The sequence below is a fragment of the Amycolatopsis pittospori genome, assembly GCF_013870525.1.
Classification (GTDB): Bacteria; Actinomycetota; Actinomycetes; order Mycobacteriales; family Pseudonocardiaceae; genus Amycolatopsis; species Amycolatopsis pittospori.
The window spans coordinates 56,739-102,154 of sequence record NZ_JACBXD010000026.1; the positions used below are offsets into that span (position 1 = coordinate 56,739).

38 protein-coding genes, 4 tRNA genes and 2 pseudogenes (1 of these 44 only partly in view) are annotated in these 45,416 nt (G+C 68.9%); 23 read left to right on the forward strand and 21 right to left on the reverse strand.

The features are described from left to right. From thrS to H5J31_RS17015, 4 genes are all read right to left on the reverse strand, one after another. Positions 1-473, reverse strand: the 5' end (the start) of a protein-coding gene (gene thrS, locus H5J31_RS17000) for a threonine--tRNA ligase (RefSeq protein WP_407925050.1). It extends 1,555 nt beyond the left edge of the window; 473 of the gene's 2,028 nt are visible here — the first part of the coding sequence; it begins with the start codon at positions 471-473; its stop codon lies off the left edge, out of view. Between the two features lie 180 nt (positions 474-653). Beyond that, complete coding sequence (locus H5J31_RS17005; protein ID WP_181773558.1) at positions 654-1,268, reverse strand: malonic semialdehyde reductase; 615 nt, start codon at positions 1,266-1,268, stop codon at positions 654-656. Between the two features lie 155 nt (positions 1,269-1,423). Continuing rightward, positions 1,424-2,950: a sugar transferase gene (locus tag H5J31_RS17010; protein ID WP_181773559.1), complete on the reverse strand. Its 1,527-nt coding sequence runs from the start codon at positions 2,948-2,950 to the stop codon at positions 1,424-1,426. Positions 2,951-3,833: 883 nt separating this feature from the next. Further along, positions 3,834-3,905, reverse strand: a tRNA-Val gene (locus tag H5J31_RS17015). A gap of 400 nt (positions 3,906-4,305) precedes the next feature. On the opposite strand from H5J31_RS17015, the gene H5J31_RS17020 reads away from it, so the two are divergent. The 11 genes from H5J31_RS17020 (at position 4,306) to asnB (ending at position 13,098) form a co-directional block, all read left to right on the forward strand. Further along, positions 4,306-4,731, forward strand: a complete 426-nt coding sequence (locus H5J31_RS17020) for an SsgA family sporulation/cell division regulator (RefSeq protein WP_181773560.1) — start codon at positions 4,306-4,308, stop codon at positions 4,729-4,731. Between the two features lie 137 nt (positions 4,732-4,868). Next, positions 4,869-4,941: transfer RNA gene (locus tag H5J31_RS17025), tRNA-Gly, on the forward strand. A gap of 25 nt (positions 4,942-4,966) precedes the next feature. After that, positions 4,967-5,037: transfer RNA gene (locus H5J31_RS17030), tRNA-Cys, on the forward strand. A 1-nt stretch (position 5,038) separates the two neighbouring features. Beyond that, positions 5,039-5,113: transfer RNA gene (locus tag H5J31_RS17035), tRNA-Val, on the forward strand. Positions 5,114-5,505: 392 nt separating this feature from the next. Beyond that, positions 5,506-6,867: a DUF6002 family protein gene (locus H5J31_RS17040; RefSeq protein WP_181773561.1), complete on the forward strand. Its 1,362-nt coding sequence runs from the start codon at positions 5,506-5,508 to the stop codon at positions 6,865-6,867. Further along, the gene (locus tag H5J31_RS40435) at positions 6,867-8,024 is read left to right on the forward strand and encodes a GNAT family N-acetyltransferase (RefSeq protein WP_181773562.1); all 1,158 of its coding nucleotides are present in this window, start codon (positions 6,867-6,869) and stop codon (positions 8,022-8,024) included. The genes H5J31_RS17040 and H5J31_RS40435 overlap by 1 nt, the downstream gene beginning before the upstream one ends. Further along, positions 8,021-8,548, forward strand: a complete 528-nt coding sequence (locus H5J31_RS17050) for a thiamine pyrophosphate-binding protein (protein WP_181773563.1) — start codon at positions 8,021-8,023, stop codon at positions 8,546-8,548. Before H5J31_RS40435 ends, H5J31_RS17050 begins: the two co-directional genes overlap by 4 nt. After that, entirely contained in the window at positions 8,545-9,120 is a 576-nt protein-coding gene (locus tag H5J31_RS17055; RefSeq protein ID WP_181773564.1) for a thiamine pyrophosphate-dependent enzyme, read from the forward strand. Before H5J31_RS17050 ends, H5J31_RS17055 begins: the two co-directional genes overlap by 4 nt. Then, the gene (locus H5J31_RS17060) at positions 9,117-10,358 is read left to right on the forward strand and encodes an MFS transporter (RefSeq protein ID WP_181773565.1); all 1,242 of its coding nucleotides are present in this window, start codon (positions 9,117-9,119) and stop codon (positions 10,356-10,358) included. The genes H5J31_RS17055 and H5J31_RS17060 overlap by 4 nt, the downstream gene beginning before the upstream one ends. A 1-nt stretch (position 10,359) precedes the next feature. Beyond that, positions 10,360-11,265 carry an LLM class flavin-dependent oxidoreductase gene (locus tag H5J31_RS17065; RefSeq protein WP_181773566.1) on the forward strand — a complete coding sequence of 302 codons (906 nt, stop codon included), beginning with the start codon at positions 10,360-10,362 and terminating at the stop codon, positions 11,263-11,265. 3 nt (positions 11,266-11,268) lie between these two features. Next, on the forward strand, positions 11,269-13,098 hold the full coding sequence (asnB, locus tag H5J31_RS17070) for an asparagine synthase (glutamine-hydrolyzing) (protein ID WP_181773567.1): 1,830 nt from the start codon (positions 11,269-11,271) through the stop codon (positions 13,096-13,098). A 477-nt stretch (positions 13,099-13,575) separates the two neighbouring features. Here the strand turns inward: asnB and H5J31_RS17075 are convergent, their stop codons facing one another. Then, positions 13,576-14,232, reverse strand: a complete 657-nt coding sequence (locus H5J31_RS17075; protein ID WP_181773568.1) for a response regulator — start codon at positions 14,230-14,232, stop codon at positions 13,576-13,578. After that, a complete protein-coding gene (locus tag H5J31_RS17080; RefSeq protein ID WP_181773569.1) occupies positions 14,229-15,371 on the reverse strand; it encodes a sensor histidine kinase in 1,143 nt (380 codons plus the stop codon). The genes H5J31_RS17075 and H5J31_RS17080 overlap by 4 nt, the downstream gene beginning before the upstream one ends. Positions 15,372-15,532: 161 nt before the next feature. Here H5J31_RS17080 and H5J31_RS17085 point away from each other — a divergent pair, with 161 nt between their 5' ends. Further along, positions 15,533-15,958, forward strand: a complete 426-nt coding sequence (locus H5J31_RS17085; RefSeq protein WP_181773570.1) for a DUF6326 family protein — start codon at positions 15,533-15,535, stop codon at positions 15,956-15,958. Positions 15,959-16,077: 119 nt separating this feature from the next. On the opposite strand, the gene H5J31_RS17090 is transcribed toward H5J31_RS17085, so the two are convergent. From H5J31_RS17090 to H5J31_RS17100, 3 genes are all read right to left on the reverse strand, one after another. Further along, entirely contained in the window at positions 16,078-16,431 is a 354-nt protein-coding gene (locus H5J31_RS17090) for a hypothetical protein (RefSeq protein WP_207898167.1), read from the reverse strand. Between the two features lie 290 nt (positions 16,432-16,721). Beyond that, on the reverse strand, positions 16,722-18,557 hold the full coding sequence (locus H5J31_RS40440; RefSeq protein WP_181773572.1) for a sensor histidine kinase: 1,836 nt from the start codon (positions 18,555-18,557) through the stop codon (positions 16,722-16,724). After that, a complete protein-coding gene (locus H5J31_RS17100; RefSeq protein WP_181773573.1) occupies positions 18,547-19,221 on the reverse strand; it encodes a response regulator transcription factor in 675 nt (224 codons plus the stop codon). The genes H5J31_RS40440 and H5J31_RS17100 overlap by 11 nt, the downstream gene beginning before the upstream one ends. A 94-nt stretch (positions 19,222-19,315) precedes the next feature. Between H5J31_RS17100 and H5J31_RS17105 the strand changes: the two genes are divergently transcribed. Both H5J31_RS17105 and H5J31_RS17110 read left to right on the forward strand, forming a co-directional pair. Next, positions 19,316-20,674: a DUF2079 domain-containing protein gene (locus H5J31_RS17105; protein WP_181773574.1), complete on the forward strand. Its 1,359-nt coding sequence runs from the start codon at positions 19,316-19,318 to the stop codon at positions 20,672-20,674. Positions 20,675-20,864: 190 nt separating this feature from the next. Beyond that, entirely contained in the window at positions 20,865-21,032 is a 168-nt protein-coding gene (locus tag H5J31_RS17110) for a hypothetical protein (RefSeq protein WP_181773575.1), read from the forward strand. 14 nt (positions 21,033-21,046) lie between these two features. Here H5J31_RS17110 and H5J31_RS40235 read toward each other — a convergent pair whose 3' ends face one another. Continuing rightward, positions 21,047-21,175: a hypothetical protein gene (locus tag H5J31_RS40235; RefSeq protein WP_268880214.1), complete on the reverse strand. Its 129-nt coding sequence runs from the start codon at positions 21,173-21,175 to the stop codon at positions 21,047-21,049. A gap of 182 nt (positions 21,176-21,357) precedes the next feature. Here H5J31_RS40235 and H5J31_RS17115 point away from each other — a divergent pair, with 182 nt between their 5' ends. Both H5J31_RS17115 and H5J31_RS17120 read left to right on the forward strand, forming a co-directional pair. Beyond that, positions 21,358-21,555, forward strand: coding sequence for a hypothetical protein (locus tag H5J31_RS17115; RefSeq protein WP_181773576.1), 198 nt, complete (start codon positions 21,358-21,360; stop codon positions 21,553-21,555). Positions 21,556-21,572: 17 nt separating this feature from the next. After that, positions 21,573-22,337, forward strand: a complete 765-nt coding sequence (locus H5J31_RS17120; RefSeq protein ID WP_207898168.1) for an ESX secretion-associated protein EspG — start codon at positions 21,573-21,575, stop codon at positions 22,335-22,337. Between the two features lie 227 nt (positions 22,338-22,564). On the opposite strand, the gene H5J31_RS17125 is transcribed toward H5J31_RS17120, so the two are convergent. Both H5J31_RS17125 and H5J31_RS17130 read right to left on the reverse strand, forming a co-directional pair. Next, on the reverse strand, positions 22,565-23,761 hold the full coding sequence (locus H5J31_RS17125; protein WP_181773578.1) for a glycosyltransferase: 1,197 nt from the start codon (positions 23,759-23,761) through the stop codon (positions 22,565-22,567). A gap of 201 nt (positions 23,762-23,962) precedes the next feature. Next, positions 23,963-24,211: a hypothetical protein gene (locus tag H5J31_RS17130; RefSeq protein ID WP_181773579.1), complete on the reverse strand. Its 249-nt coding sequence runs from the start codon at positions 24,209-24,211 to the stop codon at positions 23,963-23,965. A 164-nt stretch (positions 24,212-24,375) separates the two neighbouring features. On the opposite strand from H5J31_RS17130, the gene H5J31_RS17135 reads away from it, so the two are divergent. The 3 genes from H5J31_RS17135 to H5J31_RS17145 all read left to right on the forward strand — a co-directional run bounded on the left by H5J31_RS17135 (position 24,376) and on the right by H5J31_RS17145 (position 26,010). Next, positions 24,376-24,798 (forward strand): hypothetical protein, encoded by a 423-nt coding sequence (locus H5J31_RS17135; protein WP_181773580.1) that lies wholly within the window; start codon positions 24,376-24,378, stop codon positions 24,796-24,798. A 118-nt stretch (positions 24,799-24,916) separates the two neighbouring features. After that, complete coding sequence (locus tag H5J31_RS17140; RefSeq protein WP_181773581.1) at positions 24,917-25,690, forward strand: endonuclease/exonuclease/phosphatase family protein; 774 nt, start codon at positions 24,917-24,919, stop codon at positions 25,688-25,690. A 107-nt stretch (positions 25,691-25,797) separates the two neighbouring features. Then, positions 25,798-26,010, forward strand: coding sequence for a hypothetical protein (locus H5J31_RS17145; protein ID WP_181773582.1), 213 nt, complete (start codon positions 25,798-25,800; stop codon positions 26,008-26,010). Positions 26,011-26,052: 42 nt separating this feature from the next. Here H5J31_RS17145 and H5J31_RS17150 read toward each other — a convergent pair whose 3' ends face one another. Beyond that, complete coding sequence (locus H5J31_RS17150) at positions 26,053-26,802, reverse strand: SDR family NAD(P)-dependent oxidoreductase (protein ID WP_181773583.1); 750 nt, start codon at positions 26,800-26,802, stop codon at positions 26,053-26,055. Further along, positions 26,799-27,233, reverse strand: coding sequence for a nitroreductase/quinone reductase family protein (locus H5J31_RS17155; protein ID WP_181773584.1), 435 nt, complete (start codon positions 27,231-27,233; stop codon positions 26,799-26,801). The genes H5J31_RS17150 and H5J31_RS17155 overlap by 4 nt, the downstream gene beginning before the upstream one ends. An 89-nt stretch (positions 27,234-27,322) precedes the next feature. Between H5J31_RS17155 and H5J31_RS17160 the strand changes: the two genes are divergently transcribed. From H5J31_RS17160 to H5J31_RS40560, 4 genes and pseudogenes are all read left to right on the forward strand, one after another. Further along, the gene (locus H5J31_RS17160; RefSeq protein ID WP_181773585.1) at positions 27,323-27,880 is read left to right on the forward strand and encodes a TetR family transcriptional regulator; all 558 of its coding nucleotides are present in this window, start codon (positions 27,323-27,325) and stop codon (positions 27,878-27,880) included. Between the two features lie 381 nt (positions 27,881-28,261). Beyond that, positions 28,262-29,536 carry an amidase family protein gene (locus H5J31_RS17165; protein ID WP_181773586.1) on the forward strand — a complete coding sequence of 425 codons (1,275 nt, stop codon included), beginning with the start codon at positions 28,262-28,264 and terminating at the stop codon, positions 29,534-29,536. 12 nt (positions 29,537-29,548) lie between these two features. Then, positions 29,549-29,818 (forward strand): annotated as a pseudogene (locus H5J31_RS17170) (helix-turn-helix domain-containing protein); the annotation flags it as partial. A 182-nt stretch (positions 29,819-30,000) separates the two neighbouring features. Further along, positions 30,001-30,191: pseudogene (locus tag H5J31_RS40560) on the forward strand (hypothetical protein); the annotation flags it as partial. 55 nt (positions 30,192-30,246) lie between these two features. Here H5J31_RS40560 and H5J31_RS17175 read toward each other — a convergent pair. From H5J31_RS17175 to H5J31_RS17205, 7 genes are all read right to left on the reverse strand, one after another. Further along, the gene (locus H5J31_RS17175; protein WP_181773587.1) at positions 30,247-31,509 is read right to left on the reverse strand and encodes an HNH endonuclease signature motif containing protein; all 1,263 of its coding nucleotides are present in this window, start codon (positions 31,507-31,509) and stop codon (positions 30,247-30,249) included. Between the two features lie 175 nt (positions 31,510-31,684). Beyond that, positions 31,685-32,620 (reverse strand): TauD/TfdA family dioxygenase, encoded by a 936-nt coding sequence (locus H5J31_RS17180; RefSeq protein ID WP_181773588.1) that lies wholly within the window; start codon positions 32,618-32,620, stop codon positions 31,685-31,687. Further along, the gene (locus H5J31_RS17185; protein ID WP_181773589.1) at positions 32,617-33,894 is read right to left on the reverse strand and encodes an ATP-grasp domain-containing protein; all 1,278 of its coding nucleotides are present in this window, start codon (positions 33,892-33,894) and stop codon (positions 32,617-32,619) included. The genes H5J31_RS17180 and H5J31_RS17185 overlap by 4 nt, the downstream gene beginning before the upstream one ends. Next, on the reverse strand, positions 33,891-35,162 hold the full coding sequence (locus H5J31_RS17190) for an ATP-grasp domain-containing protein (protein WP_181773590.1): 1,272 nt from the start codon (positions 35,160-35,162) through the stop codon (positions 33,891-33,893). The genes H5J31_RS17185 and H5J31_RS17190 overlap by 4 nt, the downstream gene beginning before the upstream one ends. After that, on the reverse strand, positions 35,159-40,591 hold the full coding sequence (locus tag H5J31_RS17195) for a non-ribosomal peptide synthetase/MFS transporter (RefSeq protein ID WP_181773591.1): 5,433 nt from the start codon (positions 40,589-40,591) through the stop codon (positions 35,159-35,161). The genes H5J31_RS17190 and H5J31_RS17195 overlap by 4 nt, the downstream gene beginning before the upstream one ends. Next, entirely contained in the window at positions 40,588-43,626 is a 3,039-nt protein-coding gene (locus H5J31_RS17200; protein ID WP_181773592.1) for a non-ribosomal peptide synthetase, read from the reverse strand. The genes H5J31_RS17195 and H5J31_RS17200 overlap by 4 nt, the downstream gene beginning before the upstream one ends. A 109-nt stretch (positions 43,627-43,735) precedes the next feature. Next, a partial coding sequence (locus H5J31_RS17205; protein WP_181773593.1) for a polyketide synthase dehydratase domain-containing protein occupies positions 43,736-45,416 on the reverse strand: 1,681 nt, incomplete at its 5' end.

The following is a 45,416-nucleotide window of genomic DNA, read 5'->3' on the forward strand; positions in this document are numbered from 1 at the left end:
GAGTCTTCGGACTTGATGTCGACCAGTTCGAGCTTGAACGGCTCGTCGGCGAGTTCCTTCTTGGCCTCGTCGACCGAGTCGAAGACGCGGCGGGAGAACTGCTGCGAGCCCTTCACGATCTGCTTCATGCGCTTTTCCAGCGCCTGCAGGTCTTCCGGGGTGAACGGGGTGTCGACGGCGAAGTCGTAGTAGAACCCGTCCTTGATCGGCGGCCCGATGCCGAGCTTCGCCTGCGGGAACTGCTGCTGCACGGCCTGCGCGAGCACGTGGGCGGCCGAGTGGCGGATGACGCTGCGGCCGTCGTCGGTGTTCGCGGCGACGGCTTCGACCTCGACCTCGGACTCCGGCGCCCAGGCGAGATCGCGGAGGTTCCCCTCGGCGTCGCGCACGACGACGATGGTGTCCGGCCCCTTGGTCGGCAGCCCGGCTTCGCGGACCGCCGTACCCGCCGTAGTGCCCGCCGGTACCACCACGCGCGGGGCGGTTGCGGCTGCTACTGACGACGGCTGGGACACGATGGACTCCTCGCGATGAAAGCGGATGTTTCGTGTGATGTTAGTCGTCACCCGCCACGCGGCTCACGCGCATTACCCCTAACACCACGAAGGCCTCCTTCCCATTGGAAAGAGGCCTTCGCGTATCGAGAGACGAGGTCAGAGAGTCTCGACGACCTCGTCGAAGTCCAGCCGCGGCAGGCGGTCGTACCAGGGGTTGTCGCCCGGCTTGCCGACGTTGATCACGACGAGGGACTTCCACGGCTTGTCCGCGAAGAACTCCTTGTCGACGCCTTCGCTGTCGAAGCCGGTCATCGGGCCGGCGGCCAGCCCGGCGGCGCGGACGCCGATGATGAAGTAGCCGACCTGCAGCAGGGCGTTGAGCTTGGCGACCTCGACGCGGCCCGCCTCGTCGGCGAACAGGTCCTTGGCACCGGGGAAGTGCGGGAACGTCCGCGGCAGGTTCTCGTGGAACTCGGTGTCGGCGGCGAGCACAACGGTCACCGGCGCGGCCTCGGTCTTGGCGCGGTTGCCCTCGGACATCAACGGGGAAAGGCGCTTCTTGGCCTCTTCGGTGCGGATGACCAGCGCGCGCAGCGGCTGGTTGTTCATCGACGTCGGGGCCCATTTGACCAGCTCGTAGATCGCGCGGATCTGCTCGTCGGTCACCGGCTCGTCGCTGAAGTTGTTCGCGGTGCGGGCTTCGCGGAACAACAGGTCCTGGACGTCCTGCGGGAGGTTCAGGGCTTCGATCGGCTCAACGCTGGTGGTCATGGGTGGATCTTCCTTCCGTACGCTTCCTGTACCCGTCCCAACCTAGTTGAGCGCTGAACTATTTCGCGCTCAACTACCTCTCCGTGTGGGACCGATCACAAGAACGGCCGCCGTCCCCGAGGGAACGGCGGCCGGCGAGCCAGAGCGGAAGCGGGTCAGTAGGCCCCGCGTCCCTGCACCACGGCACGGAAGGTCTTCCAGAGGATCACCAGGTCCAAGGCCAGGGACCAGTCTTCGACGTAGCGCAGGTCGAGGCGGATGCTCTCGGCCCAGCTGAGATCGCTGCGACCGCTGACCTGCCAGAGCCCGGTCAGCCCAGGCTTCACCAGCAGACGACGACGCGCGTCGGGGGCGTACTTCGCGGTCTCCTCCGGCAGTGGCGGGCGGGGACCGACGAGCGACATGCGGCCGCTCACGACGTTGAACAACTGCGGCAGTTCGTCGAGGGAGTAGCGGCGCAGCATCCCGCCGACCCGGGTGATCCGAGGATCCTTGCGCATCTTGAACAGCGGTCCCGCGCCCTCGTTGTCCGACTGGAGACCCTGCTTGAGCTTGTCGGCGTCGGTGACCATCGTGCGGAACTTCAGCATGGTGAAGGTGTGCCCGTCGCGGCCGACGCGGCGCTGCCGGTAGATCACCGGGCCGCGGTCGTTGAGCTTGATGGCGATCGCGATCACCAGCAGCAGCGGGGAGATCAGGGTGAGCAGGAGGCCCGAGCCGAACCTGTCGAGGACTTCCTTGACCAGACGGCGGCCGCCGGTGAACATCGGCGCGCTGACCCGGAGCAGCGGCATCCCCAGTACGCCGGAGACGTTCAGCCGGGGACCGGCCACCTCCATCAGCATCGGGGCGACCACCATCTCGGCGGAGGTGCCTTCCAGGTCCCAGGCGAGCCGCTGCAGGCGTTTCGGGTTCCAGTGCTGGTCCGCGGTCACCGCGACGACGCGGTAGCCGCCACGGCGGACGTGGCCCGCGAGTTCGTCGAGCTTCCCGACGACCGGGACGCCTTCCACTTCACCGCTCCCCCGTTCCGCGCCGGCACCGGTGTAGGTGCAGACGGCCTCGACCCGCCAGCCGACGTGGGGATCCGCCTTGGTGCGCGCGATGAGGTCGGCGACCGTGTCGGGGCTTCCCGCCGCGAGCACCGGGAGCAGGCATTCACCGAGTCGTCTGCGCCGGTGCAGTACCTGTCTCAGCGCGTACCGCTGCAGGAACATGAAGACGGAGATCATCGGGACGACGATGAAGACCCACGGCTGCACCGCGAGGGCACCGAAGAGCAGGCCGCCCAGCGCGACGAGCACCGCCGTCGTCACCAGGCCCCGGCCGAGCGTCCGGTACTCCTCCGCGCCTTCGCCCAGCACACGCGGACTCCAGGCGCGGCAGACCGACAGCCCGAACAGGAAGGCCGCCGCGGTACCGAGCGCGTGCATGTCGTGGGGATCGGAGCGGTCGATCAGAAAAGCGCTCATCACGATCAGCGCGAACGCGGTGAAAACGTCACTACCGATGACCCAGGCGCGGTAGCGCGATTCCCAAGCCGCGGACGGCAGCCGCGCCGCCGTCGCTTCGACCGCGGCGGCGACACCCGCACCCCTTTGCGGGGGGAGCGGGATCGACTGAAGGTCGATGTGCTGCGGCGTCCCGTTGACGGTGGACGACGGCCGCACCGACTCTTCCATCAGACCTCCCGGAGTGGGAATTCCCGAACGCCGGATCAACACGCTGAGTGAATGAGAGCGATTTCGAAGAGTGATCGATTCTCAAGGTCGTACAGCGGCCGATGGGGCGACACACGCCAAGGTATCGGCCACTCTCCGGCCTTCGTTACAAGGATTTCCAGCCACAACCTGCGCGAGCTTCCGGCAAATGAATGCCATGTTGATAACAAGATGATGACGATGGGTAATAGGACGTATCCTCCGAACCACTACGCAAAGTAGTCACGAATTCCCCGTTCCCCCGGCCACTTGGAGCACCGCGCGCCCGAACGGCCGAACAGCCCCGAAAACTCCACAGTGGACGGTCTGAGGGGATCACCCCCTCGCCGGTCCACTGTGGATTTCGAGGCTTCGGAGCACCAGGGCGCGCGAGGCCCGCCCACGACGCGGCGACCTACCTTGTCAATCGGTCACCGGAGTGGCGTTTCGTCACATCACGTCAGCATCACGGCGAACCCGCCGCCGGAGCCGGACGAGTGACCCGCTCGCCCATGCCCCGCATCACATCCACCGTGGTCTGGACCTTTTCACGGTTCCGAAGTGCCCAGGATCACAATGTCGTCTCGGCCTGCCGCCCACGTGACACCTTTGGCGCGCGACACGAGACCTCTGGCGAATGTCCACACCGGCCGGACCGAGCGCCTTCGACGATCTCCGAAGCACCCACCCCGCGCTCGCCGCGCGAATCCCGGCGTACTGCTCGCCGGACCCGCCACGGCAGAACTACCGCCCCCACATATCTCGCGTCCGACCTGCGGATCGGTTGCCGCCGGACGGCTGCGGGGACCCCGGGGGAAAGAACGAAAGAAGGCCCCGAACCGTAATGGTCCGGGGCCTTCTTCGGTGGGCGATACTGGGATCGAACCAGTGACCTCTTCGGTGTGAACGAAGCGCTCTCCCCCTGAGCTAATCGCCCGCTCTGGGTGTTCTCGTCACTCTACCCCACGACTTTCGGGGGCCTGCAAACGGGTGGTTCGCTCCGACCACACTCCGCTCACCAGCAAATACGGAGCGAACAACCACGAGCTAGCCGGGGTTGTCGGGGCCGGGGGGCGCCTGCGACGCGTTTCGACATTCGTGCGACGGTGCTATCGCGCGACGACTAAACCGCGCAGTATGTACATGTGGACTGCCTGCAGGGCGCATGTAGGGCTGCGCGTCGCGCGGGTGATGATGGGGTGACGGAGTGCATGATCGGGGTCGGATGACCCCGTCCGGGTGATCTGCGGCGAAACCGCGTTCCGATCGGCCGGCCGGAACGTCACATCATCGCCACTCGGTTCGACCGGGCCGGGAAGGAGACGAAGGGTAGGACGATGCGCAACGATCACGTGACGCTCCGCTCGACGGCGGTGTTCGACCTCCTGGCGCCGCGGACGCCCGCGGTTCCCGTGAAGGTCGAACTGCGATACGACACCCGCGACCCGTACGCGGTCGTCGCCGCCTTCCGCACCGGCCGCGCCGGCTGGGTCGAGTGGGTCTACGCGCGCGACCTCCTCGCGGACGGCCTCCTGGCCGACGCGGGCGACGGCGACGTACGCATCCGCCCCTCCGTCGAAGACCCCGAGTCCGTCCTCATCGAACTGAACTCGCCGTCAGGGCACGCCATGTTCGAGGCGTCCGCTCAGGAACTGGCCGACTTCCTCGACCGGACCTACGACGTCGTACTGCCGGGCAACGAGCACCTGTGGGTCGACGTCGACGACGCCCTGACCCACCTCATTCCCAACGATATGACCTGATGACGGGCTTGCGAACAGCAAGTGGCACCCCGGTTGCAGAGCCGTTTTCGGGGTCCTGATAGTGTTCACACACACCACGGCGACGGGGTGAGAGACAGAACCGCGAGGTTCCGAACTCCCATCCGAACCGAGGATGTGCGGATGTAGCGCAGCTGGTAGCGCATCACCTTGCCAAGGTGAGGGTCGCGGGTTCGAGTCCCGTCATCCGCTCGGAAGGCCCTCTCGGGCCTGACACGGTGGAGTGGCCGAGAGGCGAGGCAACGGCCTGCAAAGCCGTGTACACGGGTTCGAATCCCGTCTCCACCTCGCGCGATTAGCTCAGCGGGAGAGCGCTTCCCTGACACGGAAGAGGTCACTGGTTCAATCCCAGTATCGCGCACCATCGTTTGCAGAACTGAAGCCCTGTCTCTCTTCGGAGAGGCAGGGCTTCAGTCGTTAAAAGGCGATGGCCTTCGGGCCGTCTCCAACTGCCCGTCACGGAATGTGGTGTGCAGGTGCGGGAACCACTCCCCCCAGTTTCGTCCTCTCACTCGGGGTGAGCGCGCTCACGCTGAGACGCCATGCATCGGGGTCGAGGACACGGTTCGCGCCGTAGAACTTGCCGAGTTCGGCCCGACCGGCGGCTATGCGGATTTGCCGAGCCCCTGCTCTTGGGAAGGAGGCCTTCACGGCATCAGACCCCGACCGGACACCGCGCATTTTTGGAGACGCACGTGTCCACCTGGCGGGACGATGATTATCGGCACAGCTTATTGTCGAGCCGAGGGACGAGGCATGTCTGTCGCCTGGAATCAACCGACGACCGTCCCCCCGGCCGCGTTCTACGAGGGGATACGGCAGGCGATGGCCGTGGTCCGGAGGTCGCGTTCCGCGGTCGAGGGTTTCGAACCCGAGTTCGCCCTGCCGGATCTGACGCCTGAACTGACCGAATTCTTCTCGGTGGCGGAGCTCAGGTTCGCGGAACTCGGCGCCGCCGGCCCCGCACGGCTCGTGTTGCTCGATCTGATGGCGAATCCGGGGACCCGCACGGTCAAGACCCTGGCTTCACTGGTGATCGTGGCCAGGGCGCTCCGGCACATCGACCGGACCGGCGAACGGGTGACGATACTGACGCCCTCGTCGGCGAACAAGGCGACCGCGCTGCGCGACGCGGTGCTGCGCGCCTACCGGTACGGGCTGGCCCGGCCTGCCGACCTCCAGATCGTCACGCTGGTCCCCGACGCGGCCCGGCCAAAGCTGTGGGCCTCGACGCTGTCCGACGACGCCTGGCTGGCCGCGCGCAATCCGATGTGCGTGCTCGATCCCGAGCAGCCCTCGCACGTCAAGGAGATCGCCAAGCAGGCCCTGCGGAACAGCGCCCAGGAACTCTTCCGCACCAGCGGGGTTCGGCTGTGGCATACCCTCGATCTCGCCAACTACCAGGTCGCCGACACCGCCCGCGCGTTCGCTGAGCACGCCACCGCGCCCTTGCGCCCCGGGGTCACCAGGGCGCACGCGCATTCGGTGTCCAGTGCCTTCGGCCTGCTGGGCCACCACTTCGGGACGACGCTGCTGCCGGACGTCACGGAGACCTCGCAGTACTTCCTCGTGCAGCACTTGGCCACTCCGGACATGGTGCTGAGTCTGCACGGCATGACGCCGCCGGACTACCGCGCCGACCCCGGAACCGGTCTGTTCCACCAGGAAACGACACCGAGATACCCGCGGACGACGTTCGATCCCGCCGAGAACCTCGAAACGACGTTCTACACCCGCTCGCCCGCGACGTCGCCCGCCATGAACGAACTCATCCGGCGTCAGGGCGGCGGCGGGATCGTCGTGTCCCTGAACGAATGCCTCGGCCGCTACGCCGAGGTTCGCGCGCTGCTCGGCAACGCCGGGGTCACCCTGCCCGCGGATCCCCGGGTATTGCGTGAATGGTCGCTCGTGATGGCGATGACCGGGGTCCTCAACGCCATCGACCGGGGGCTGCTCGACGCCGACGAGGTCATCGTCCACGGCTCCGGTTCCTACAGCGCCACGGACTACCGGCCGCTACCGGACCACGCGGTGCGCACGGTCGCCGACGCCGCCGATCTCTCCGCGGTGATCGCCGAAGCCGTGAGACCGGTCAGCTCGATCACCAAGGCCGCCTGATGGCCTCCTCGCCCGCACTCGCCCGCCTGAAGTACCAGTGGACCGCAGGCACGGGAGTCTGGGCTCGCGGTCACCAACTGTGGGCCGGCCTGCCGGGCCGACGGTTCCCGTCGGTACTGTCCACCGTCCCCGACCGCTCGCTGTCCTTGGCCTACCAAGGGCTGCCGGGTGGCCTGACCTACATCTTGCCGTACCTGGCGGACCAACAGTCGTCACTGGCCGGACGAGTGTCCACAGTGGCCGGTCCGGCGGTCACCTGGCGGCGGCTGCGCCATGGCTCACCGGACGCCGACCTGGTCGCCCTCGGCTGCTCGCGACGACGGGCGCTCGACCTTCCCTCGGCACACTCGGTACTGCTCCCCTTCCGCGTGCACCAGCTGCTGGACATCGTCGGTGACGCCGAGGCCATGCACAAGACGGTGTCCGCCAACGAGCGGCGCCAGTTCGCGAAGCTGCGGCGGAAGTACGAATGGGCGACCGAGGTCGGCACCGGCGAAGAGGATCTCCGGTTCTTCTACGAGCGTATGCACCTGCCGACCATGGCTTCGAGGCACGGTGGAAGCGCCCGCAGTGTCGACCTCGACGTGGCGACGCACGAGATCTTCCACAAAGGACGGTTGTTGTTCGTGACCGAGGGCGAGAAACGGGTCGCCGGTGTCCTGGCCAGATTGGAGGACGGCGGCAAGGTCATGCGCATGCGGCTGCTCGGTGTGCTGGACGGGGACGAAACCCACTACCGCAGCGGCGCGGTGAAGGCCGTGTACTACCTGGCGATGGAATGGGCGGCGGGCAACCGGGTCTCGCGCATCGACTTCTCCAGCGCGGACCCCTACCCCGGCAAGGGTGTCTTCCAGTTCAAGCGCCGGTTCCATCCCACCCTGGTCCACGCCGAAAACCACTACCGCGACTATCGGGTGCATCTGCGGGCGACCAGGGACACGGCGCTGGTCCGCGATCTCCTGGTCGCCACCCCGATGCTCACGGTCGACGGCGCGGACCGGCTCGTCGCGGTCCACTTCTTCGACGGAACCCGGCCCGCCAAGGAGAACATCCGCGGCGACGGCCCTGGTGTCCACGCCACCCGCCTGGTCGACCTGGACGAGTTCCTGGCCGGACTGCCGGTCACTCCCCCTACCGAACGGACGACCCACCGATGACGACCACAGCTCATGCTCTCGAAGCCGTCGACGTCGCACACCAGCTGTGCCACGATCTGACAAGCACGGGGTTCGGCCCGTTCTTCGGTACGCCGTGCGGGATTCTCGCGCCGCTCTACCGTGCACTGGACGACCACGCCGGGCTCCTCACCGTCGCCAGGGAGGACAACGCGGTCGGCATCGCCGCGGGTGCCGTGCTCGCCGGCCGGCATCCGGTGGTGCTGATGCAGAACTCCGGCCTCGGCCAGTCGGTCAACGCGCTCGCGTCACTCGTCGAGCCCTACCGCCTTGGCATGCTGCTGATCATCAGCCTCCGAGGGGTGGATCCCGACCCGACGCAGGAGAACCTGGTGATGGGCAGGCTCACCGAGCCGTTGCTGGCGGGTCTCGGGGTCGCGACCACCACACTCGGGCGCGACCAGAACCTCGCGGAGTCGGTCGGCTGGGCCGCGGACGTCGTCCAGCGGCAGGGACGGACGGCCGCGCTGCTGGTGCCGCCGCCGCTCTTCGGGTGGCACGCATGAACAAGACCGAAGCCATCCAAGCGATCCTCGACGCGACCTCGGTCCAGCCGATCGTGTTCACCACCGGCTTTTCGTCCCGGATCGCCTGCGGACTCGACGACCGGGCGAACCACTTCTACATGACCGGTTCGATGGGCCTCGCGTCCTCGGTCGGGATCGGCATCGCGCAGGCGAGCGGGCTGGCGACCCTGGTGGTCGACGGCGACGGCGCCGTGCTGATGAACCCGGTCGGCCTGATCACCGCCGGGGCACACGATTCACTGCCGCTGGCGCACATCGTGCTCGACGACGGCCGGTATGCCTCGACGGGCGGCCAGGCCGTCCCGTCGCGGCCCGACCTCGGCGCGCTCGCCCGGGACTGTGGCTACCTGGAGGTCCACCGGGTCCACACCGTCGGCGAACTGTCGGAGCTGCTGTGCGGAGTGCTGGTCCGCTGCTCCTCGCCGGTGTTCATCCACTGCGTGCTGCTGGGTGCCGAGCCTCCGGTACCGCCGAGGGTGGAGGTCGATCTCGGCGACCATGCCGCCCGGTTCGGCGCCAAGATCCGAGAGTTGGCGAAGGAGCGAAGGTGACCAAGGTCAAGCAGGCCCCAGTCAGGCCGGGCTACACGACGCTGGCCTGGTGGCGGCGGCCGGTGGGCACGATCTACCTGGCCTCGCTGGTGCTGTCGGTCGGCAAAGGCGCGTGGTTCACCTGCTGGGCCCTGTTCTTCACCCAATCAGCGGGGCTGACGACGGCCCAGTTCGGCATCGGCATCACGGCCGCGGGCCTGGTCGGCATGTTCGCCGGCGGCCCGTTCGGGTACCTGGCCGACCGGGTGGGCGCACGTGAAGTCCTCTTCGGGCTACAGCTGGTCGAGGGCATCGCCATGCTCTGCTACCTGTTCGTGCGGGACTTCTGGCCGATCGCGCTGGTGACCTGCGTGATGGTCGCTTGCGAACGCGCGGCGCCGGGGATCCGGATCGCGGTGATCTCCGGTCTGACCACCGGCCAGGAGCGGCTCGAAAGCATCTCCACCACCCGGGTGATGACGCAGGCGGGGATCGTGGTCGGCGCCGGGTTCGGCGCGATCGTGCTGTCGATCGACACCCGGGCCGCCTATCTCGCGCTGATCGTGTTCTGCGGAATCGCGAACCTCGGGTGTGCGGCACTTCTGCGGCGGGTGCCGCATGTGTCTTCGCTGCGCGACCTCAAGATCAAGCGCGGGGTACTCGTACTGAAGGACCGGCCGTATCTGCTGATCACCTGTCTCAACGGGTTGCTGGCGCTGTGCTTCGGCATGCTGACCGCGGGCGTTCCACTGTGGATCGCCGCGCACACCGGGGCGCCGCCGTGGGTGATGGGGGTGCTCATCGGCTTCAACGCGGTGACGATCGTCCTGTTCCAGAACCGCGTTTCCCGGGCGGGCGCGACCGTGCGCGGCGCCGGGCGGCTGGGCCTGTGGGCCGGGATCCTGCTGACGGCGTCCTGTCTGGTCTTCGCGGCCAGCTACCACGCCACGGGCACCTTCGTCCTGATCGTGCTGATCGTCGCGGCCGCCATCCACGTCGCCGGCGAACTCTTCTTCATGGGCAGCGGCTTCGGGCTCTCGGTCGGGCTGACGCCACAGGACGCGCACGGCGAGTATCAGGGCCTGTTCAACACCGGTCAGGCGGCGGCGATCGCGCTCGCGCCGGGCATCATGACGGTCCTGCTGGTGGAGTGGGCCGTCACGGGCTGGTTCGTACTCGCCGTCGTCTTCCTGGTAGCGGGCGCCGGGACGAAGCTGGTGGGCGACTGGGCGCTGAGCAGGCGATCGGTGGAGGCCTGAAATGGCGGCCACCGCCCGGCTCGGCGTGCTCATCCTGCCGGAGCATCCCGGACGGAGCGTGCTCGAAGTATGGCGCCGGGCCGAGGGGCTCGGCTTCGCCCATGCCTGGGTCCCGGACCACCTGACCTGGCGGACTCCGCGCGACGAACCGTGGTTCGACGCACTGACGACGCTGACGGCCGCGGCGGCGGTGACGAACCGGATCGGGCTGGGCACGCTGGTCGCGTCGCCGAACTTCCGGCACCCGGTGCTGCTGGCCAAGCAGACGATGGCGGTGGACCAGCTCAGCGAGGGCCGGTTCGTGCTCGGCGTCGGCGCGGGCGCGAGGGACCTGGACAACACGGAACTCGGCGCGCCGGTTCCCTCCACAGTGGAGCGTGGTGAGCGGTTCGGCGAGTTCGTGAGACTGCTGGACCTCTTGCTGCGTAACCACTCGACGACCTTCCGCGGCCGGTACTACACCGCCGAAGACGTCAACCTCGCGCCCGGTTGTGTCCGGCGGCCCCGGTCTCCGCTGGCCATCGCCGCGGCGGGACCGCGCGGGACGCGGCTCGCCGCGGAACTCGGTGACATCTGGATCACCACCGGCGACGCGGCGCGACCGGGCTGGCGCACCGATGACGAAGCCTTCGCGACGTGGGCACGCCAACTGGACCGACTGGCCGCGGCCTGCGCGACATCGGGCCGGACGCCGCGCAGGCTCGTCCACCTCAGCCGCGTGACGGACGCCCCCTACGCCTCCCCGGACCGGCTGGCCGACGTCGTCGGACGCTGCGGCGAACTGGGGTTCACCGACGTCGTGGTGCCGTATCCACGGCAGAACGGAATCTTCGCCGGCGACCAGCGGGCGTTCGAGAAGGCAGTGCTGCCGCTGGTGTGCGGCGGCCCCCGGTGCGAAAGCGAGTGACTGATGTGCGGTTTCGTCGGATGGCTTGACTACTCCAGGGATCTACGCGCCGAACAGCGCGTCCTCGACGTGATGACCGATACGATGCGCGAGCGGGGCCCCGACGACCGCGGCACCTGGCTCGGCACCCATGCCGCGCTCGGGCATCGGCGGCTCGCGGTGATCGACGTCGCCGGTGGCGCCCAGCCGATGAAGGCGGAGCTGGGGCCGGATCGTGCGCCAGTCGTCCTCGCCTACGCGGGCGAAATCTACAACTTCCGCGAGCTGCGCACTCGGCTTTCCGCTCTGGGGCACACTTTCCGGACCGCGTCGGATACGGAAGTCCTGCTCCGTGCCTACCTCGAGTGGGGCGCCGGATGCGTCGAACGGTTCAACGGCATGTTCGCCTTCGCGGTGTGGGACTCGGTGCGCGACGAGATGGTGCTCGCCCGCGACCGGCTCGGCGTGAAGCCGCTGTACTACGCGCCGCAACCGTCCGGGGTGCTGTTCGCTTCGGAACCCAAGGGCATCATGGCGAATCCGGCCTACCGGGCGACGCTCTCCGCTGACGCGCTGCCGATTCTGCTGAATCCGCGGCTCGCCGTGCCCGGCCAGACCCCGCTGGACGGGCTGCGCGAGGTCAAGCCGGGCCACGTGGTCAAGATCGACCGGCGCGGCTGCCACGAGTACCCGTACTGGCGGCTGACGAGCCGGGAGCACCTGGACGACCTCGACACCACCGTCCACAATGTCCGCGAGCTGCTTGAGGACATTGTGGACCGTCAACTGGTCGCGGACGTTCCGCGCGCCACGATGCTGTCCGGCGGCCTGGACTCCAGCACGGTCACCGCACTGGCCGCGCGAAGCCTCAACCGGTCCGACGAAGGTCCCCTGTCGAGTTTCTCCGTCCGGTTCGAGGGCGAGGAGGACGATTTCCGCCCCACCGCGCTGCGGCCGGAGCGCGACGCGCCCTACGCGGCACTGGCGGCCAAACACCTCGGGACCGATCACCACGACGTCGTCATGGACACCGCGGCCGTCGAGCAGGCGATCCCGCTCAGCCGTCGCGCCCGCGACCTCCCCGGTCTCGGCCATTTCGACGCGTCGATGTACCTGATGTTCGCCGCGCTGCGCGAGCGTTCGACGGTCGCGCTGTCCGGCGAGGCGGCGGACGAGGTGTTCGGCGGTTATCCCTGGTTCCACGACGAGCAGACCGTCTGGCGCGACCGCTTCCCGTGGATGGGCGACGCACCCCGCCTCGCGGACTGCCTCAACCCGGACCTGCGGAAAGCCTTACGTCCAGCCGAATTCGAGGCGGACTGCTACTCCACCCTTCGCGCCCAGGTGCCACACGTGGCCGGGGAAAGCCGTCTCGACGCGCGCATGCGGGAGGTCCTGTTCTTCAGTCTCCACGGTCCGCTCGCGATGCTGCTCGACCGCAAGGACCGGATGAGCATGGCGGTCGGTCTGGAGGTCCGCGTACCGTTCTGCGACCACCGCCTGCTCGAGTACGTGTGGAACGTCCCCTGGTCGATGAAGACGGCCGACGGCCGCGAGAAGAGCCTCCTGCGGATGGCCGCCGCGGACCTCCTGCCCACCGAAGTCCTCACCCGTCCGAAGTCCGGCTACCCGGCCATGCACGCCCCCGCGCACGAGGCGGCGATCCGCGACACGGTGCTGGGTCTCCTCGACGACCCGGCCTCCCCGCTCGCCGGCCTGCTGGACCACCGGCGCGTCCGCGATCTGGCTGGTGGCCAGAGCGTGACGATGACCCATGTCAGCACCGCCCATCTGCTGATCCCCCTGCTGGAGGTCGACACCTGGATGCGCACCCACGCCCTTTCGATCGCGTAGTCCTTCCTAGCGAGGGGTAAGGCAAAGGTGGCGTGTTCGCGGCGGACCCGACCCGCCCAGGGTTCCGGCACCCCGCCGATCGATGCGCGTGAACAGGCTCCGGGCAAAGTCGGTGGGCTATCTGGCCAGAGGTCCACCTAGGGCGTGTTTCATAAGTCTGTTCGATGGGCTTCGTGATCCAGGTGGTTCCTGGCGGTGCGGGCGGATCGCCCTCGTACCGGGTCGTACTCGGGCGCATCCGCCCGTGCCGTCAGGGGCCGCCTGGGCGCGAAGACCGCGAACCCGACTTGTGAAACACGCCCTAGCGGCATGAGCGGACGTTCAGTCGTTGCATCGGCTCGTCACGAGGCCGATCAAGTCTCGGTGAGTTTCGGGTCGGAGGCCGCGACCAGTCCGTGGATGCCGGATCGATCCTTCGGAATCCGACAACGGGGCGCCGCCCGGCCACGATCCCGAGAGCTGGCAGCCGGGTTCGGTTCAGTCCCCCACCCGGCCGGTGTCGTACGCCCACATCGCGATCTCGACCCTGTTTCGGGCGCCGATCTTGGTCAGCAGGCTGGCGACGTGGGTCTTGGCTGTCGTCAAGCCGATGAACAGCTCGGCGGCGATCTCTGCGTTCGTGCGGCCGCGGGCGACCAGCGTCAGCACCTCCTCCTCGCGTTCGGTGAGCGGCTCGATCGGTTGGGTCCGTCGGCTCGACGGTTCCCTGCCGGCGAGCGTGGCGAGCAGCCGCCGGGTGATGTTCGGCGCGATCAGGGCATCGCCGACGGCGGCGGCATGGACGGCCTGGACGAGCAACTCCGTCCCGGCGTCCTTGAGCAGAAAGCCTCGGGCGCCTGCCCGGAGCGCGCCGTGGACGTACTCGTCGAGGTCGAACGTCGTGATCACCACTACCGCGATCGGGTCCGGGACGCCCCGCCCCGCGAGGAGCTTGGTCACCTGGATGCCGTCGAGCACGGGCATCTGGATGTCGACCAGGCACACGTCGGGGCGGAGCCTCTGCGCCAGCTCGACGGCGGCGTGGCCGTCGGCGGCTTGGCCGACGACCTCGATGCCGGGCTGCGCGTCAAGGATCATCGACAGGCCGGTGCGCACCAGATCTTGGTCGTCGGCCACCAGCACGCGAACCGTCATCGGCGTACCTTCGTCGGCAGTTCGGCGTCGACCGTCCACCCGCCCTCGGACGCCGGCCCGGCACGCAGCGTGCCGCCGAGAAGCTGCACGCGTTCGGTCATCCCCAGCAGCCCGAAGCCGTGGTTCACCGACCGCGCCGGGTCGATCTGCCCGTCGTCGGTCACGCGTAGTCGCAGCGTTCCCCCACCTTCCACGACCCGGATCTTCACACGCGAGGCGTCGCGGGCGTGCCGCAGGGCGTTGGTCAACGCTTCTTGCGCCAGCCGGTAGACCGCCGTGTCGACCTGGAGCGGAAGTTCGCCCAGGTCGTCTGGCAACTCCACGTCGATGACCGGGGCCGGGGCGCTTCGGGCGAGGGAAACCAGGTCGGCGACGCCGGGCTGGGAGGCGTACTCCGCCGGCGCTCCGTCGCGCAGCACCCGGACCATCGCCCGCATCTCCGCGAGGGTCCGCGAGGCTTCCCCCTCGATGACCGCCAGCGTCTCGAGCGCCGCCTCAGGTCGCTGCCCGGCCATCGCCCGGCCCGCCTGCGCCTGCACGGCGATCGCCGAGACGTGGTGGGCGACGATGTCGTGCAGCTCTCGCGCGAGGCCGATCCGCTCCTGGCTGCGGCTCTGGTCCAGCGTCCGGCGCCAGCTCTCGGCGCGGTAGCGGAACGCCGCTCCGCCCGCCGCCGCAGCAGCCAGGATGCCGATCCCGCCGATGACCTCGGCCGGCCCGATGTGGTCGGGGACCATGCCGGTTCCCGCGGCGACCGCCACCACCGCCAGCCCGATCACGATCTCGCGCCCTGAGCCCCAGCGAACCAGCGCGTAGACGAGTAAAAGGACGTAGATCATCGTGTCGAGGCCCACGCTCGGAACCCCGCCCAGCAGGCTCGCCAGTCCCAGCGCCATCGCGGTGCCGAAGGCCACCGCGACACAGGCCAGCGGGTGGGTACGCCGCCACAGCAGCACCGGCGCGAGTCCGACCGCCACGATCGTCGCGAACGGCCGCCAGGCGACGTCGTCTCGGAGGACGCCCTCGAGCAGCGCCGACACCATCAACACCCCGACCAGCACCCAGTCGCGTAACACCCGTTCGGGCGCTTCCGTGGCGCGGGGCTCGGCCCACAGCGAGCTCAGGGCGTTGGTGGTCACCGACCCAGCCTAGGGATCGCCGGGGCGTCTGGGACCGACCGAAAGAACGAGACGCCGGTCCTCCCGACGGGTGTCCCGGGTCCGGCCTCGATGCCGATGAGTCTGCCGCCGGGCTCAGCGATCGTGGGCCTACCAATCCTCACCCAACGACGGAGCCCACGTTGAGAACAAGTCAACCCAACACCACACTGGAAGACCCGCGGATCCCGGTGAAGGCCAAGCTCGCCGCAGCGTGGACAGGTGTCATGTTCCTGTACGCCTACGTGGACATTCTCGCCTTCTTCAAGCCCGGCGTCGTCACGGACATCCTGGCAGGCGTCGTCTTCGAGTTCGACATCAGCCAGCCGTTGTATGTCCTCTTCCTCACGCTCATGGCGATCCCGATCTTCATGATCGTGCTGTCGATGACGCTGCCCGCCAGGGCGAACCGCGTCACGAACCTCATCGTGGCCTCGGTACAGATCCCCTATGCGGCATTCAACGTGGTGGGCGGGTCCTGGACGTACTTCTACGGCCTTGGCGTCGCCCTGGAAGTGCTCCTTCTCGCCCTCATCCTGCGATACGCCTGGACCTGGCCCCGCACCTGATCAGTGAACACGATCCGATCCGGGCCGGTACCCGAGCGCCGCGACAAACAGAATGATCGACCACTACACGAATAGGAAGTCCCCGGCCTTGAGCGGCCGGGGACTCGCCTATCGGGGAATCAGCACTCGCCGCGCCAGCGGACATTGATCACGGTGCCGTGCATGTTCGAGGAGTAGTAGCCCGGACCAGGGTTGTTGTGCAGGCACATGGTGTAGGGCGCCCCGGTGGACGACAGGATCCAGGTCACGTCGACGTGGTCGCTGCCGGGAGAGTAGTAGCCGTTGTTGAACAGGTACTGCGCTCCCTCGATCGAGCCGGACCAGTTGCCCGCGGTCTTCAGCAGCAGCGGGCCGCCCGGGTAGTAGTCGTACACGCAGAAGTAGCCCTTTTCGCAGCCGGGCGGGTTCGGCTCGGCGGACGCGGCGGGCGCTGTCGCGACAATGGAGGCCGCGGCGGCAGAGGTTGCGACCACAGCTACGGTGCTTTTACGCATGATTGTTCCCCCAGTTCTTACGGAATCGAGCGAACCCTATCCTAGTTGTCCTTGACACGGATCTCCGGGTTCGGACAACCTCTCCGCAGGGCAGAGATAAGTGATCGCCCTGGCGAAATTCACGACGGAAGGTCGCACACGGGAAATCGGCGCGGCCATGGCCACAATCGCATCGTTTCCCGGGGCCAAGTGGTAAACCACAGTTCCCCGGCCACCGGCAGACCCTCCCGGTGCAAACGCTCGGCGCGCGTGATCGCCGCCGCGTCGCACTATTTCTGACAGGTTTTACCGGCCGACGAGCCATCCTCGCCCTTCCCGCTTTCCCGAGCACGGGGGAACGTAGCCGTGAAGACCGCGTGATCACCGGCCACGAGCGTGCCGCCGTGCCGGACGGCTATCTCCCGCGCGATCGCCAGGCCCAACCCGGCGCCACCGGCGTCGCTGTCACGTGATTCGTCGAGCCGGGTGAACCGGTCGAACACACGAATACGGTCGGCCTCGGGAATTCCCGGGCCGTCGTCGGCCACCTCGAGGACAGCAGTGTCCTCTGTGGACCGAGTGGTGACCGTCACGCGTGATACGGCGTGCCGGGTGGCGTTGTCGACCAGATTGCGCAGCAGGCGATCGAGTTGTTTGGCCTCCCCCATCACCGGCGCCGGGCCGTCGCACCGCACTTCGGCTCGTGCTCCGTAGGCCGCTGCCACCTCGGCCAAGTCGACCTGGCCACCGGACGACGGAAGCGCGGAATCCAGTCGTGCCAGCAAAAGCAGGTCCTCCGTGAGGTCCTGTAGCCGCTGGGTGTCGAGGACCGCGTCTCCGACGACGGCGGGCCAGTCCGCCTGTCCAGGATGGTCGGCCGCCACTTCGAGTACCGTGCGCAGGCCTGAGATCGGGCTGCGCAACTCGTGTGCGGCGTCCGCGATGAACTGCCGCTGCGCCTTCGCCGAACTCTCCAGCCTGTCGAGCATCTCGTTCAACGTCGTGGCCAGTCGCGCGACCGCGTCCCTTGTCGGCGGCTGCGAGACACGGCTCTCCCCTGCCTGGGAACCGATCTCCGACGCCTGCTCCCGGATCCGTCCCACCGGACGCAACGAACGGGTGGTGGCGAACCACGCCACGAAGCCGATCAGCACCACCGCGGCGAGCACACCGGGTATCAGCAGATCGTCCGTGGCCGCCGCGGGATTCTCCGGGAAGGCCCTGATCTCGAAGACGTAGATCGCGGCCGAACCGCCGGAGCCCGTGGGCACCTCACGCGACCATACGCCGGCCGGGTCGACGAATTCCGGGAGCAGGACCCGGAGCCGAGCGCTGGTGGCTTCGTCGACGTCGTAGGTGGCGTAGCGGTGCCAATCGACCGTCGTGGTGGGCCGGGGTTTCGGCAGGAACGGTCCACCGTTGGCCTCCTCCGCCGCGGCCATCCGGTCACTCGACTCCACCCGGCCGTCGCTGTGCACCACCTCGTAAAGGAAGACATCGGTATACCTGTTCACCACCGATGCGGGCTCGCCGAACGTGAGCGCCACGGACAGCGCGTCGTATGCTTGTAGCGCGGCGTTCGCCTCCGCGCCGACCCGCGCGTCGTACAGGTCGTTCACGGTGTCGCGGAGCCAGACGACACCCCCGACGAGCGGCCCCGACGCGATCAGCGCGGCGGCCAGCGCGGCACGGAGGGCGATCGACAGCCTGCCGATGCCCAGCTTCCGGACCGGTACGTCGATCCTGCGGTCCAGGGTGCCCGCGGTGATCTCCGCCGCCTGCCAGCGCATCCACTCGACCGGCCGGAGCGCACCGGCCGCCGACGCCCAGGCCACGAATCCGACCAGCGCGGCCGCGACGACGACACCGGGCCACAAGAACCAATCGACTTTGGCCAGAGACAAGGCTTCGCCCGCTATCGGGCCCTGGATCACGTCGGGCAACGGCTTACCCGCCCGGCCCGCCGCCTCCAGCGCGGCCTCGTAGGCCTCACCGCCCGCGGCCTTGGTCTTCTCGTAGCCGTCGTACATCTCGCCGATCCCGAGGCGCAGCCAGACCGCGCCGGCGGCGAACACGACGAGCGCGATCAGCCCGGCCGCGACCGCGATCCGCGCTTTAGTCGACACGGCCGACCAGCCGGTATCCCATGCCCCGCACCGTTTCGATGCTGTGCAGGCCGAACGGCTGGTCGATCTTGCGGCGTAAGGCGCTCAAGTGGACCTCGACCACGTTCACGTCACCTTCGTAGTGGGCGTCCCAGACGTTCCGCAGGATCTCGTCCTTGCTCAGCACCAGATTCGGGCGCCGGGCGAGACATTCCAGTACCGCGAACTCCCGCGCGGTCACGTTGATGAGCGTGTCCCCGCGCCGGACCGTACCCGCTCCCGGGTCCACCACGAGGTCGTCGACGGTCAACTTCGCCGGCGCGGCGTGCCCACGCCGGATCAGGGCGCGGATCCGGGCGATCAGCACGACGTAGGAGAAGGGTTTGGTGAGGTAGTCGTCCGCGCCGGTGTCCAGCCCTTCGGCTTCGTCGTACTCGCCGTCCTTGGCGGTGAGCATCAAGATCGGGGTGGTAAGCCCGCCGCGGCGCAACTCGGCACAAACCCGGTAGCCGTTCAACCGGGGAAGCATGATGTCCAGCACGATCGCCGAGTACGGGCGCTGCCCGGCCATCCAGACCGCGTCGGTCCCGTTGTAGGCGAGATCGACGGTGAAGGTGTTCGCTTCGAGGCCGCGCTTGAGCGCCGCCGCGAGCCGTCGCTCGTCCTCGACCACCAGAATCCGCATAGTCGCTCACCCAACCAGGTTCCGAGCCTCTTGCTGAAGCGATCTTCAGAGTGCTTCAGGAGACCTTCAGCCCACCGTTTCCAGGGTGGGCCGCATGCTGACCACTCACCCTCCCGCGACCACTGTCCGTGTCTGGCCGCTCGCTGCCGCCTTCTTCGTCCTGTACAGCCTGCTGTCGGTCTCCAACCACCTTCGGCTCGGCACGACCGGCTTCGACCTGGGGATCTTCGAGCAGATCGTCCGAGGGTACGCCGAGTTCCGCGCGCCGGTCTCGGAACTGAAAGGGCCCGGCTTCGTGATGCTGGGTGATCACTTCCATCCCATCCTGATCACGCTGGTGCCGCTGTACTGGATCTTCCCGAGCCCGATCACACTGCTGGCCGCGCAGGCCGGCCTGCTCGCGATCTCCGTCATCCCCGTGGCACGGACCGCGGCGCACCTGCTCGGGCGCGGACGAGGATTCCTGATCGGCGTCGCCTACGGCCTGTCGTGGGGTCTGCAGACCGCGGCGGACTTCGACTTCCATGAGGTCGTCTTCGCCGTGCCGATGATCGCTTTCGCCATCGAACGGCTGATCACTCGTGAGTGGACGGCCGCGGTCTACTGGGCCGCGCCGCTCCTCCTGGTCAAGGAAGACCTCCCGCTCACCTTCGCGGCTCTGGGTGTCTACCTCGTGGTCCAAGGGCAACGGCGGCTGGGCGTGGCGGTGGCGATGACCGGCGTCGGCGCTTTCGTGCTGATCGTCAAAGTCGTGATCCCGGCGATGAATCCCGCCGGCGAATACGGTTTCGCCGGTTATCTCGATCAAGACCTGGCCTTGGCCGGCTCCGGGGACAAGCTGCTCCTGATCGCCGCGATCTTCGCCCCGACGGCCTTCCTGGCACTCCTTTCGCCCGTGAGCGCGCTGGTGGTGCCCACGCTGCTGTGGCGTCTTGTGTCGACCAACCCGTCGCATTGGGCCATCGGCTTCCACTACAGCGCCGTCCTGATGCCCATCGTCCACCTCGCCATGATCCATGCCCTCGGCGACCGCGGCCTGGTTCTGCCGCCGCGAATCCGCCGGGCGGCGGTCACGGTGTTCGTGGTGTCCTCGTTGATCGGCGTCATCTGGCTGCCGCTGAACAAACTCGTCGACGCCGCCACCTGGCGGGCCGACGACCGGGTCGCCACGGCGCACCGCCTGATGGACGTGATCCCCGACGACGCCACCGTCGCCGCCTCGAACCACCTCGCACCCCAACTGACGAGCCGGACGACCGTCCAGCTGTATCCGGTCATCGCGCCACGGACGACGATCGACACGGAATGGGTCATCGCCGACACCCGTCTTCCCGGCTGGCCCGGCACCGCGGCCGAGCAGAGCCAGGACCTGCGACGGCTGCGTGAAACGGAATACCGCACCGTGACCGAGGAGGACGGTTTCGTGCTCCTGCGACGCAGACCCGCCGGCTGACCGCTCGTATTCGATATTCGTTCGGTGCACCACTTCTTGTCTGGGCCGGTTCACTTTCAGCCGGCTTTGTTCCGGTGGTTCGGTTTTTCACGGCCGGTGCTCACATCGCGCACCACAGCCGCCCCGTGGTCGAGGTCTTCGGCGAAGCTGGGCCTCGATTTCCACCAGTGCCCCGGTGTCACCTCAACGGATGACGGCCACCCAAAGCCTGCGCGCACGGACCAGTGTGAGACGTCGTCTCGCCTTCGTCGACGACCAGACCAGGTTTGTCGGCGGCGACATCGCCGGTGTTTCCGTCGATGTCGCCGCCATTGAGCTCACTGGTCAGCAGGTGATCCAGCTGCCCGGCCGTTCCTGACCAAGACGCATGGCTCAGCGCAGGTCGACCTCGATCCCGTGCTCGGCGAGCATGTTCAGGAGATCCTCCAGAGTGGTCGCCGGACGTGCCGAGCCACCGGCGGCGAACAGCGCATTGGAGATCGCGCTTCGCCTTGCCCCCACCAGCTCCTAATGGACGCTATCCGCGAGCTGAGGTTCTGCTTGAAATGGGTGACCCCCTTCGCCCGCCCCATACCGCCACCGCCCAGTCCGGGAATGTTATGCCCCGCTGAGATCTCCCCGTGAGCGGGCGAATGGTCGAGGATGGTGACTCCTGCCCTCTGCTCCCCGGCCCTAGGAGCCCGATGCTCATGGCGATCACCCGCAAGAACCGTCGCCTGCCGGCGTGGCCGGAGAACGTGCCGGAGACCGGATTGGGGCCGGACGTGCTCATGCTGTTGATGGTCGATCAAGCCCGGTTGCGGAACGCCGAGGCCGGTCAGCGGATCGTTCGCCCGGCCAGTCCACTCCCGGCGAACGGGCAGGCGGAAGGGGCGCCGTGATCGACAGCGTGGTGACGATGACGCTTCCCACCCTTCCCGCGCTGGTCTACGAGGTGCTTTGGGAACGGCTCGGCCTCGGGTCCATGCCATTCCCTCTCGTGGTGCACCGGCACGGCCGCGACGACGCGGAGCGGCGAGAGCGCCGAGCGGAAGCACACCGATGGCTGACGTCCAACAGCCTCGGAGACGCGGACAACCTCGACGGTGATCTGGTGCAGGCCCTGCGGGCGATGGACGACGCCGATTTCACGCTGTCCTTGCTCTACAGCGGCGCCGCAGAACAGGCGGCGGTCGGCTGCTTCCCCCAGCCCACCGGACGGGCATTGCGCGTGACGATGCGCAACGAGACGGTGGAGCTGGGCTGGATGAACGCGACGAGGATGGCGGAAGGCGTCTTGGAGGTAGTGCCCGGGGCCGATCCGGGTATCGGGCGCCCCGTCCGCGTCACCGAACTCGCCCTCGACCGGTCCGGCCTGATGTGGCGGCGGTCCGGGCGGCTCGGCGACGGGACACGATGCTTGATCGGCTACGGGGTGCACCGTGACGACGCCGAGCGGCTCTTGCGGGTCCTGGCGCGGGCGAGCGCGATCGGCCAGGTGAGTGCGGCGCGATCGGGAGCGGCCGGGAACGTCCTGACGGCCATCCGCCCGCTCTCCTTCGTGGACACCGACGGTGGCCGGTATCTCGTCGTGCGGAGCTACGGATCGGTCACGCTCTTGCCCGCCGACAGCGTGACGTTGGCGGCCCGGATCAGCGGGCTCGCACACGACGACTTCTTTTAGCCGGCGACGACTTTAAGAGTCCACTCACGATTCCAGTCACACAGCGGGAATCCGGCTCGACCATCCACGGCACCTGCTGAGGCGACTGCGACAGCGTCCTGGGCGTGCTGAGGGCATGAAGTCGTCGAGGTCCGAGCGCGGTTCCATCTGTGGTGGTGCTGGTTGGTTTGCTTCTGGCGGTGACGTCCCGCGACCGTGACGGCAAGCACTCGGACATGACGACAAGCTCAGTCGAGCAGCAGCTTCGCGGCCACAGTGGCGCCATCGGCTCGGATCGTGCCCGCCACGGCACGCGCGCGCTCGCCGGTCTCGACGGCCAAGGCCTTCTCGAGCGCGGACGACAGGGATTCGGTCGTCGGCACCGGACCGTCGTGGGCCACGCCGATCCCCAGCTCCGCCACCCGGCCCGCCCAGTACGGCTGGTCCGCCGCCTGCGGGACGACCACCTGCGGCGCACCGGATCGGGTGGCCGTCAACGTGGTGCCGGCCCCGCCGTGATGGACGGTGGCGGCGACCCGGGAGAACAACGCGAACTGGTTCACCTCGCCGACGACGAAGCAGTCGTCCCGATCGTCGATCAGGGCGAGGTCCGCCCAGCCCCGGCCCAGGACGATGCGGCGGCCCTGTTCGCGGGCCACTTCGATGGCCACCTGGGCGACATCGGCCGCGGCGTGCATCGGCATGCTGCCGAAGCCCACGTAGACCGGCGGTGGGCCGTCGTCCAGGAAAGCCGTCAGATCGGCGGGCAGGGGGCGCTCGTCCGGCATGATCCAAGCGCCGGTCTGGACGACGTCGAAATACGACGGTTCCCGCCACGGGTCCAGAACAGGATCCGTGGCCAGCCACGGCCGGTCGCCGATGACGTAGTCACGGACGCCGTCCACCGGTGGCAGGCCCTCGGCCACCCGGCTCGTGTTGAGCGCGTCCCCGAACAACTCCTCGATGGTCCGCGCGTCCAGGTCCCACAGGTCCCGGTTGCCGGTGACCTCCGGCGGGAACGGCTTGCCGCGGTACGCCAGCGGTTCGTGGTGCGGCGAAGGCAGGGTGAGCTGCTGGAAGGTCACCGACACCGCTTTGACGGCCAGCTTCTCGGCCACCGACAGCGCGCCCGCCGCGGCGGGGAGCATGCCGGTCACCACCATCGCGTCGCAGCCTTCGGCGGCCTTGGTGATCGCCTCGAACTGGTCGGCGATCAGGGCGGCCGCGTACTCGGGAATAGCCGACGCCGGAGGCGCCGCCGCCGTCAGCGCACTCGCCGACGGACCGACCGGAACCATCGGCACCCCGATTCCGGCCAGCAGGCTCGCGAAATCGGGCGGCGCGCACACCCGCACCTCGGCGCCGAGCTCCCGCACCCGCGTCGCGAGTCCCATGATCGGTTCGACATCCCCACGTGACCCATAGGTCGACAACAGCACACGCACTCTGGAAACTCCCCGTTTTCCGCAGGTTCCGGCTTCGGCAGGTGAGTCTGCGTCATCACCGGGGTCTTGCCGCAAGCCCCAGGGCACGCTATAAGTTGACAAGGGAAGGAGTGAGCGCGCCTTCTTCCACTCGCATCCGGGCAAGGTCTACGCCGACCCGTCAACCACGTCACTTCACTGCCCAGAATTTCCGACGGTCGGCTATGCCTGGTTCACTCGGCTGGCCGGGTCTGAAGGATTGGGGTCGCGTACTCGATCGATGACCAAGAAATCCGGGAGTTCAAGCCCCTGGTGTTCCGTGAACAGAAAGGTGCCACCGCGCACATCCGGATCCCAATCGGCAGCCAGCGCTTGTTCGATGAGTCGTCGAATGTCAACAGCGCTCGGGTACGACCCATCCGTCTCGGCGGGGTCCCATCCCATCCCGCTGTCTTTGGAAAGCAGGTCCACCGGCTTCACTGTCAAGAAACAGCAATTTTGCCGACGAACTTATTGCTCGAGATCGTCGACTGTGGGTCGAACGAACCCTTGCCACCGTATGCGAACCAGCTACGTTTATGGATGTCGTACCGCATTTACTTCAAGTGAAACACTTACAGGTGAGGCGAGCAGCGATGTCTGATCGAAAAGCATTACATCCGGTCCGGAAAACATCGAACCTGCGGCGCTGGGGAGTCGTACTGGCGGTGACCGCGGGCGCATTGCCGGCCATGGCGGGGATGGCGCAGGCCGCCGCGTTCGTACCCATTCCCTCCGGCTACGTGTACAACCCGGACCTCGGCGCATGGCACGACTACTGCACCAATTCACCGGACAAGCCCGTGGTACCGCCCTGGGGTCAGGTGGACTTCCGCGGCCCGTGCGCGAACCACGACCTGTGCGAGGAAGGCGGCGGCAAGAACACGTTGCGCTGCGACGACCTCTTCTTCCGGCTGATGCACCAACAGTGCGACCACACCTTCGGCACCGGCCCGGCGCGGGGCCCGTGCGACTTCATCGCGGACACCTACTACAACGTGGTTCGCAACACCGGCTGACCTCGATCCGCCCCTCAGCTTCAAGCTGCTGGAGTTCGGGTTCGCCGAGCCGAGCCGCTCATGGGCCGAACATCGCGGGCGGTTGTGTCCGGGCCGGGTCGTCTGCTTGTGTCAGGTGATGAATCGCCTGCCCACCTCGCTGAAGGCACTCGGGCTCTTGGTCGTGCTCTCGGCAGCGGCCTGCACGGGGGCGACGAACGCGGGGACGACGATCACCGTGCTCCAGCTCAACATCTGCCACGGTGGCATGGCCGGCTGCTACCGAGGCGACGCGGTGCTGGCCAAAGCCGTCGAGGTGATCGAGTCGAGTAAGCCGCAGGTGCTCTCGGTGAACGAGGCGTGTTCGGGCGACGTCGACCGGCTGCGGCAGGCGTTAGGCCCCGCGCGGGCACTGTTCGTCGCGGCACGCGACCTCGACGGCACACCCACCCTTTGCCGTGACGGCGTCCAGCAGTACGGCAACATCATCATGGTCACCACCACTTTCGCCGGCACAGGCGAAGAATCCGGCACCTACGCCGCCCAGTACACGGCCGCGGACGGCCACCGGGAACTGCGGTCCTGGGCCTGCCTGCACGCCGCCGAACTCAGCGCCTGCACCACGCATCTGTCGTCCGACAACGCGCCGACCGCGCTCGCGCAATGCCAGGACCTGATGAACCGGGTGGCCGGCTACCCACGACCGGTCGTCGTCGCCGGCGACTTCAACTTGAAGGACCAGGGCGTCCCCAGCATGCGGGACTGCGACCCTGCCGGATTCTCCCGCCGAAGCGACGGCAGCGTCCAACATCTGTACGCCAGCGACGACCTGTCCTTCGACCAGAGCACGTCGATCGACATGGCCGGCACCACCGACCACCCGGGCCGGCTTGCGACCCTGACCGACCCATGACCCCGCCGGACCGCGGTGCGCACAGGTCACCGGATCGTGTAGTCGATCGTCACGACGGACTACACGAAGATCAGGACCTCGACCGCTCGCGTACCGAAAGGCCTTTCGTGCCCACACTCAAGAAGATTTCCGTCGCCGTACTGGTCGCCGGAGCCATGTTCGCGGCTGAACCCGCCGCACGAGCCGACACCTCGCGGGATGGCCACACCTCTGCCGATGACCTGCCGCTCGCCGGCGGGTTGCTGGTCAGGGGCGTCGATCTCAACGAGATCGTGTTCGGCCTCGGCCTCCAGGGCGTCCTCGGCACGCCGCCGAAGTAGGCGTTCACCGACCTCAGGTGCCGGACGCGATCGGTCTCCGGGTCAGAGCAGGGCACCCCCGGAGACCTCGACGCGCTCGGCGGTCAACCAGCGGAGGTCGTCGGAGACCATCGCGGCGATCGCGTCTCCGATCTCCTCCGGTTGCCCGACCCGGCCCAGGGCCGTCTGCGCGGCGAGGGTGTACCGCAGCTCCGGGTCGTCCCGCATGGCGCCTCCGTTGAAGTCGGTGGCGGTGGGACCCGGCGCGATCGAGTTGACCCGGATACCGCGTGCGCCGAGCTCGGAGGCGAGGCTGCGGGAAAGCGCTTCGACCGCGGCCTTCGAGGCCGCGTACACCGATGTGCCGGGACTTACGTGACGGGTGAGAGAGGTCGAGACGTTGACGATCCGGCCACCGTCGGACAGGTGAGGCGCCAGCGCTTGCGTGAGGAAGAACGTCCCACGGAAGTTGGTGCCCACCAGCGCGTCGAAGTCCTCCACCGTCACGTTTTCCAGCGTGCCGAACAGACCGATTCCGGCGTTGTTGACCAGGACGTCGAGGGTCTCCCCACCCCAGCGGGCCCGGATCTCGCGCTTCAGGTCCGCCGCGAAGGTAGTGAACGAAGCAACGTCGCTGATGTCGAGACGCAGCGAGAGGGCGTCGCCACCCGACTCCCTGATCGCGCGTTCGGCTTCGGCCGCGCCATCCTTGTCCTCGCGGTAGGTCACCACGACCTGGAACCCACGGCGCGCGAGCGCGAGCGCGGTGGTTCGGCCGAGTCCCCTGTTCGCTCCTGTGACCAAGGCGATCATCGGTTCGTTCCTTTCTCGAGGTCTTCGAAGTCGACGCGGACGAGCGGGCTGCCCGCCAGCCATTCGGCCAGCGGCTGGACCGGTTGCGGGATGCCCGCGGGATTGCGCGGCTGGTTCAGGTCGGCGATGACGGCGCGGAAGACGGCCTCGCGTTCGCCTGGTTCGCGGACCGGTGTGCCGACGGCGGCCAGATCGGCCCGCACACCGTGCTTGAGGTGGAACGTGAACGCGGGGTTCGCGAGGATGTTCGCGTACCAGCTCCGACGGGCGGGCTGCGTGGTCAGGTAGATCCGGCCGTCCGCCCGGTAGAACCACACCTCGATGCGCCGTGGCCGCCCGGTGCGGGCGCCGGTGGTCGTGATGTCGATCGTGCGCTCGCGCGCCGACGACGCCGGCGTGATCGCCAGGGCCCGCTCGATCACGGCATCCATACACCCTCCAAGTAAGTAAGTACTTATTTACTTGTATAGTAGGGACACCCCGATGGGCTGTCAAACGCCCCGACGAGCCAGGAGAGCCGATGCCCGTACGCGACGCCCAGGCGACCAAGGCAAGGATCCTGCAGGTCGCCGTCGCCGAGTTCGCCGAGCACGGCCACGCCGGCGGCCGCATCGAACGGATCGCCCGGGAAGCCGGGACCAACGTCCGGATGATCTACGCCTACTTCGGGAACAAGGACGGACTCTTCGACGCCGCGCTCACCAACGCGATCCAAGCGATGGCGGCCAAGGTCCCTCCTCGCCCCGAGGACCTGCCCGGCTGGGCGGGTGAACTGTTCGACTATCACCGGCGCGAGCCCTCGGCACTGCGGATCAACCTCTGGGCGCAACTCGAACGCCCCCAGGCCGCGTCCGAACCCCTGGAGACCTACCTCGCGAAGACCACCGCCGTATCCAACGGAGACAGCGCGCCCCTCACCGCCGTCGACCTGCTCACGTTCATCTACGCCATCGCCCAGGCCTGGTCCCTGACCCCCACCGGCCTGCTCAAGGCGGACGGTTCAGACCCCGAAGATCCCGTCAGGATCGCCGCGCACCGGGAATCCGTCGTCGCCGCCGTCACCCGCATCGTCCGCTAGTCCACAGTGGATCGCGAGTGATCAGCGGGATTCCTGCGCTCCCTCGCGAATTCACAAATGGGTCCATACCAGTGTGACCACCGTGTGTCTGGCAGCTCCGCCGCGGCCGGCGGGACGGCGCCCGAACGCGCCGGAATCGTTCCACACCTCAACGCGGAGGAGAGACGACAAAGAGAATTCCCATGCTGCTCAACGGTGTCTGTACTGGCCTACTGGGCTTCGAACGTCCCGCCGTGGGCAGCGCCTACGTCTTGTCTCCGAAGGCCGAATACAGGGGCAGGTCGGCATCGGCCTCGGTGGAGGCAAGGCTTGTTCGGAAGGTCAGTGCTCCGCGGCCTTTGTCACGCTAGGCTGGCCGCCCACGATCTGGAGGACGTGCCGGTGAAGGTGACTCGAAGTGCCGCCGAATGCCGCACCCGGGCGGAAGAGGTCCGGGACCTCCACGCGATCAGCCACCTCGCGCCGGAGCCGATCGGGCCGCAGACCGGTTTTCCGGTGGTCGTCAAGGACAACATCCACGTCGCGGGTATGCCGAACGCCGCGGGCACCCCGGCGCTGGCGCACCACGTTCCGCGAGAGCACGCGGGCGTGGTCCGGCGCCTGCTCGACGCGGGCGCCACCGTCATCGGCAAAGCGGCCATGCACGAACTCGCGTTCGGCATCACCTGCGACACGACTCCCCTGGGGCCGGTGCGCAACGCCCGCGACCCGTCCCGCTTCGCCGGGGGCAGCAGCGGCGGAACCGCCGTGGCCGTCGCGGCGGGCATCGTCCCGGCGGGCCTCGGCACCGACACCGGGGGTTCGGTACGCGTGCCCGCCGCGCTCAACGGGGTCTGTGGTTTCCGGCCCACCACGGGCCGCTACCCGTCCGACGGCATCACGCCGTTGAGCAGCACCCGGGACACGGTGGGGCCGATCGCCCGCACGATCACCGATCTCGCGTTCCTCGACGCGGCCCTCGCGGCGGAGGAACCGGAACCCCTGCGCGAACTCCCGACGATCCGGCTGGGCGTGCCGCACGGTTTCCTGACCGGCGACCTTGCCGACGACGTGGAAGAACTGTGGACGACCGCGCTGACCCGCCTGCGCGCGGCCGGGGTCACTCTGGTTCCGGTCGACGACACACCCCTCGCCGAACTCGTCACCGATCAGGGCATGCCGCTGGTGATCCACGAAGCCGGCACCGGGTTGCGGGCGTACCTCGCCGAGTACGTACCCGAAGTTTCGTTCGAGCGACTCGTCGACGAAGTGGCCGCGGCCGACGTCCGGGCGATCTTCGCCGAGTCGGTCGTCCCAGGCGTCGAGCCGGCCGTCTACGAGGCCGCCCTCGCCAACCGAACGGCCTTACGCCACGCCTACGCGAAGCTGTTTGCCGAGACCGGCATCGACGCACTGGGATTCCCCACCACCCCGGCGACGGCCCAGGACTTCTCCGCCGTCGAAAAGTTCCTCCACCGTGGGCGCGCGGTCCCGACCTTTCCGACCTTCATCCGAAACTGCCAGCCCGGCAGCATCGCGGGTGTTCCCGGCTTGACCGTCCCGATGGGACACGGCCCCGGCGGCCTGCCCGCCGGGCTGGCCCTCGACGGCGCCGTCGGCGGTGACCGGAAACTGTTGGCGGCCGGTGCTTTCGTCGAGCGGGTCCTGACGGACTAGGCAGAGCACCACGCGCTCCGGTGCCGCCGGTCGCTGAGGCGGTGTGATCCGGAGATGCCCCGGCGCGGTCGCAAAGGCTACGGGGAAACGCTGTCCCCCAGAGAACTCGAGGTCGCCCGGCTCGCCGCGCAGAACCTCACCAACCGCGAAATCGGCGAGCGGCTCTTCCTGTCCCCGCGCACGGTCGAGATCCACATCGGACGGGCACTGCGCAAACTGGGACTGCCCTCACGCACAGTCCTGACCGAGGATCTGCTTCGCGATGGATCCCGGACGGCTTGACCATCCTTCAGCTATCACCGTCGCAGGCAAAACCGTGATACGGATCTTGCCGTGCCGCCACCGAACCCAGGACTTCGGCTGGAGCCACAAAGCTGGCGACACGACACTCGCTCGCCGCACATAACCCCGGCCGATCAGACAAGACGCCACTGAGAACACGCAGGGTTCGACGGGCATCCGTCGAGGGTTCCGGCAGGCTCGTGCTGATGCGCGAGGACGACGCGATCGCGCAGGGCAAGCGGATCTACACCTCCAACCGTGGCTGGGGCGTCTCGTCCGACGGCAAGGGCGGCATCGGGGCATGGCACCGGGACCGCGCTAGGCGACGCCACCGAGTCGAGGCGCTCTCCACCGCCCCCGCGACGCCGATCCCGGACCATGAGCATGCCGAAGGGCCCGTCGCCGTTTCGGTGGCGGGCTCTTCGGGGTCAGGCTGCGGCGCGGTGGAGGGTGTTGCGCCTGGGCTGTCGTAACGGGTCTCGGTATTGGGGTGGGATGAACTCCGGCAACCCATCGGCCGCCATCCGCACTTCCCATTCCCCGTGATGGATCAGGCGGTGGTGGAAGCCGCAGAGCAACACGAGGTTCCGGAGGTCGGTGCGTCCGCCGTCTGCCCAGTGATGGATATGGTGTGCGTGACAGTTCTTCGGCCGCCGATGACAACCCGGGAACGCACAACCCCCGTCGCGGATGTTCAACGCACGGCGTTGGCCGGGTGTGACGAACCTTCTGAGCCGTCCGACGTCGAGGGGCTCACCAGCGGCGTTCAACACGACGGGGAGCATGAGGCAGTCGCACGCGGCCATCCGCGCCTCGCGGGCCGTCATCTCCCCGACGAAATCGAGGCAGGCTTTCCCGATCCCGGTCTTCAACTCGTCGAGACCGACGGTCACGTGGATCAGGGTCCGGTAGCCGCTGGTGCCGGGCTGATCGGGGCACGCGATCGCGAGATCCAGCAGGTCGGCCCACGCGTCACCCTGGCGTTCGGCCTTGGTGCGCCAATCGGCTTCGCCGAACTCGTCGACCGGGCGGGGTTTCGCATAAGCCTCAAGCGCGGCCGCGGTCCGGGCACCGAGTTCATCGTCGAGGAGGCCTTTGATCTTCCAGAACCCGTCCTTACGGCGTTCCACGGTCAGTTCACGACGAGGCTCGGCGGGTTCGGGATCCTTCGGCTCGGCACCGTCGGGATCCAGCAAGCCCAGCAGGGTGTTCCCCAGTTCCGAGACCTGACTGGGGCCCGCTGTCCGAGCGAGGTCGGCGAGCCTCGTATCGGCGAACCCACGATCCTCTGCCGACACCTCAGCCGGGATCTCCTTCAAGATCCCCAAGATCTGCTTGATCCGTTCCTGCCCGATCGCACCCTCCGCCGCCGCAGCAGCCGTAGCGGGAGCGAATGCGGGAATCTCCGTGCCGTCGAGAGCGCGCGTGGGATTCAGATCGATGGCCTGATTCACATACGGACGCGCCTCAGTCTGGGACAACCCGGCGACATCGGCGAACCACGCCAACGTCGTCCCATACCCATACAAATCCTTGGAACCACGAGACTCGATCTCCGCCAGATATCGGCCCAGACCGGCAGAGGCGACCCGCATCAGCTGCAGGAACTGCTGCACGCCATGAGCAAGCTCCAGCTTGCCAGCGCGCCACAGCTCCTGCGGCAACTCGGGAACGAACGTCGTCTCGGACACACCCCAAGAATACCAAAACCCGTCGAACAGGTGTTCGTAATTTTGAGCAACAACGCAAAAGATGCATTTACCACTGAAGGATGATTTCGCCACAAGCGACCGACCACGGACAGGCATCCCGTCCAGCCATCGAGGGGTAAGACGAAAGCGCCTTACCCCTCGATAGCGAGCCGGGTCAGGTCATCGCGACCAGGGTCCGCCGCTTACCCGTGAACGGCTCGCGTCCGTGTGCCATCAGCATGTTGTTGATCACCATGATGTCGCCCGGCTGCCATGGGAACGCGTAGCTGACCTCGTCGTACGCCGCCTTGATCGTGGCCAGGTCCGCCTGCGGGATCGGCGAGCCGTCGGCGAAGTACGCGTTGCGGGGCAGGTCCTCCTCGGGGTACAGCTCCAGCAGCGCCTCGCTGACCTCCTCCCCCAGGCTCGAAACGTGGAACAGGTTGGCCTGGTTGAACCATACCGTCGTACCGGTGTGCGGTTCCTCCACAAAGGACGGACGCACGTGCCGTGTGCGGAGGCCCTCGTCGGTCCATTCGTACGTCTGCCCGTTGCCGGTGCAGTAATCCGCCACCACCTGACGGTCGTCGGTCTGGAACGCCTCCTGCCAGGTCAGCCCGAGGCCCTCGCGGAACGCCCGGGTGTAGGTGACGCCGCCCGCGAATCGCTCGCGCAGGTCCGGCGGCAGCAGGCGGTACATCGCGCGGCTGTCGGCGATCGGCGTCGCGCCGCCGGTTTCGGCCGCCGTGTCGCACAGGAAGAACAGGCGGTCCGGCCAGTGCGCCGAGTACGAGTTCTCGTTGTGCATCGGGATCGACTCGGCCGGCGGGTACTCCGTCGAGGTGTAGATGTTGCCCGAGACCGCCGACCGCGGCGTCGACCGTTCCGTGTACGTCAGCAGCGAGCCGCCGATCTCCTCGGTGACCTGGTTGAACAGCGCCAGATCGGCCGGCATCCCGCGCAGCAGGATCGCGCCGTGCTCACGCAACCGGTCTTGCAGCGCTTCGCGGTGCGTGCGCACCCAGTCCAAGCCAGTGGCCGCGTACACGGTGAGCTTCGTGTGTTCGTTGCCCTCGATGTGACCGAGGTTCGCCGTGAGTTCGGCGGTCATGACTCCTCCAGTTCGAATCGGATCAGCTTGGCGGCCTCGGCGTGCAGCGCGGCGAGGTCTTCGGTGTCGGCGAAACCCGCGGCGAGCACGTTCACCGCGTAGATCTCCTGGTCGTCGGTGAGCAGCTGGCCGGGGCGCACGATCGTGACGACCTCCAGGACCTCGGGCAGGTCGGCGACCTCGTCGGTGCCCTCGACGCGGACCAGCCGCCCGGTGCCCTCGGCGTAGAAGATCAGGTAGCCCACCGGTACCGGCAAACCCACACCTCGCGGGGGCGATGGTGTGCCCAGTGCCAGCGACACGGCCTCGGCGATGACATCGATGCCGGTCGCGAGTTTCAGCAGCACCGGCTGGGCACCACCGGCCGGACGACCCGCGTTCACCTCGACGATCGCCGGGCCCAGCTCGGCGTCGTCGATCAGCTCGAGGTGGGCGCAGGTGTTGTCCAGGCCCAGCGCGAGCGCGGCGGCCGTCGCCGCCGCGAACAGCCGTTCGGTGTCCTTTTCGGACAGTTCGAGCGGTGGGCAGACCATGCCCAGCTCGAACTTGCGCTCGTCGATCAGCGGCTTCTCCACGACGGCCACCGGCTCCGCGACACCGTCGCGCACCAGGACGTCGACCGCGTACTCCGGGCCACGCAGCAGACCTTCCACGAGGAACACCTTCAGCGGGTCGATCGGCGAGGGCCCACCACCGACGAGCCGGTGGTACCGGACGTCCTCCGAAAGCGGCAATCGCTCGGCCAGCAGCCGGTACGCGGCCGCCAACTCGTCCACAGTGGACACCGTGTGCACGAGATTGCTCGCCGCGCCGTTCACCGGCTTGACGATCGCCGGGAGCCCGACAGCCGAAGCGACCGACTCCGCCTCGGACTCGGCGGAGATCAGCGCGCAGCGCGGCCCAGGCAACCCGGCCGCGGCCAGCGTCTGCCGGACCGCGAACTTGTTGTGCGTCACGGTGAACACCGACGCCGGGCAACGCGCGACGCCGAGCAGCTCGGCCGCACGCGCGACGCTCGCGATGATCCCCTCGGCGGCGGTCACCACCCCGGCAGGGCGGGCGTTCCGTGCCCGGATCGCCTCGGCCACGGCTTCGGCGTCACGGACGTCGTCGACGACGACGAGGCCGTCCACCAGTTCCGCCATCCGTGCCTGCTCGGCCGGTTCCAGGGGCTGCGTGACCAGCTCGACCCCCAGCCCGGTCGCGCGCACGGCGGCCGCGAAGTCGGCGATCCACTGCCCTGCGGTCTCGCAGACAACGAACGCGGTGTTCACACGTCCTCCAGTTCCAGCCGGACGAGCTTGCTCGCCTCCGCGTGCAGGGCGGCGAGGTCGTCGTGATCGGCGAACCCGGCCACGACGAGGTTGACCGCGTAGGTCTCCTGTTCGTCGGTGAGCACCTGCCCGGGCGAGACGGTGGTGACGACGTCGATCACCTCCGGCAGCTCGGCGATCTCGTCGAGCCCGTTGATGCTCGTCAACCGGCCCGAACCGGTCGCGTAGAGGATCAGCATGCCCAGCGGGATCGGCAGTTTCGCGGGTTCCCGCACCGGCGGCGGAGCGCCCACCGCGAGCGCCGCCAGCTCGGCGAACACGTCGATGCCGGTGCGCAGCTTCGCCAGCAGCGGCATGATCGACCCGGCGGGCCTGCCCGCGTTGACCTCGACGATCGTCGGACCGCGGTCGGCGTCGTCGATCAGCTCGACGTGGGCGCAGGTGTTGTCGAGACCCAGTGCCCGGACGGCGGCGACGGCCGCCGCGGTGACCAGTCCGGCCCGGTCGCCGGTGAGCCCGGCGGGCGGGCACGACAGCGCCAGTTCGAACTTCTTCTCGTCGATCAGCGGCTTGTCGAGGATCTCGACCGGTTCGGCGACCCCGTCACGAACGAGCACGTCCACCGCGTACTCCGGGCCGTCCAGGAACGCTTCGACGAGGAACGTCGTCGAAGGATCCAATGTCCCCAGTGGACGGTGGTAGCGCGGATCAGCGGACTCGGGCAGCCGTGCGGCCAGCAGCTCGTACGCGGACGCCAGTTCGTCCACAGTGGACACCGTGCGGACGAGATTGCTGCCCGCGCCGTTGACCGGTTTGACGATCGCCGGGAGCCCGACCGCCGAGGCCACCGACTCCGCCTCGTCGGCCGACGAGATCAGAGCGTGAGCGGGTCCGGGCAGCCCGGCCGCGGCGAGGGCCTCCCGGACGGCGAACTTGTTCGCGCACAAGGCGAACACCGACGCCGGACAGCGCTCCACCCCGAGCAGCTCCGCGGCGCGGGCGGTGCTCGCGATGGCACCGTCCGAGCCGGTGAAGATGCCGGCCAACGCGCCGCCGTCGATCTCACGGACCTTCTCCGCGACGGCTTCCGGGTCGTGGACGTCGTCGAGCGCGACGACCTCGTCCACCACGCCGGCCAGCGTGGCCCGCTCGGCCTCGTCCATCGGCGGGGCGAGCAGCACCACGCGATGCCCGGCCGCCCGCAGCGTCGGCGCGACCTCGCCGACCCAGTGCCCGCGGGCCTCCCTGATCAGCACCGCCGTGCTCACGCGGCCTCCTTCCCGGCGAGCTTGCGCTCCCGTTCCTGCGCCCCGACCAAGTCGTCGGGCAGTGAATCGGGCACCTCGGTGTCGAACCGGCGCAGCAGCCGCAACGAGAACCCGCCCACGTTGATCAGCAACAGGATCAGCGCGAAGACGACATAGGCGAGCCCGATACCCCGGGTCTCACCAGTACCGAGCACGGCGCCGACCGACCCGGTCAGCGCACCGCCCGGCGCCAGCAGCGGCGAGAACCAGCCGACGGCCAGCGGCGCCAGCACGGCGAACCCGATCGGCAGCGTCGACCACGTGATCGTCTGGTTGATCGCGAACACCCGGCCATGGAACCGCTGCGGCACCTTGACCTGCACCAGCGTCGCGTAGATGCCCTGTGACACGGCCATCGCGGCGGCCAGGAGGAACACCCCGGCCGCGACGACGATCAGCGACGGCCGCAGGCCCATCACCAGGCTGCCGAGCGCGATCCCGACGTTGCCGGCGAGCACGCCGACCATCCGCCGGTGCCGCGGGCCACCCCACAGCGCCATCCCGATCCCGCCCGCCACCGCGCCGAGGGCTTCGGCCAGTGCCACCTGCGCGACGTCGGTGACCGAACCGAACGACAGCACGAGCGGCGAGACCAGCACCAGCGCGGGTGCGAGGAAGACGTTCGCCAGCGCGAAATACAGCAGCATCGTGCGGAAGCCGCGGTGGTTCCACGAGTACCGCAGCCCGCCCGCGATCGCCGTCAGCAGCGGCTCGCGCGGGCGCCAGCCCATCATGTCCGGGAACCGCACCAACAGCAGGCCCACGATCGCGAACGCGTAGCTCACCATGTCCAGGATCAGGATCCCGGACAGCTGGATCGCCGCCAGCAGTCCGGCCGCGAGCACCGGCATCAACAGCTGGGCGAAACCGGTGGAGAGCTGCGCGAGGCCCATCGCGTGACCGAGGTACTGCTTCGGCACCAGCTGCGCCACCGACGACTGATAGGCGATGCGCTGGAACGAAGAGGCCACCGACCCGAGCGGGATCAACACGTAGAACAGCCACAGCTGAACGTGCCCGGTGATCAACAGCAATGCCAGGACCAGCTGGATCCCGCCGGCGACGCTGCTGGCCGCGATCATGATCCGCCGCCGGTCGCCGCGGTCGACCAGGGCGCCGGCCACCGGCAGGACGAGCACGCCGAACAGCAGCGCGAGCGCCCACAGCAGGCCGAGGTCGGCGACCGAACCCGTGCGGGTGTAGAGCCAGATCGGCACCGCGAACGACGTCAGCGCCGAACCGGTCGAGGACACCAGCTGCCCGACCGTGATCGTGAGGAACCGGGCCATACTCGGCCGCACCGTGGGTTTGTCGTCCACTTCCGCCTGATGGGTCTCGTGGACCGCCCAGGCCGCGTCCTCGCCGCGGGCCCGGACGTCGAGCTCGCCGGGATCGTCCAGTGCCGGGTGCACCTGCGTGACGATCTCCGCGAGTTCGTCGGCCCGGTAGCGCAGGAAGAAGTGCCCGGCCCGGTCGAGCACCACGAGCCCGGTGGTGTCGGTGAGGAACTCCCATTCCCGGTACCGCTCGGTGTAGTAGTCGGTGACCGGGTCCTCGGAGCCGACCACCGACACGATGGGCGCGCGCAGCTTGGCCACGCGGGCGTCGAGCAGGCCGCTGAAGTACTCCTCGGCGGCGCGGCTGTCGGCGCGCATGTTCGTGATGATCCGGTCGGCCTGCGCCGGGTCGAGGTCGTCGGTGTCGACGCCCATGCCCTTGAGCCAGTTCGAGTAGTACCGGTTGCTGCGCAGCTTCTCCAGCCGGGTGCGCAGCGTGCCCACCGGACCCTTCATGCGGGCGAACGGGAAGATCGCGCCGATGTAGACGACCTCCAGCTCGCGGCCGCGTTCTTCGAGCAGCCGGGCGACGCCGACGGCGAGCGCGTTGCCGACACCGCAGTGGCCGTAGATGGCCAGCGGGCCGTCGACGCGGTCGAGGATCTCGTCGGCCAGCCGCTCGACCAGGTCGTCGAAGGGCAGGGCCTCTTCGGTCAGTCCGACGTCGTGGCCGGGGATGGCGACCGAGTAGAGCGAATAGCCCTCCGGGAGCGCGTCGGCCAGCGGCTGGTAGACGATCGCGCTGCCGCCGCCGTAGGGGAAGCAGACATAGGTCAGCGTCCGCTTCGTCGTCGGCTTGGTCAGCTCGTAGAGCAGATTGCGCGGCCGGTCGGTGGCGTCGCCTTCCATGAAGGACGCCAGCTCACGGATCGTGCGGTGCTGGAACAGGTCCATGACGCCGACCTGGCCGGCGTCCGCCTTTCCGATCCGCGCCACCACCTGGGTGGCCAGCATCGAGTGGCCGCCGAGGTCGAAGAAGTCGTCGTCGACACCCAGTTCGTCCACTTTGAGCACGTCCCGCCAGATCCCGGCCAGCAGGATCTCGGCCGGGGTCGACGGCGCGACCAGCTCCTTGGTCGCGTCCCGGGACGCGACCGGAGCGGGCAACGCCTTGCGGTCGAGCTTGCCGTTCGGGGTGAGCGGCAGTTCGTCGAGCGGGACGAACGACGGCGGGACCATGTAGTCCGGGAGGCTCTGCTTGAGCGCCGTTCGCAGCGCGCCGGGCTCGGCGTCGCCGACGACGTACCCGACCAGCCGCTTGTCCCCCGGTGTGTCCTCTCGGACGATCACGGCGGCGTCGCGCACACCCGGCTGGGCGCGCAAGGTCGTCTCGATCTCCCCCAGCTCGATGCGCAGGCCGCGCAGTTTGACCTGGTGGTCGATCCGGCCGAGGAACGCGATCGTGCCGTCCGGGCGCCAGTGCGCGAGGTCGCCGGTGCGGTACATCCGTCCACTGTGGAATGGGTCGGGTACGAACCGCTCGGCCGTCAGCTCCGGGCGGTCGTGGTATCCCAGGGCGAGGCCGACGCCGGCGATGTGCAGTTCGCCGGGCACGCCGACCGGGCAAGGCCGCCCGGCGGGGTCGAGAACGTAGATCCGGATGTTCTGGATCGGCGCTCCGATCGGCACCGACGCGACCTCGGCGAGCGCTTCGGGTGTGCAGTGCCAGGCGGTGACGTCGATGGCGGCTTCGGTCGGGCCGTAGAGGTTGTGCAGCTCGCAGTCCGGCAGCCGCCGGGTGAACTCGCGGGCGGCGTCGAGCGGAAGCTCCTCGCCGCTGCATACGACCCGCCGCAGCGCCGTGCAGGTCTCGACGCCTTGTTCCGCCAGGAAAAGCGTGAGCATCGACGGCACGAAGTGCGCGGTGGTGATGCCTTCCGAGGCGAGCAGCTCACGCAGGTAAGCCGCGTCCTTGTGGCCGCCGGGTTCGGCGAGCACGAGCCGTGCGCCCGTGATCAGCGGCCAGAAGAACTCCCAGACCGACACGTCGAAGCCGGCCGGGGTCTTCTGCAGTACCGAATCGGTGCCGTCGAGGCGGTACGCGCGCTGCATCCAGTCGAGCCGGTTGACGATGCCGCGGTGACCGTTCGGCACGCCTTTCGGAAGGCCGGTCGAGCCCGAGGTGTAGATGACGTACGCCGGGTCTTCCGGTCCGGCGAGCGGCTCGGGCGGGGTGCCCGGCTGCGCGGCCGTCTCGGTCGCGTCGTCCAGGACGACGACGGTCGCGTCACCCGGAGGCAGCGTTTCGCGCAACGCAGCCTGCGTCAGCACGACGGGCGCGGCCGCGTCCCGCAGCATGAACGCCAGCCGGTCGGCCGGGTATTCCGGGTCGAGCGGGACGTACGCGCCACCGGCTTTCAGCACGCCGAGGAGCGCGACGACCAGCTCGAACGACCGCTCCGCGAACACCCCGGTGAGCACACCCGGCCCGACGCCGAGGCCGCGCAGCCGGTGCGCGAGCCGGTTGGCCCGCTCGTCCAGCTCGCGGTAGGTCAGTGACGCACCGCGGAAGGTCACCGCGGGCGCGTCCGGCGTCCGGGCGGCCTGCTCCTCGACGAGCGCGTGCAGCGTGGTCTGCGGGAACTCGGCCGTCGTGTCGTTCCAGCGCTCCAGGACGAGTTCACGCTGCCCGGCGTCGAGGAGGTCCAGTTCGGACAGTCGCCGGCCCGGGTCGGCGACGATCGAGCGCAGGAGCGTGACCAGCCGCCCGGCCATCCCGGCGACCGTGTCGTCGGTGAACAGCGCGGTGTTGTACACGAACTTGCCGATCAACCCGCTTTCGATCTCGATCGCGTGGAACTCGAAGTCGAAGCGGGTCGCGGGCAGGTCCATCGGCAGCCAGCGGAAGTCCACATCGGACTCGCCGGCCGCGCCCATCCGGCCCATCTCGTAGTTCTGCAGCACGAACATCGCCTGGAACACCGGCGAGCGGCTGACGTCGCGGGGCACGCCGAGCGCGTTCACCAGCCGCTCGAAGGGGACGTCGGCGTGGTCGAACGCGTCCAGGACATGCCGCCGGGTGCGTTCGAGCAGCTCGGCGAACGACGGATCGCCCTCCAGCTGGGCACGCAGGGGCAGCATGTTGATGAACATGCCCGCCACGCCCTCGAGCTCGGGCAGGCCGCGCCCGGCCGACGACGAGCCGATCGCGAAGTCCTCCTGGCCCGAGTACCGCGCCAGCAGCACCTGGTAGGCGGCCAGCAGGGTCATGAAGAGCGTGACTCCGTGCCCGCGGCTCAGCTCGCCGAGGGCACGCGCGAGGTCGCGCTCGACGAAGAACTCGTGGATCGCGCCGTCGAAACTCTGCTTGGCGGGCCGGGGCCGGTCGGTGGGCAGCTCCAGGGGCTCGACCCCGGCGAGCTGCGCCCGCCAGTGCTCCAGCTGCCGGTCGAGTTCGCCACCGGTGAGCGTGCGGCGCTGCCAGTGCGCGAAATCGCCGTACCCGATGCTCAGCGCGGGCAGCTCGGCCGTGCCGCCGGCGCTCAGGGCGTGGTACTGCGCGGCGAGGTCGCGCAGCAGCAGGTCGACCGACCAGCCGTCGCCCACGATGTGGTGCGTGCACAGGACCAGCAGGTGGTCCTCGTCGGACACCCGGGCCAGGGTCGCCCTCAGCAGCGGGCCCGTGGCCAGGTCGAACGTCTCGGCCGCGGCGGCGTCGACGGCGGCCCGGGCCGCCTCCTCGCTTCCTGCGTCCACTATGGACAGTTTGACGGTGACCGATGGTTCGATGAGGACGGTCGGCTGCCCGTCGTCCCCGGCGGGGAACCGCATCCGCAGCGCTTCGTGCCGTGCCGGCAGTGTGTCCAAAGCGGACTGAAGCGCGGCGACGTCGAGCCGTCCGGTCAGCCGGATCGGCACCGGGATGTGGTACGACCCGGTGCCCGGCGCGAACTGCTCCATGAACCAGACGCGCTCCTGCTGGTAGGACAGCGGGACGACGGCGTCTTCGGGACGCGGCGTGATGGTCGCGGTCGGCTCCGTGCGCCGTCGCAGCCGTCGTTCGAGCAGGGCGCGGCGCGCGGCCGCGCTGCCGGTTTCGTCGATCGTGGTCATGAGAGCTCGCCTTCGGCCAGCTGGCGCTGGACCTCTTCGTCGCTGAGCTGGTCGAGGTCCTCGGCGAGCCGCCGCTCGATCTCGGCGGCGAGCTCGGCGACGGTGGTGAAGGAGAACAGCCCCCGCACCGGGATGTCGACGTCGACCTGCTTACGGAGCCGGGCCATCGCGCGGATCGCCAGCAGCGAGTTGCCGCCGCGGGCGAAGAAGTCGTCGTGCACACCGAGGTCGCCGATGTCGAGCAGCTCGCCGAGCACCTCGGCGACGAGTTCTTCGGCCGCGGTCCGGGGTGCGACGTACGCCGGCGCCCCGCCGGGTTCTGGATCCGGCAGCGCGGCCCGGTCGAGCTTGCCGCTGGCCGCCATCGGCAGCGCGTCGAGCGTCACGAACCGGGTCGGCACCAGGTATTCCGGCAACGTCTTCCGCAGGGCCTCGGCCACCCCGTCGACGCTGCCGACGACATAACCGACGAGCGTCTCGCCACGTACCGCCACGGCCGCGTCCCGCACTTCCGGCAGCTCGCGCAGCGCCGCCTCGACCTCGCCGGGCTCGATGCGGTAGCCGCGCAGCTTCACCTGCTCGTCGATGCGGCCGAGGTAGTCGAGTGTGCCGTCGCGGCGCCAGCGGACGAGGTCGCCGGTCGCGTACATCCGGCCGAACGGGCCCTCGGCGAACTTCCCGGCGGTCAGGTCCGGCAGCCCGAGGTAGCCGCGGGCAAGCTGCGACCCGGCGACGAACAGCTCGCCCGGGACGCCCGGCGGCACCGGCTGCCGCCGCCCGTCGAGGACGTACACGCGGGTGCCGGGCACCGGACGGCCGATCGGGACCGGTCCGGACGGCGGCTCGTCCCCGGGTTCGATCCGGTGCACGACGCAGCCGACCGTGGCCTCGGTCGGGCCGTACTCGTTGACGACGAGCGTGCCGGGATGCCGTTCCCGCCACGGCTGAACGGCTTCGGCGGTCAGTGCTTCGCCACCTAGCACCAGCTCGCCCGTCGGGAACAGTTCCTCGGCGAGGACGGCGAGGTGTGTCGGGGTCGCCTTGACGAAGGTCGGGTGGCCGCCGTCGACCACCGCGCCCCCGGCGGTGAGAGTGCCGAGCAGCGTCGTCACGGTGAGGTCGAACGACGGCGACGTGTGCAGCAACGCCCGACCGGCCAGACCGGGGTATGCCTCACGCGCCCACGCCAGGTACGTGTCGACGGCCCGATGCTCGACCTCGACGCCCTTGGGGCGCCCGGTCGAGCCCGACGTGTAGATCACGTAGGCGACGTCGCCCGGCCCTGCCGCCGGTTCGGGGTCTTCGGTGGCCGCGGCGGACCACTCGGCCGGGTCGTCCAGGGCCAGCGTCTTGGAGTCCACTGTGGACTCTCCGGTGACCAGCACGAACGGGGCGCCCGCGTCGGCGAGGATCAGCGCCTGCCGGGGAGCCGGGTTGGCCGGGTCGAGCGGGACGTAGGCCGCGCCGCTCTTCAGCACCCCGAGAACGCCGGTCAGCAGGTCCGCCGAGTTCGGCACGCAGACGCCGACGACGGTGCCGGGACCGGTGCCCAGCTCGCGCAGCCGGTGCGCGACGCGGTTGGCTCGCGCGTTCAACTCCGCGTACGTCAGGCGAACCCCGCCGAAGTCGACGGCGGGCGCGTCCGGGGTCCGCCGCACCTGGTCCTCGAACCGGGCGGACACGGTCTTCTCGTCCGAAGTGGACGATTCCGGCGGGTTCCACCCGGTCAGGACCAGCTCCCGCTCGGCGTCCGACAGCAGCGGCAGATCCGCGATCGGCCGAGCCGGATCTGCCAGCGCCGCGGTCAGCAGCCGCAGGTACCGCTCGGCCACGGCTTCGGCGGTCTCGCGGTCGAACAGGTCGGTGCGGTAGACGAGCCTGCCTTCCACGGCGGCCAGGTCGATCGCGATGTCGTCCTTCGCGGTGGCCGAACGGACCGGCTCCAGCCCCGAGTCGGGCAGGAAGTTGAACCCGAGCTGATACAGCGCCTGCACGCCGGGGTCGCGCTCGGCCCCGACCGCTTCGGTGACCGCCTGGAACGGCACCTGGCTGTGGTCGATCGCCTCCAGCAGCGTGGTCCGGACCCGGGCGACCAGTTCGGCGAACGCGGGTGCGCCCGAGCAGTCGACGCGCACGGCCATCTGGTTGACGAACATGCCGATCAGATCGGCCAGCTCGGGCAGGTCACGACCGGCGACCGGGACGCCGACGACGACGTCGTCCACTCTGGACAGTCGCGACAGGAGCGCCGCGTAGCCGGCCAGCAGCACCATGAACGGTGACGCCGACAGCTCCCGGCCCAGCTCGCCGACCCGGTCGATCAGTCCGTCCGGGAGGGCGAAGTCCACCTGGTCACCGGCGAACGTCAGCTCCGACGGCCGTGGCCGGTCGGTGGGCAGGCTGTGCACCGGCGGCAGCCCGGCGAGCTGAGTCCGCCAGTAGTCCAGCTGCTCACCGGCTGTTTCGAGCTGCCCACGCTGCCAAGCCGAGTAGTCCGGGTACTGGATGGCCGGCTCGGGCAGCTTCGGCTCGCGGCCCTCGAACACGGCGTCGCACGCCTCGCCCAGCTCGGACCTCAGCACCAGCACCGACCCGCCGTCGAACACGGTGTGGTGCACGACGAACGTGAGCACCCACTCGTCGTCGGCCAGCCAGCACAACTGGGCCCGCCACGGCGGCGGCGAGTCGAGCGGGATGGCGCCGCGCAGGAGCGCGCCGACGAGTTCGGCGAGCCGGGCGTCTCGGGCGTCGGCGGACAGTTCCCGCAGGTCGTGCACCTCGGGCTCGATCGGTACCTCGGCGTGCACCACCTGCATGAGCGCGCCACCGTCCATGCGGAACGACGTGCGCAGCGCCTCGTGCCGCCCGACGACGATGCCGAGCGCGGTACGCCACTGGGCCGCGGTCAGCGGACGGTTCAACCGGGCCCGGCAATGCAGGTTGTAGACCGGGGACGCCGGGTCGAGCTGGCCGGACAGCCAGATCCGCTCCTGGCCGAACGAGGCCGGGAACGTCCATTCCTTCGTGTCGCTCATGATTTCCTGTTCAGAGAGAGGTCGAGCGTGGGTGAGGCGTGGGTCCCTGTGGTCGTGAGTGGCGTTTCGGGTTAGAACCCGAAACGCCACTCACGACCCACCGCACGGCTCAGCGCTCGAGCTTCGGGATGGTGGTCCGGGCGGGTTCGGCGGGCGCCTCGGCCTTGTCGGCGCGCAGCTCCTCGATCCGCTCGACCAGAGTGGCCACAGTGGACGCTTCGAACAGCGTCTTCATCGCCAGCCGTGTACCGGTGGCCTTGCGCACCTGGGCGATGAGCTGGATGGCGACCAGCGAGTTGCCGCCGAGGGCGAAGAAGTCGTCGTGGACGCCGATCTTCTCCACGCCGAGCAGCTCGGTCCACTGGCGGGCGATCTCGGCCTCCAGGTCGGTGCGCGGGGCGACGTAGTCGTCCTCCGACACCCTCACCGGCGCTTCGTCGGGTTCGTCCAGTTCCTCGACGCTCACCCGATGCTCCATCAGTTCCCGCACCGGGAGGGTGCTGATCACCACCTGCCCGCCGAGACCGGGAGCCAGCGCTCGGACGAACGCCTCGGCGCCGTCCACCGGCCGGATCCCGGTCGACGTCGACACGGTGGCGACAGCGTCCACTGTGGACACTGGGGCCGCCGTGGTCAGGCCGCCGCCGACGGCGTCCTGATCGACCTGGCGCAGCACGAAGTCCTCGATCGTGACGAGCACGCGGCCGGTCTCGTCGCACAGCGAGAGGTCGGCCGCCACCACCTGGTCGCCGCCGGAGTCGCGGTAGCGCAGGTGGCTGCGGAAACTCGCCGGGAGCACGTCGTGCACGACGATCCGGCCGTAGCTCATCGGCAGGTACGTTCCGCTCCCCCGGCCGCGGCCGAACGCGGTCGCGACGTCCAGCAGTGCCGGGTGCAGTCCCCAGGCGCCGACGTCACCCGCCGCCGCGTCGGGAGCCTTGATCGTGGCCAGCTCCTCCTGCGCGCCGATGCGGTGTTCGCGCAGCGCCGCCCAGCGCGGCCCGAAGGTGACCATGCTGGTGCGGCCGGTACCGAAGCCGTTCCCGTCGTCGATCGGCTCGGTCCGCCCGGTCACCGCCTCGATGTCCACAGTGGACTCCGACCCGGCCGCGACCCATCCGGCGGATCCGCGCACATGGGTCCGGCTCGCGCCGGCGACGTGACTGGTCACCGTGAAGTCGTCGCCGTCGAACTCCACGCGGTACTCCGCGGTGGCGCCGTCCGGGACGCCGAACGGTTCCAGGAACGCGACGTCCCGCAGCTCGACGACGTGCGAGTCACCGGGCTTCGGCAGCGCCGCGGCCACCGCCGCGCGGACGGTCTCCAGGTGTCCCGTGCCCGGCACCACCGGCACCCCGGCGATCCGGTGCTCGTCGAGCAGCCAGTGCGTGGCCGCCGAGACGAGCCCGTGCGCGCCGTCCTCGGTGCGCGTGGTGAGCACCGGGTGTTCGACCGGGCCGAGCGCCCGCGACCGGGCGGTGCGGATCGTGGTCGGCGCGGCTACCTCCGCGGCCATACCGACCTCGTCCCAGCCACCCCAGGCATGCGAGACCAGCCGCGCCCGCCAGCCATGGCCGCCCCGCGCGTAGGCGTCGAGGAAGTTGTTGGCGGCGCAGTAGTCGACCTGCCCGATGCCGCCGACCACCGCGGTGATCGACGAGCACAGCGCGACGAAGTCCATCGGCAGGTCGGCGAACGCCTCGGCGAGAGCCAGCGTTCCGGCGATCTTCGGGGCCAGCACCGCTTCGGCCGCCGCACGCTCCTTCACCTCGGCGACGCCGCCGCCGGGC

Bases quoted from the DNA above. Each gene is read 5' to 3' on its own strand.
- H5J31_RS17140 (WP_181773581.1), top strand. From the start codon at position 24,917: ATGAATCGCCTGCCCACCTCGCTGAAGGCACTCGGGCTCTTGGTCGTG.
- H5J31_RS17115 (WP_181773576.1), top strand. From the start codon at position 21,358: ATGCTCATGGCGATCACCCGCAAGAACCGTCGCCTGCCGGCGTGGCCG.
- H5J31_RS17005 (WP_181773558.1), bottom strand. From the start codon at position 1,268: ATGACCACCAGCGTTGAGCCGATCGAAGCCCTGAACCTCCCGCAGGAC.
- H5J31_RS40435 (WP_181773562.1), top strand. From the start codon at position 6,867: ATGGCCTCCTCGCCCGCACTCGCCCGCCTGAAGTACCAGTGGACCGCA.
- H5J31_RS17155 (WP_181773584.1), bottom strand. From the start codon at position 27,233: ATGGATGCCGTGATCGAGCGGGCCCTGGCGATCACGCCGGCGTCGTCG.
- H5J31_RS17055 (WP_181773564.1), top strand. From the start codon at position 8,545: ATGAACAAGACCGAAGCCATCCAAGCGATCCTCGACGCGACCTCGGTC.
- H5J31_RS17120 (WP_207898168.1), top strand. From the start codon at position 21,573: ATGACGCTTCCCACCCTTCCCGCGCTGGTCTACGAGGTGCTTTGGGAA.
- H5J31_RS17020 (WP_181773560.1), top strand. From the start codon at position 4,306: ATGCGCAACGATCACGTGACGCTCCGCTCGACGGCGGTGTTCGACCTC.
- H5J31_RS17040 (WP_181773561.1), top strand. From the start codon at position 5,506: ATGTCTGTCGCCTGGAATCAACCGACGACCGTCCCCCCGGCCGCGTTC.
- H5J31_RS17010 (WP_181773559.1), bottom strand. From the start codon at position 2,950: ATGGAAGAGTCGGTGCGGCCGTCGTCCACCGTCAACGGGACGCCGCAG.
- H5J31_RS17150 (WP_181773583.1), bottom strand. From the start codon at position 26,802: ATGATCGCCTTGGTCACAGGAGCGAACAGGGGACTCGGCCGAACCACC.
- H5J31_RS17195 (WP_181773591.1), bottom strand. From the start codon at position 40,591: ATGACCACGATCGACGAAACCGGCAGCGCGGCCGCGCGCCGCGCCCTG.
- H5J31_RS17135 (WP_181773580.1), top strand. From the start codon at position 24,376: ATGTCTGATCGAAAAGCATTACATCCGGTCCGGAAAACATCGAACCTG.
- asnB (WP_181773567.1), top strand. From the start codon at position 11,269: ATGTGCGGTTTCGTCGGATGGCTTGACTACTCCAGGGATCTACGCGCC.
- H5J31_RS17050 (WP_181773563.1), top strand. From the start codon at position 8,021: ATGACGACCACAGCTCATGCTCTCGAAGCCGTCGACGTCGCACACCAG.
- H5J31_RS17160 (WP_181773585.1), top strand. From the start codon at position 27,323: ATGCCCGTACGCGACGCCCAGGCGACCAAGGCAAGGATCCTGCAGGTC.
- H5J31_RS17075 (WP_181773568.1), bottom strand. From the start codon at position 14,232: ATGACGGTTCGCGTGCTGGTGGCCGACGACCAAGATCTGGTGCGCACC.
- H5J31_RS17065 (WP_181773566.1), top strand. From the start codon at position 10,360: ATGGCGGCCACCGCCCGGCTCGGCGTGCTCATCCTGCCGGAGCATCCC.
- H5J31_RS17100 (WP_181773573.1), bottom strand. From the start codon at position 19,221: ATGCGGATTCTGGTGGTCGAGGACGAGCGACGGCTCGCGGCGGCGCTC.
- H5J31_RS17200 (WP_181773592.1), bottom strand. From the start codon at position 43,626: ATGAGCGACACGAAGGAATGGACGTTCCCGGCCTCGTTCGGCCAGGAG.
- H5J31_RS17180 (WP_181773588.1), bottom strand. From the start codon at position 32,620: ATGACCGCCGAACTCACGGCGAACCTCGGTCACATCGAGGGCAACGAA.
- H5J31_RS17105 (WP_181773574.1), top strand. From the start codon at position 19,316: ATGCTGACCACTCACCCTCCCGCGACCACTGTCCGTGTCTGGCCGCTC.
- H5J31_RS17110 (WP_181773575.1), top strand. From the start codon at position 20,865: ATGACGGCCACCCAAAGCCTGCGCGCACGGACCAGTGTGAGACGTCGT.